Raw genomic sequence first — 57,113 nt, 5'->3', positions numbered from 1 at the left:
TCTGCACTGGGCTGATGTTGGCGCCGCCGCGGATGATGATGTCCTTCTTGCGCCCGGCCAGCACCAGGTAGCCCTGCTGGTCGATAAAGCCCAGGTCGCCGGTCTTCACCCAGCCTTCGGCGTCGCGGTAGCGTTCGTCCAGTTCCGGCGCGTTGACGTACTGCATCGGGCTCAGCGGCCCGCGCGCGGTGATTTCACCGACATCGCCGTGGGGCAGTTCCCGGCCCAGGTCATCGATGATGCGGATCTCGCACACCGCCGGGTTGGGTTTGCCGACGCTGCCCAGCACCACGTCGATCGGGTCGTCGAGGGTGTTGTGGCAGTTCACGCCGTCGGCCGAGCCGTACAGGCTGATGAAGCCGCAACCGAAGTGTTCGGTGCAGCGCAGCACGGTGGCCTCGTCGATCAGCGAGCCGCCGCAGATCAGGCCGCGCAGGCTCGACTTGTCGATATCGGCCAGGGCCGGCTCGGCGGCGATGCGCTGGAGCATGGTGGGCACGCCGAGGATGAACGTCGGGCGCAATTGCTCGATGGCCTTGATCGCCTCGCCGACGTCGAACCGCGGCAGCACCACCAGCGATCCGCCGAGCCAGCAGAGCACGCCGAAGGTGGCGGTGGAGCCGAACGACGAGCCCAGCGGCACGAGGTAAAGGCCACGGAATTCGGCGCCGTCGTCACTGATGCGTTGCAGGAAGCGGCCACGGCCACCGACCAGCGCATTGTGCGAATAGGCGACGAGCTTGGGTTCGGACTCGGTGCCGGACGACACCAGCAGGCGCACCGGTGAGTTGGGGCAGACCTTGGGCAGGCTGGCGCTGTCGATCGGCGCGGCGTCGAGCAGCGCGTCGAGGGTCGACCAGCCCGCGCGGGGCTCGCCATCGACAATCAGGATGCGCAGCGAGAGCAGGGTCGGGCGCAGCGATTCGATCACTTCACAGAGGTCGATGCCGGCATATTCCTGCGGCACGATCACCGCGCGGGCGTCGCAACGGCGTACCAGCGACTGGATATCGAGCTTGCCGCGTCCCGGCGGGAACGGCGCGACGACAGCGCCCAGCGCGGCCACGGCGAGGTCGACGGCGCAGCAGCGCCAGTGGTTGCTCAACTGATAGGCGACCACGTCGCCGGCGACGATTCCCGCCTGGCGCAGGCTGGCGGCCATGCGCAGGGCGGCGTCGAGCAGTTGCGCATAGCTGATGTTGCCGTCCGGCGATAGCACCGCGGCTTTGTCCGGCGATTGCGCGGCGCGTTGGCGAAACAGGCTGAACACATCCTGGTTGGGGTAGCTGCCGTCTTCGCTCCAGCGGCGGCGGGTGTGCAGGGGGACCAGGTCAACGATTCCGGCAGTATTCATAGGAAACTCCACGGTGATTGAACAGAGCGGTAGGCGCGTTGGGTGAGGCTCGGGGCCAGGCGCGGATCGGCGGCGAGCAGGGTGAGGTCTTCATGGGCGACGCTGGCGGGAACGCCGGCCTGCAGGCAGGCGTCCATCCAGTGTTCGCTGCCGTGCTCGGCCAGTTGTGTCTGCAGGCGGCGCGGGTCGGCGTCGCCGCCGAGTAAGCGGGCCAGGGCCTGGTGCTGCTGACGGGTCTGGCAGTCGAGGGCTAGCAAGCCGTCGGCGGTGCTGAACAGCCCTTGCAGCAAGGTCGGTGAAGGCAGGCCGCACTGACTGTCGAGCAGCAGGTCGGCGGCGCCGAGCAGCGAGCTGTGCAACTGTGCGCCGCGGCCATGCAGCTCGCGGTCGAGCAGGGCGGCGCAGATGCCTTGGGCACTGATGACGCCGCCGAGCACATCGAGCGCGGTGAACAAGGTGCCGCCGCGGGTGCCTGACGCGGAGGCGATGCGGGCCGCCACGCCAGACCAGGCTTGCACGGTGAAGTCGGTGCCGGGCGCATCGATCGCCGCCTCGCCCCAGCCGCCGGCGTAGGCGTGGATCAGCGACGGCTGGGTGGCGTGCAGGTCGGCGGCGTCCAGGTGCAGTTCGGCGGCTTTGCCGGGTGCCCAGTTGTGCAGGAACACGTCGGCGTCCTGGCACAGCGCGTGGATCTGCGCGCGACCGGCGGCGGACTTGATGTCCACCTCGCGTACGTCTTTCAGGTGGTTGAGCGCATCGAAGCGCACCGAGCAGCCTTCGGCGCACGGCGGCATGTCGCGCAGCGGGTCACCGCCCGGCGGTTCGAGGCGGATCACGTCGGCGCCGAGCAACGACAGCAGGTGCCCGGCCAGCGGACCCTGGATGCGGCGGCAGGATTCGAGCACGCGAATGCCTTGCAGCGGCAGGCGCCCGGGGACCGCGCGCCGGGCGGGCATGCCGGCCTTGCCGCGCTGCAGTTGCCAGGGGCTGGCGGCGCTTGCCGCGTAGTCGCTGTCGGCGCGACGTTGAATCAGACCGCGCACCGGCACCAGCGCCACACCCGTTTCCAGGGCGATGGCCTGGATTCGCGCCAGCGGCAAGCCGGCCAGGGCATCCAGGCATTCGGCCGGCATCGGCGCGACGGCGCGGGCGTAGCGCAACAGGAAGCGCTGCCAGGCCTTGCCGGCGATGGCGTCGCTTACTTCCAGGGCATTCCAGAAGCGCCGCCATGGCTGACTGTCGAGCGTTTCCAGTTCGAACAGCACGCCGTCAGCGGAGACGAATGGCGGCCGGGCCAAGGCGTCATCAGCGCCGGGCAGCAGCCGTTCGGCGTCTTCCGGTGCGGTGGCGCCGGCCAGGTATTGGCCGATGCTCAACAGGGCGCCGGCGGCCGGTTGCAGCGAGACGTTGGCGAAGTCGCCACCGCGCAACTGGCCGACCGCCGCGGCCAGGCTGCCTTGCCAGGCGAGCGCGGCATTGAGGGTGGCGAGGTAGTTCACGCCCAGGGCCTGGGGCCTGCCACTGGCGCGGCCGTGCACCGACATGAGGCCGCAGGCGGCCTGGATCGTGAATTCGGTAGACAACTCCAGCGGCAGGGCCGGCAAGCCGGCGAAGCGGGTCTGGAGCGGATGTAAGTCGGGGTGCAGCAAGTGCAGGGACGGGCCTTCGGGGTCGCTCTCGGCATGCTGCACACCGAGGCATTCACCCTGGCGCTGCAGGGCTGCGCTCAAGGTCTGCCAGGCGGGCAGGCAGGGGCCGCTGCGCCAGGTGAGTCTGGCGTCATCCAGGATACGGGGCATGGTGGGGCACCTTGGCGTGGGGCGATCGGTCGGAATGCCGGGGTTTCGGTGCGGGCCTTTTCGCGGGTCAGTCCGCGAAAAGGCCGTCGCGGTTCAGCCGCCAGCGACGGCGGGCAGTACGGTCAGCTTGTCGCCCGGCGCAATGGCGGTGGCCAGGCCTTCGGCAAAACGGATGTCATCGTCGTTGACGTAGATATTGACGAAGCGGTGCACCTCGTCCGCGTGCACCAGGCGCGCCTTGATCCCGGGGTAGCGGCTGTCGAGGTTGTCGATGATGTGGCGAACCGTTTCGCCCTGGGCCTCGACTTTTTTCTGCCCGTCGGTGAGGGGACGCAGCAGGGTTGGAACCATGACTGAAACCGACATGTGATTCTCCTTTGAGGGGGTGTCCTGGCCGCCGGTCAATGGCGGCCCTGTTCATTCCTGAATGGACAGTTGCTCTTCGAATACCCGGCCTTCGACGATCCGGAAGCTGCGGACCCGGTGCCTGGCGCCGGGCCAGGTGGACAGGATCAAGTAGTGCAACGCGGGGTCCTGGGCGTGGGCGATGTCCTCGCGGCTGGGCCAGGCTTCGCTGGCGGTGTGCGAGTGATAGAGCACCCGGCATTCCTCGTCGCGCTCGTCCAGTTCGCTCCACACCCGCAATTGCTCGCGGGGGTCGAAGCTGAACCAGACCTCCGACGCGGCGTGGTTGCGCATCGGGATCACCCGCGCCGCGACCGTTGCCTCGCAGGGCGCGGTGATCAGGCCGCAGGCCTCGATCGGGTGCTCCCTGGCCGCCTGGCGCTGGATCTGCTCGAGCGCCGCACGGGTGATGCGCAATGGCATGCCTGGCACCTCAGTAGGTCGGCAGCGCCGGATCGACGTCACGAACCCAGGCCAGCACGCCGCCTTCGAGGTTGCGCACCTTGTCCAGGCCCAGCTTGCGCAGGTCGCTGGAGACGGCCTGGGAACGCATGCCCGACTTGCAGGCGATAACCAGCTCGGTGTCGTGGCCGAAACGCGCGACGATCTGGCTGGCGACGTCGGCGGACTTGGGCATCAGCAGGGCGCCGTCGATGCGCACGATGTCCCACTCGGTTTGCTCGCGCACATCGATGATCACCGGGGCCGTGCCGCCATCCTTGAGCGACTTGAGCTGGAGCGCGCTGATCAGCGGCACGCCGCTGTCGTTCGCGGCCGCTGGCCGGTTGAGGCCGCAGAATGCCTGGTAGTCGGACAGCGCGGTGACCGGCTGGCGGTTGCGCAGGCGGCGGATCGGCAGTTCGCGGTAACTCATTTCCAGGGCGTCGTAGACCATCAGGCGGCCGAGCAGCGGGTCGCCGATGCCGGTCAGCAGCTTGATCGCCTCGGTGGACATGATCGAGGCGATGGCGGCGCACAACACACCGAGCACGCCGCCTTCGGAGCAGGAAGGCGCCAGTTCCGGTGGCGGCGGCTCCGGGTAGAGGTCGCGGTAATTGAGGCCGCGACCGTCCGGGGCGTTCTCCCAGAACACCGAGGCCTGGCCTTCGAAGCGGAAGATCGAGCCCCACACGTAGGGCTTGTCCGCGAGGATGCAGGCGTCGTTGACCAGGTAACGGGTGGCGAAGTTGTCGGTGCCGTCGAGGATCAGGTCATAGCGCGAGAACAGCTCGACCGCCATGTCCGGTTCGAGACGGTCGCTGTGGGTGATCACCTTGACCAGCGGGTTGAGGCGGGCGATGGCCTGGCGGGCACTTTCCACCTTGAGCTCGCCCACGCTGTCGACGGTGTGGATCACCTGGCGTTGTAGGTTGGACTCATCGACCCGATCGAAATCGATCACGCCGAGGGTGCCGATGCCGGCGGCGGCGAGGTACAGCAGGGTCGGCGAGCCGAGGCCACCGGCGCCGATGACCAGCACCTTGGCGTTCTTCAGGCGGCGTTGTCCGATGACGCCCAGGTTGGGGATAAGCAGGTGACGGCTGTAGCGGTTCACTTCCTCGCGCGTAAGCTCGGCACCGGGTTCGACCAGCGGCGGTAAGGTCATATCGCTTTCTTCCATTCAGTAGATACGAACTGGAATTATTTTCAAATGTGACAGGAAAAGTTGCAATCGGGGTAGGCCGGGGATTCGTATGGCAAAGCGCGGAAAAGCTATGAGATCTGCTGGGGCCCTGTCGCTGTGGTTCGGCGCCCCGAACCACAGCGATGAACCTGCTCAGGATTCGAACGTGGCCAGGTCCTCACAAACCGCAGCAAACGCGCCAAGGAACCGGTCCGCCTCGTCGACACTCAGCACCAGCGGCGGCTGGATGCGCATCACCCGGTTGTTGTTGGCGGTGACGAAGGTGAGGATGCCGTGCTCCTCGGAAAGCTTGGTCATCAGGCGCAGCACGAACATGTCTTCCAGGCTCTGTTCCAGCTCTTCCATCGCCGCTTCCAGATGCCGCCGCGCGGTGCCCGAGAGCATGCGGTAGGTAGCCGCCGCCTGGCCCGGAATGCGCCCGGCCATTTCTCGCACCAGCGCCTCGATGCCGCCGGCCATGCTGTTCTGGAACTCAATGGCGAGCATCAGGCCACGACCCCGTACGGCCTTGATGAACGGGTAGCGCTCGGCGATGTGCAGCAAGCCCTGTTGCAGGTGCGCGCCGACCTCGGCGGCATTGGCCATCAGGCCGTCCTGTTCCAGCACGTCCAGCGCCGCCAGTGCCGCCGCCGCGGCGAAGTTGCCGCCGCCGAAGGTCGAGGTGTGCAGGGCGAAGGTGTCGATGTCGCCATAGGCGCGCTGCCAGACCGCCTCGCGGGAGAGGGTCGCGCCGATCGGCACCAGGCCGCCGGACAGTGATTTGGACAGCACCATGATGTCGGGCGCGACGCCGTCCCATTCACAGGCGAAGCGTTTGCCGGTGCGGCCCAGCCCGGTCTGGATCTCGTCGAGGATCCACAGGCAGCCGTACTCGTCGCACAGTGCCCGCACGCCGGCGAGATAACCGTCAGGCGGCAGGATCACACCGCCTTCGCCCTGGATCGGCTCGATGATCAGGGCCGCTACATCGCCTTTGGCCAGGCGCGTGCGCAGGGCGTCTAGGTCGCCGAAGGGCAGGCTGTCACAGCGCGGCAGCAGCGGCTCGAACGGCTTGCGGTGTTTGGCCCGGCCCGTCACCGAGAGCGCGCCGAGGGTCTTGCCGTGGTAGCCGTTGTCGCAGTACAGCACGGTGTGTTTGTCACTGGCGGCGAGGGCCAGTTTGAGCGCCGCTTCCACCGCTTCGGTGCCGGAGTTGCTGAAGAACACCCGCGACAGGCCGCCCGGCGCCAGGTCGGCCAGACACTTGGCCAGCAGGCTGGCGTGCAGGGGCGCGGAAAGGTACTGGATGAACGTCGGGAACTGTTGCTGCAAATAGCGTTGCAGTGCGGCGCTGATGGCCGGGTGGTTGTGGCCGGTGTTGAGGCAGCCGTAGCCCGCGACGAAGTCCAGGTAGCGGCGGCCATCCAGGTCGGTCAGCCAGCAGCCTTCGCCGTGGCTGAACACCCGCTCGATATGGTTGAACTGGTAGAACTCACGCAGCACCGGGTTGATGTGCTCGCCGAAGCTGTTGAGCACCTCGCGGCGCAGGTTCATCGGGTCGTCCTTGGCGTCGCTGGCGCGGACCGGACGCTGGCCGTGGTGATGGCGGCGCAGGCGGCCGAAATCATCGTCTGCGAGGGCTTCTCCGTCGCTGGCCATGGGCGAGGGCGTGAAGCCGTGGCGGGCGGCGATGGCGCCGATTTCCAGCACCTTGTCCGCCGGCAATTCGCGGCCGATGGAGAACGCTTCCGCACGGCCTTCCAGCGCCAGGATCATGGTTTCGGCCAGGCAGCCGTTCATGCTGCGCTTGGGTTCCAGGCCCATGGTGCGCATGCCCAGGTGCACCGCCGGGCTGGCCGAAACCAGGCCGCCGTCCACCAGCAGGATGTCGCGGCGGGTGTGCGCGACGTCCATCACGTCCTTGGGCAGCGCGGCGTCGATCACCACCGAGCCGGGCAGCAACCGACGCGGGTCGATCAGGCCGCCGCTGGAGGTGGCGGCGACGAAGAAGCGCACGCTGGCGTAGCAGTCTTCGATGCTGTCGTGCAGGCTGACCTGCGCGTGGTATTGCGCCGGCAGGTATTCGAGCTGCGCCTCGGCCTGGCGCGGGTTGCCGCGGTGTATCAGGCGCAGCCGGCAACCATGGCCGACGAGCAGGCGCGCCACCGCCAGGGCAATCGAGCCGGGGTAGCCGAGCACGGCCACCTCGGCGTTTTCCGGCGCGACGCCAAGCAGCGTGAGGCTGTCCAGCAGGTTGATGTAGGCGGCGTAGGCGGTCAGCGAATTGCCGGTGGTCACGGCCACGTCGGCCTGTTCCATGGTCGCCAGGCCGCGGTTGCCGACGATCGCGGTGAAGCCGCCCAGGCCGACCAACTCGGCGCCTTCGGCCTTGAGTGAATTGACCCCTTGCAGCACGCGCTCGGCAATGGCTCGGGGCTGGCGCAGCATCTGCTCGGCGGTCAGCGGCATGAACTGCAGGATGCCGGAACACTCGGCGCCGCACGCGCTGACGATGCGGCCGAAATCGACGAAGGGCACGAGGTTGCGCTGGCGCCAGCGGGCGCTGTCGTAACCCCAGGCCTGTTCTTCCAGCGTGCGGTCGAGCAGGTCGACCAGCTTGACCTGATGCAGCAGGCCGGTGGAGGTGGGGTGGGCAATGAATCCGAATTTCATCAGTGGCTCTCTGCGTTGAGGCGGCTCCAGGCCGTTTCGGAGACGAGGCTCAAGCCGTCGCCCTCCGAGTTGTGGCCCAGCCAGACGTCGAAGAAGTTGAGGCGGCCCGGCGCGGTGATGGCCTGGCGCAGGGTGTCGGGGCAGAACGCGAGCAGGCGCGCGCGGCAGATGCTGATCGGGCCGAAGGGCTGTTCTTCCCAGACCGGCCCGCCGTTCAGCGGCACGTTGACCTGCGCCGCGCCGTGGCAGGCGTAGCGCTTGTCCAGGTAGGTCTGAATCATCGACAGCACGCCATTGGAGAGGTACAGCACGGTGACGTTGCGCTGCGCGGCGTCGGCGGTGCTGGCCAGGCACATGGCCAGGCGCTGTTCAATGTCCGGCACCAACGCGCGGGCGCCGTCGCCGATGAACGCCAGCACATGCCGGCTGTTGTTCAGGGCGATGTAGGGCAGCGACATCAATGCGTCGCCCATCAGCGCGCGGCCATACCAGCCGGAGAACCCGGCGTCGGTGCGCGGCAGGTTGCGCATGGCCGAGATGCTGCAACGGCCGACGTCGTAGACGCCGGTGTAGCGGTAGCCGTCGCGCTCGATCATTTCGCCCAGCAGCAGGCCGAGCCGATGGAAGAAGAAGTTCGGCGTCATCGGCAGGGTTTCGACCTGATCGCTCGGCAGCGCCTCGCGGGTGCGCTGCAACCGCTGCAAGCGCTCGCGGCGCGCCTGCAATAAGGGCGGCGGCACATTCAGGCGCGGCTCAAGGTAGTCCAGTACCGTCGCCAGCGGCAGTTCCAGCGCGACTTCGGTGAAAGGCGAAATGTGCTCGCGGCGGCGGTTGATCTGGACGATGTGGAACAGGCGCTTGAGCCGGCCTTCGGAGTAGGGCGTGGCCGACTGGTCGATCTTGCTCTTGAGGAAGAACAGCCAGGGTTTGCCTTCGTCGGCGTCCGGCTGTTCGAGGAAGGCGTGGATGCGCCGGCTGAAGCCGTACATCGACAGCGGGCCAAGGTAGTTGAGCACCGGTTCCTGGTCCTGATAGGCGCTCACGCTGCCCGGCGCGATGATGCTGTCGGCCAGTGCCACGCCGCTGCGTCTGGCCAGGGCCATGACGCGGTCGCGCTCCTGTTCGCTGAGCCGGCCGCATTGCCAGAGGATGCGCGACGGCTCGTGGTTGAGCACGTCCAGCACGCTGTCGAGGGCGGCGCGCTGGGTGTCGTCGAGTTCGCTGGCGGGGGCGGGTTGCGGCGGTGCCGGCTTTTCCGTGCCGGTTTCGACCCGCGACTCCAGCACCGCCTGGGTGGCGAACAGGAAGGTGGGCGCCGGCGCGGCGTCGAGCGCGGCGAAGGCGGACTCGACGCTGGCGCGGGATTCATCGGGGCGCCGGATGAACCGCTGCCACAGGCCGCGGGCGGCAATCACCTGGTGGCCGTCGTTGTCGCGATCGAGGCTGCCCTGAAAGGCGAACCACACCGACTCGGGCGAGTCGGCGCAGATCACCAGTCCCGGTGCACCGGCGCGCTTGAGGTTGGCCAGGGTGCCGCGCAGTTCGTCGAGCATGCCCGAGGTCATGACGATCACGTAGGCGCGGCGGTACAACTGCCAGCCGGCCAGCGCACTGACCGCCAGGGCGTGCTCGTTGCTGGCGGTGTGGAAACCGCGGCCGCTGCCGCGCAACAGCGCGCCCATGGAATCGAGGAAACCCGCGACCATGGAGCCGGTGAAGAAGTGGCAGTCCCAGTGGTCGCCCCAGCGCGCGTCCATGCGCTGCTGGATGTCCCGCGCCAGCGCCACCGGCTCGCCGGACTGCAGCGTGGTGCGGGCCAGCAGGCGGTTGAAGTAGGCGTGTTCCAGATGATCGACGAACAGCCGCAGCAGGTCGGCGCGGCGCAAGGTTTGCGTCGGATGCGGCACCCGCACCAGGCGGTTGCCGCCGAGGCGCAGCAGCCAGTGTTGCAGGTGTTCTTCGTCACACAGCAGCAGCGCCGAGCTGGGAGAACGCTTGGCTTCGGGCTGGGCGTCGAGCAGTTCCACCAGCGGGTCGCTGTCGGGTTGAGCGTGCAGGTGGCGGGTGTCGAACAGCACGTAGTCGCTTTCGCTGCTGGCGGTGGCCAGTGCCAGGCTGGCGTCGGCGGCGCTGTCGAACACCCTCAGGTCGAGGTACAGATCGTGGCCCTGGGCGTGTAAGCGCACATAGGCTTCGGCTTGCCCGGCCACCTGCCGATACAGGCATTGCGAGTTGCTGTCCGGCCAGTGCTGGCTGTACAGCGACGTTTCATGGCCCAACCAGTGGTTGAGCCGGTCAAGCACTGCTTGCACATCCTCCTGCAGCGCGCGATTGCGACTGATCAGGCAGATGCCGACGGTACGCGGCTTCATGCTTTGCCCTCGGTAACGATGGGGATCACGCCGGCAGTGGCGTGGCGTTCATTGACCAGCAATGCTTCGGCACTGCCGGCGATGCTGTGGCGTACCCGCCAGGCCAGCAGCAGCGCCAGCAGCAGGCCGGTGCTGAGACAGGCGAGCATGCCGGCGTGGCCGAGGCGGTCCAGCAGCAGCCCGGCAGCCACGGGGGCGGCCAGGCGAGTGATGACGAACAGGCTCGATTGCAGGCCGTAGTCGCTGGCGGTGCGTTGGCGCCGGCTGAAGAACAGCGTCAGGCCGAACATCAAGGCCGACACCGCGCCCATGCTCGCCGCCAGGCACAACGCGCTGGCGATCAGCCAGGCCGGGCCCAGCCGCAGCCACACGGTGACGGTCAGCAGCACCAGGGCGAGCAAGGCGGCGAGCAGGTACAGCAAGATCGCCCGCGCCGTGCCGAGCACGCTGAGCAGGCGGCCGCCGAGCAGGCTGAACACAGCGCCGGTGGCACCGCCGGCGATGCCCACGACCCAGGCCACTTCCTGCATGGGCATGCCTTGGTCGAGCAGCAACGGTTTCAGGTACAGCCAGGCGGCGCCGATGAACGGGAAGGCGGTCAGCAGCAGCCAGGTCCACTGGCGTGCCGCCGGCTGGCTGAAGAAACTCATCCAGTCGGCGACAAAGCCGGACGGTGCGGCCTGCTCGGGTTCGATGGGTTGTGGCCGTCGACGCAGGACCAGCAGCGGCAGCACGCCAATCACCAGTGCCACGCCCATGATCAGGAACGGCGCCTGCCAGCCCAGCCGGGCCTGAATCAACAGCATGGCGCCGCCACCGACGATCGCCCCGAGAAACAGCGCCGCCGAGCGAATGCTGCCGGCGCGCAACTGTTCGCTGCGCGGCAGCCATTGCACCGCGAGGGCGTTGAGCGGGATGTCCATCCAGGTGGCGATGATGCTGATGGCGAAGGTCATGACGAACAGCGGCATGCGCTGCTCGATCAGGTTCTGCCGGCCGATCAGCCAGTACAGCACCAGCAGCGCCGCGCCGAGCAGCACCATCCAGTGGACCAGATGGCCCTTGCCCAGACGCACCCGTTGCACTGGCACGGCCAGCAGGAACTTGAACACCGCCGGCAACCCGGCGAGCTGGAATAGGCCGATCTCGGTGCCGCTCCAGCCGTACTGGCGCATGACCAGCGGCATGCCGAACATCAGGTAGATGCTGGGTACGGCCAGCGCCAGGTTGAGCCAGCCGAACAGCAATTGCAGGCCGGCGATTCGCGTGCGGTCCATCGAGTTACCCCTGGGGTTTGCGAGCGATGACGGCGTTGACCGGGGTGACCGGGAAACGCAGTTCGTTGAGTTGTTGCACGGCCCTGAAGCCGATGCCTTCGAGCGTGCGCGCCAGTTCACCTTCGGCGAGCACATGGCGCCCTTGCAGGCGCATGTGCAGGTAATAGGGCAGGACCTGCGCCGCGGCCTGGCGCTCGTCCGGCACTTCGGCCTGGCAGCACAGCAGCACGCCACCGGGACGCAAGGCGGCGAACAGGCGGTGCAGGGTGTCGGGCAGGTCGTTCACGAAATGCAGCACCGACGAACACCAGATGAGGTCGTAGCCGCTGCCGAAGTCGTCGTCGTTGAGGTCGCCGCCGATGGCTTTCAGGCGCTGGGCGAGGCCGGCGGCGGCGATGTTTTCGCGGGCCACTTCGGCGGCCAGCGGGTATTCGAAGACCACGCCTTCGAGGGCGGGCAGGCGCTCGGCCAGGGCAATCGCCACCAGGCCGGGGCCGCCGCCGAGGTCCAGCATCCGTTCCAGCCGATGGACTTCAGGCAGGCTTTCGACCAGCGCGCAGGCCACGTCGCGGGTGACGGCGCGTTGTTCCTGGGCGATCTGCAGGCGGGCGGCGTCGGCCCAGGCCTTGGCCATTGCCGCGGAAGCCATGGGCGGGCGCGGCACGCCGTTGCGCAGGTAGTCGCCGAGCTGGGCGCCGGTCTGGCGCATGACCCGGTGACGAAACAGCAGGGCATCGCCGCAATAGGCGCTGGCCTCGGCGCGCAGGTACAGGTCGGCCAGCGGCAGGTTGTGGTAACGCGGTGGTCGCTGGCGGTCGCGTTCGAGCAGGCCCAGGCTCCACAGCAGTTCGAGAAAGTAGCCGGTACTGGCGGCGTCCAGCTCGAGGGTGTCGGCCAGCGCGGACGCACTGACAGGTGCGCTCAGATGGTCGAACAGCGCGCATTCGAGCGCCACCTGCAGGGCGTCGGCGCCGAGCCCGGCGAGTTGCAGGTCCCAGCATGCCTGGAGGGGATGGGCGCTGTTCAAATCCTGGTGAGGCTGATCGAGGTTGGCACGTTGAGGCACGGTAACTCCCTGTACTTGGCCGCCTTGTTCATAACGAAACAAGCCGTGGCCGAATCACTGAAAAAGGTGATATATATTAAATGAGAATCATTAATGTTAAGTATGCGAGCCGGAGCCGTTCCTATGCGAAGCGCCGCTCGCATGGCCGCAGGGATGTCGTCATGAGCACAATGAAAGGGAGTTGCCGTCTCGGCCTGGATCACCCCAGGCACCGTTCGGTGCAAGCGGACGGACGCTTGCGCATGCAACTGTCCGAGGACCTCGGTCAGTGCTATTCGGAGCTATTGCAGCTCGAACAGGGCTTGTCGCTGGGGCGTTTGCACTATCACCCCGTGCGGACCCTGATCGAAGAAACCTGCGGCCCGCATGACGGCCATGTGATGGTCGTGACCATCGGCCTGCAGGGGAAATCCGGTTTTCTCGGCCAGGACGGCAGCAACCTGGCCTTCGATGCCGGCCACACGACCATCACCGCGTTCCGCGCCACGCCGGGCGAGCGCCGCTATCAAGCCCACGAGACCGCCTCGCAACTGCGTGTGGTGATCGATCAGCCGACCCTCTGCAAGTACGTCGGCGAGGAACGCGCCGCGCAGGTGCTGGGCAGCGGCCGCTTGAACCGGCTCGATTACCGCGCCAGTTCCAAGGCTGCACAGGCCCATGCCGCGGCGTTGGTGCGCTACCTGCAACCCGGTGTGCTCAACCCGTCCAACCGGCTGGACTTGCACATCCATACCCTCAGCCTGCTGTCGGAGCAGTTCAACCTGCTGGCGCCGCAGGACAGCACTACGTCGCCGCTGGGCACCAGTGACATCGAGCGCATCGAGCGGGCCCGCAATCTCCTCTGCGAGCAACTACACACGCCGCTGACGGTGGAGTACCTCGCCACGGCTGTCGGCATGAACGAGCACAAGCTCAAGGAAGGTTTCCGCTACCTTTTCGATACGACGCCCGCGCGCATGCTGCTCGACCTGCGCATGCGCAAAGCCATGACGCTGCTCGAGTCCGGTCAGCAGGTCGCCCAGGCGGCGTGGCAGGTCGGGTACAAATATCCGAACAATTTCACCGTGGCATTCACCCGCTATTTCGGGCGTGCGCCAAAGTCGATTTTCGGCAAGAAACGCTAAACCTCCCTCCGGGAGCGGGCCTCTCCGCTCCCTGCCTCCGCGCATAGAAATTTCTGTTTCTCGCATATTAATCTAAACGAGATTCATTCGCTTTTGTCGGTAGTATCACCTCGCCGCCGCAGAGTGGCCATGTATCTGCCATCTACCACCGACAACGACAGGTTTCGCCATGCTCTCGCCCGTACCCACGCCTTCGTCCCTGCCACTCAAGCCTCTGGTCTGGTCGATCACCCTGGCGCTCTCCGGCGCCGCTGCATTTGCTGAAGAACAGGCGTCGACGCCGAATATGGGGCCGGTGGAAATTGAGCTGCCCGCCGGCTATGAGGAAGCGATGAGCAAGCCAGGGACTTCGCAGCGCGGATTGCAGGTGCTGGAAGCGCAGGAAGTGAAGGGCGAGTGGGAAGACCGCGATGAGAAGGGGCAAAGCGACGTTTACCGCAAGGATGTTTCCAACGTCTATGTCGGCAAGGAGGAGCTGGAGCGCTACAAGGGCACTTCAGTGTCTGACGTGTTCAGCGGCCTGAACGGCGTCTACAGCGGCGATGCGCGCAACAGCGGGGCGCTGGACCCGAACATCCGCGGCATCCAGGGCGAAGGACGGATTCCGGTGACGGTGGACGGCACCGAGCAGGCGATGTCGGTGTGGCAGGGCTCGGGCGGCATTTCCAACCGCAACTACGTCGACCCCAACATGATCGGCAGCATTTCGGTGGAGAAGGGCCCGTCCGTCACCGACGGGGTCAAGACCGGCATCGGCGGCTCGGTCCAGATCAAGACGCTGGATGTCGACGATATCGTCAAGGCCGGGCAGCCCTGGGGTATCGAGATCAAGACCGAGACGGCGACCAACTCGGTGTCGCCGGACGAGTCGGGGATCAATCAGTTCGGCAAGGATTATCGTGACGTACCGGGTGCCACCGCGGGCTACGACGGAACCGTAGGCTTCGCGCTGCCCAATGGTGGCCGCATGACGCCGCGCAAGGGCTCGGGCGGCACCGATTTCGACTTCGAAGACAATGCTTTTCGTATCGCCGCCGGTACCCGTCAGGAAGATTTCGACCTGTTGGCGGCGTACAGCTACCGCCGCAAGGGCAACTACTACAGCGGCAAAGGCGGCAGCCAGCGCTACGAGACGGAAGACTGGCTGGACAAGGCCAAGGCGGAGAGCCAGCAGAGTGTGCCGGGAGCAGGGACGTCCTATGTGGCTCAACTGTTCCAGCCGGGCTATGAAGTCACCAACACATCGAGTGACGTGCGTACCACGTTGCTCAAGGGCACCTGGTACTTGCCTGACCAGCAGAGCCTGAAGTTGTCCTACATGCACACCGATATGGAGTTTGGTGAGAGTTCGCCCTACGTGATCAGCCTCACCACGTATACCGGGCTCGATGGCAACCAGAATGTCGGAATCCAGTATCCCTACGCGAAGGTCAAGCAGGACACCTGGTCGCTGAACTACGAGTGGAATCCCGAAGACAGCGCCCTGATCAATCTCAAGGCCGGTCTCTGGATGACCAGCAACGACAGCGATCGTTACCAGACAGGCGAGTCCATCTATGGGGTCGGCGCGACGGGCCAGGATATCGACCGAAACTGGAACAACTATGTGTTGTGCCAATACCGTAATGACCCCACGGCCTGTGCTCAGGCGCCCACCCAGCCGGTCCGGCTGGACAACAGCGATGGCCGCTTCACCCTCATTCCCAAGTCGCTTCAGGTTTCCAACCATGAGCGTTGGGGCGTGAACCTGAGCAACCGGATGGAACTGAGCGACACCCTCAACCTCACGCTTTCCAGCGACTTCAGCCATGAAAAGCTGGACGAGCGCTACGGCGCCGCCAACGCGACAGTCAATGAGATCGTCTGGGCCACCCAGCATTTCGGGCCGCGCAGTGGCAACCGGCAGCAGTACAACTTCAGCTTCAACAACGAATGGACGGTCATGCCCTGGCTGGTTATCAACGCGGGAGCCAGGTACAGCGACTACAACTCGTTTGATGAAGGCTTGGCCAAGCACCGTGAGAACCGCGACAGCGACTGGGCTGCGGGTTCAACCACAACGGGCACCCGCTTCGGTTATCGACGCTTGATGAGCGATGAGGAAGCCACGGCACTCGAGCAGAGTGTGCGAGCAGAGTACGAGTCCTGGGGCTTCACACCAGAAGAAATCGAGCAGGAAATGCTGACGGCCATGGATAACTACCAGGTCAATGGCGTGTATTACACCGCCAGGAACAGTGAGAGTTTTGTCGCCGCGTACGACGGTTTCAAGATTGATCGTTCCACCAACCAGTTCCTCAACGGCACCATCGACCTGAACGAGACGGTGGCCAACGCCCAAGGCACCACGGGCACCGTCAATCGCTATATCCAGCCGGAACAGATTTCGACCGTTACCGTACCGCCCACGGAGGGAGAGTTGTGGGCCAAACCTGACAAGCGCCGTGATCACGCCTGGACGCCGATGCTGGGGGCAACCTTCCTGCTGACTGAAAATGCCCGGGTATATGTGCGCTACAGCGAACTGGTGCGGTTCCCCACGTTGTACGAAGACACTCAGGCCGGTACGACGTTTGGTCGTAGTTCCACCGGCAGCATGAATCCCGAGCATGCGTATAACTGGGAAGTTGGTTATGTCCACGACCTGCGCAGTTTCGTCCCGGACTGGCGTCATGCCGATTTCCGTATCAATTACTACGAGAATGAAATTCACGACTATATCGACCGCGACCAGATGTACAACATCGTGCAGTTCGATAAAAAAACTTACTCGGGTATTGAGTTGCAAACCCGTACTGATACGGGGCGTTATTTCACTAACTTCTCCGTCAGCTACCGGTTGGAGCAGAAACTATGTGACAAGGACTATGCCGCCACGCTCGATCCTATCTACAACAACGCAATCGACAGTTGCGTCACTGGCGGGTTTCCTTCCACCTTTGCCCGCACCAGCCTGCAACCCAAATACTCCATCAACCTCGACAGCGGTATGCGCCTGCTCGATGAGAAGCTCGAAGTGGGCGGGCGGATGGTCTACCACAGCAGCGCCGAAAACGAAGAAGAAGCCAAGTGGATCGCCAGCGGCGTGACGGGCGCTGAAGCATTCGGGCGACCTTATCGCTGGCACCCAATCTGGGTATTCGATGCCTATGCAAGTTATCAGGTAACCGAGAACCTGGATGTCGATGTCGGCGTCAACAACATCACCAACCGTTATTACATCGATCCCTTGGCCAGGGCCATGTTGCCGGCACCCGGCCGCACGATGAAGTTGGCACTAACCGCGCGATTCTGAATAAGAGCATCCCTGAATTTTTTGCTGTTTTTTATTAAAAACAGTGGCCTTTCAATTATCCAAGGAGGTTTCATGAAAAAGCTGTTTGTACTTTCCGCATTGTCTCTGATGGCATCCACCAGCTTCGCGGCAACCGTCGCGGGTGGCTCGTCGAGTAGCTATGTAGTGCCCACGGCATCCAACATGATGGCTGTCGGCACCGCCGGGATTGCAATGCCTACCACGGTAGGTGGCACTGCGGATCTCACCAAGGTCGTCAGCTTTGCGGCGGGTCCGATTGCCCAGACCAACGCGCTGATTGCAACACCAGGTACTGCTTCGGCAATCATTACCCAGATTCATCCGGTTACCGGTCTGCCTTACAACGTCTCGGAGACCTGGAAAAACACCGTTGCGTACAACACCAACGTCTACGCCTATCGCCAGATCGACAACCCGCTGCCGAACTTCCCGCAGTTCGGCGGCGAAGTCATCGCCAAGGTTTCCGGCGCCGAGGTGTACTTCGGTGAATGGGCGCCACGCAAGTCTGGCACCCAGCCACTGAACAGCACCGACCTGAACCTCACCGATGCCAACCGCACCGTCTGGTATGTCGGCGAAAACCCGACCACCAGCATGCCAACCCTGGTCAACGCCAAGTACAACGTGGTCGGCGTCAACCAGTACAACCCGGGGACCGGCGCTGGCGTGACCTCGGGTGTGCTGACCGCCAACTATGGTTCCGGCAGCGGCACCCTGACCGGCACCGTTGGCTCGATCAACTTCGGCGGCACCACCATCGCGTCGAATGGCTCGTTCTCGCGTACTTCCCAGATCCAGGGTCAGTTCTACGGCGCCAATGCCGAGGCCCTGGCGGGGATCTACACCAGCGGCACCACCAAAGTCGCCTTCGGCGGCGCCAAGCAGTAACACCCGCGTGTCATTGGAGGAGGGAGCTTCGGCTCCCCCTTCCGACCTCTTTCTTTCTGTCCCGGAACGATCACCATGCTGCCGTCCATGCGGGGGCGCGTTGCCCTGCTGTGTTTCTCTGCCCTGTGTTCCACCGCGCTGCTGGCCGATGACGACGACACCCGTCTGCTGTTGAACAAGATCGACCGCACCGCCGAGGCGCGCGAGCGGGCCAATCTTGGCGCGCCGGATCCGGCCGAGAACGATGCTTCGCTGATCACCATCGAGGGGCAGACCTACAACGTACAGAACACCCTCGAAGACTTGGGGCCGGCCATCTACGTCTCCATCAACCTGCAGCAGTGGGGCAAGGTGCGCCAGTTTGTCGAGCGCTACCGCCAACTGCCCGGTCATGAGCCGGCACTGATTGAAATGGCCGAGGGGCTGATCGCCCGCAGCGACCGCCAGTACAAGCAGGCCATCGCACATCTGCGCAGGGCCGATGAGCTGCAGCCAGGTTTCGTCCGTGCTCGCCTGGAATTGGCGCGCACGCTGTTCGAAGACAATCAGACCCGTGAAGCTGAAGCGCTGTTTCGCGAGGTCGCCGCGTCCGATGTGCCCGAGCAGGTCCTGAGCGTGCTGGGCGAGTACCACAAGGGCATCGACCTGCGCCGCGAATGGCATGGATCGGCGTCGCTGGGCTTCGGCTACAACAGCAACATCAACCAGGGTAACGGCATGACCACCAGCACCCAGGTCTGCACGATCTTCTTCGAATGCTTCGACTACAGCCGGCAGATGCCCAAGCCAATCACGTCATCCAGCCTGGTCTATGACATGGCTGCCGAGCGGCGTTTCCAGATTGCCGGCAATCACCATCTGCTGGTGCGCGGCCTCAGCTATGGCAATACCTACGACAAGCATGGCGATGACGGCGAAACAAAGACCTGGTACGACGACAACACCTCGGTGCTGTACGCCGGCTACAGCTTCCAGAGTGCGCTGAACGATGTGTCGCTCACGCCACTGTTCGAGAATTACTACAACGACCATCACACCAAGTACCAGGCCAGCGGCGTGCGCGGGGAGTGGAAGCACAACCTGACCAACCGGCTGCAGGTCGGCCTGCAGGCCCAGCACAAGCACTTCCGCTTCCAGGGCGAACAGCGCGAGTACTTCGATGATTACGACGAACGTCAGGTCGGCACCTCGCTGTCGTACATGCTCGATCCGCGCACCCTGGTATTCGGCGGCGTCACCTACACCCGGCGCAGCCAGGACGCCGATACCGCCAGCAATCGCGAGTACATGGGCAGCCTGGGCGCGTATCACAGCTTCGACCTGGGGGTTAACTTGAGCGTGGTCGGCTTGTACCGCACCACCCGCTACGATGCGCCGGACGTTTTCCTCGGCGGCCTGCGCAAGGACCGCCAGCAGATCTACATCGCCAACCTGAGCATGCCGCGTTTCGCGTTCGCCGGGGTGGTGCCGAATCTCTACATGAAACGCACGGTCACCGACAGCAGCATCGACTGGGCCTATGCCTACCGGCAGACGGAGGTGGCATTGAAATTCGAGAAGACGTTCTAGGAGGGAAGGGGCCTCGGCGAGATCCGAGGTCAAATCGCAGGCATAAAAAAACCCGCTTTCGCGGGTTTCTTTGAATATGGTGCCCAGAAGAAGACTCGAACTTCCACGACCGTAAGGTCACCAGCACCTGAAGCTGGCGTGTCTACCAATTTCACCATCTGGGCAAATTTGAAGCAGTTGTAACAAAAACAGTCTAGCGTATTGCTTAATCTCAGACACGTTATGAAGCTATCTGAAACTTGAAATATGGTGCCCAGAAGAAGACTCGAACTTCCACGACCGTAAGGTCACCAGCACCTGAAGCTGGCGTGTCTACCAATTTCACCATCTGGGCATTTCGTTGATTTCGCTTCGATGCTTCACATCGCGCGGCTTCTCAACTATAACGACGGTCTCCGTCGCTGTGGTGCGCACTATACGGATGGCTCCAAGGGCTGTAAAGCCCCGGTTTGAAAAAAATCTTAAAAGATTCAAGCCGTTGGTCTTCCACAGCGAACAGCGCATTCTGGGGCCGGTCCCAACGGGGCTGTCCAAGGTTGAAATTTCCGGTTTCAATACGGCTATGCCAAACTAACCCTTATATAGACAAGGTGAACCCCTCCTAATGGCCGATTGGCAGTCCCTCGATCCCGAGGCCGCTCGTGAAGCGGAAAAATACGAAAACCCCATCCCTAGCCGTGAGCTGATCCTCCAGCACCTCGCCGAACGAGGCTCGCCCGCTGCGCGCGAGCAGCTGGTCGAGGAACTCGGCTTGCATACCGAGGAACAGATCGAGGCCCTGCGCCGTCGTCTTCGGGCGATGGAGCGTGACGGCCAGCTTATCTACACCCGGCGCGGCACCTATGCCCCGGTGGACAAGCTCGACCTGATCCTCGGCCGTATTTCCGGTCACCGCGACGGTTTCGGTTTCCTGATTCCCGATGACGGCTCCGAAGACCTGTTCCTCAGCCCCGCGCAGATGCGCCTGGTGTTCGACGGTGACCGCGCCCTGGCCCGTGTCTCTGGTGTCGACCGCCGTGGCCGCCGCGAAGGCGTGGTTGTCGAGGTCATTTCCCGCGCCCACGAGAGCATCGTTGGCCGCTACTTCGAAGAAGGCGGCATCGGCTTCGTTACCCCTGACAACCCGAAGGTCCAGCAGGAAGTGCTGGTCACCCCGGGTCGCAGCGGTGGCGCGCGTGTCGGTCAGTTCGTCGAGGTGAAGATCACCCACTGGCCAACCCCGCGCTTCCAGCCTCAGGGCGACGTTGTCGAAGTCATCGGCAACTATATGGCTCCCGGCATGGAAATCGACGTTGCCCTGCGCAGCTACGATATCCCGCACGTCTGGCCTGAAGCGGTCGTTAAAGAAGCGCGCAAGCTCAAGCCTGAAGTCGAAGAGAAGGACAAGGAAAAGCGCATCGATCTGCGCCACCTGCCGTTCGTCACCATCGATGGTGAAGACGCCCGCGACTTCGATGACGCCGTTTATTGCGAAAGCCTCGGCAAACTGCGGCTGTTCTCCGGTGGCTGGCGCCTGTACGTCGCTATCGCCGACGTGTCCAGCTACGTCCGCCTCGGTTCGGCGCTGGATGCCGAAGCCCAGGTGCGTGGCAACTCGGTGTACTTCCCCGAGCGCGTTGTGCCGATGCTCCCCGAAGAGCTTTCCAACGGCCTCTGCTCGCTGAACCCGCACGTCGATCGCCTGGCCATGGTCTGTGAAATGACCATCAACAAATCCGGGCAGATGGTCGATTACCAGTTCTACGAAGCGGTGATCCACTCCCATGCCCGCCTGACCTACAACAAGGTCAGCAGCATGCTGGAACACGCCCGCACCCGCGAAGGCCGTGCCCTGCGCGAGGAATACAGTGGCGTGGTGCCGCACCTGAAACAGCTTTATGCGCTGTACAAGGTGCTGCTGGACGCCCGTCATGCCCGCGGCGCGATCGACTTCGAAACCCAGGAAACCCGGATCATCTTCGGCTCCGAGCGCAAGATCGCGGAAATCCGTCCGACCGTGCGCAACGACGCCCACAAGCTGATCGAGGAATGCATGCTGGCGGCCAACGTCGCCACCGCCGAGTTCCTCAAGAAGCACGAGATTCCGGCCCTGTACCGCGTCCACGACGGTCCGCCGCCGGAGCGCCTGGAAAAACTGCGCGCCTTCCTTGGTGAGCTGGGCCTTTCCCTGCACAAGGGCAAGGACGGTCCGTCGCCGAAGGACTACCAGGCACTGCTGGCCAGCATCGCCGGTCGCCCGGACTTCCACCTGATCCAGACCGTCATGCTGCGTTCGCTGAGCCAGGCGGTGTACAGCGCCGACAACAACGGCCACTTCGGTCTGAATTACGAGGCGTACACCCACTTCACCTCGCCGATTCGCCGCTACCCCGACCTGCTGACCCACCGGGCCATCCGCAGCGTGATCCGTTCCCGCCAGGAAACCCCGCACGTCAAGCGCGCCGGTGCGATGAGCATTCCCAAGGCGCGGATCTATCCGTACGACGAAAACACCCTCGAGCAACTGGGCGAACAGTGCTCGATGAGCGAGCGGCGCGCCGACGAGGCGACCCGTGATGTGGTCAACTGGCTCAAGTGCGAGTACATGAAAGACCGCGTGGGTGAGTCGTTCCCGGGCGTGATCACCGCGGTGACCGGTTTCGGCCTGTTCGTCGAGCTGACCGACATCTATGTCGAAGGCATGGTGCATGTCAGCGCGCTGCCAGGCGACTACTACCACTTCGATCCGGTCCACCACCGTCTCACCGGCGAGCGCACCGGGCGTACCTTCCGTCTCGGCGACACCGTCGAAGTGCGGGTGATGCGCGTCGATCTGGAGCAACGCAAGATCGACTTCGAAATGGCCGAGAACACCCTGAATGCGCCGATCGGCCGCAAACAGCGTCAGACCGCGCCCGAAGCTACTGGCAAGGCTCCAGCCGCTGCCAAAGAGCAGCCGGCACCTCGCGCCAAGAAAGCCAAGAACGAAACCGCCGAAGCCTATTTCCCTTCCCATGCTGCGGCGAAAAACGCCGAAGTGCGCAAGAGCCGGGAAATGAAGAAGGCCCTGCTGGCCGATGCCAAGCAGGCGCACGCCAGCGGCAAGCCGGCGGGCAAGTCCGGCAAGACCGAGAAACCGACCAAACACCGCAAGGGACCGCCCAAAGCTGGTTCCACGTCGCGTAAACCCAAAGGCAAGTCATGAGTCAGTTGGAAAAGATCTACGGCGTCCATGCCGTGGAAGCGCTGTTGCGGCACCACCCCAAGCGGGTCAAGCAGATCTGGCTGTCCGAGGGTCGTAGCGAGCCTCGGGTCCAGGCGCTGCTGGCGCTGGCCGCCGACAACCGCGTTGCGGTCGGCCAGGCCGAACGCCGCGAGCTGGATGCCTGGGTCGAAGGTGTTCACCAGGGCGTGGTCGCTGAAGTCAGCCCGAGTCAGGTCTGGGGTGAGGCGATGCTCGAAGAACTGCTGGAGCGTACCGAGACGGTTCCGCTGCTGCTGGTTCTCGACGGCGTCACCGATCCGCACAACCTCGGCGCCTGCCTGCGTACCGCCGATGCTGCCGGCGCGCTGGCGGTCATCGTGCCGAAGGACAAGTCGGCGACGCTTACCGCGGCCGTGCGTAAAGTTGCCTGCGGCGCTGCTGAAGTGATGCCTCTGGTGGCCGTGACCAACCTGGCGCGAACCCTGGAGAAACTCCAGCAACGTGGCCTCTGGGTGGTCGGCACTGCGGGCGAAGCCGAGCAGGAGCTGTATCAGCAGGACATGACCGGGCCGACCGTGCTGGTCATGGGCGCGGAAGGCAAGGGCATGCGCCGCCTGACCCGCGAGCACTGCGATTTCCTGGTCAAGCTGCCGATGGCAGGCAGCGTCAGCAGCCTGAACGTATCGGTCGCGACTGGCGTCTGCCTGTTCGAGGCTGTTCGTCAGCGTAAAGCCGGCAAATAATTCGCGATCCCTCTTGTAGGGGCGAGCTTGCTCGCGATGGCCTCCTAAGTCGGCCTATCGCGAGCAAGCTCGCTCCTACAGTTGTATTTGAGGTTGCCGGCTATCGGCACTGCTCAATATTTCACCAATCACCTTGCTTGTCCCTCGGCGCTTCTCTACAATTGCGCCCCTTGCCGTGTTGGCAGGCGCGCATGTGCCTCTTTCCAAGGCAAGACATACAAGTGTCATTCACTCCTTGTCTGACCGCCATTTGTCGGCAGACTACAACCCGTAAGGAGCATTCATGCGTCATTACGAAATCATCTTTCTGGTCCACCCGGACCAGAGCGAGCAAGTCGGCGGCATGGTTGAGCGTTACACCAAGCTGATCGAAGAAGACGGCGGCAAGATCCACCGTCTGGAAGACTGGGGCCGTCGTCAACTGGCCTACGCAATCAACAATGTTCACAAGGCTCACTACGTGATGCTGAACGTTGAGTGCACCGGCAAGGCCCTGGCCGAGCTGGAAGACAACTTCCGCTACAACGATGCCGTGATCCGTAACCTGGTCATCCGTCGCGACGAAGCCGTTACCGGCCAGTCCGAGATGCTCAAGGCTGAAGAAAACCGCAGTGAGCGCCGTGAGCGTCGCGATCGTCCTGAGCATTCTGACAGCGCCGAAGGCGATGACAGCAATGACAGCGACAACAGCGATAACGCTGACGAGTAATCCACGGACCTTTTGAGGAGCCTATTACATGGCACGTTTCTTCCGTCGTCGTAAATTCTGCCGCTTCACTGCTGAAGAAGTGAAAGAGATCGATTACAAAGATCTCAACACCCTGAAAGCTTATGTATCTGAAACCGGCAAGATCGTTCCAAGCCGTATCACTGGTACCAAAGCTCGTTATCAGCGTCAGCTGGCTACCGCTATCAAGCGTGCCCGCTTCCTGGCCCTGCTGGCCTACACCGACAGCCACGGCCGCTGAGACCGGGTCGTCGACAAGTAGCAAAGGATAAATTGCATGCGTGCCCTGGCTGATTTCATCATGCGCGGTCGCGTGCAGGCCACTCTCGTAGTGGTCGGTTGTGCGGCATTGCCGCTGTTGTTCTGGTTGAGTGCCGCCGCCGGGAGCCTGATCTTCCTGCGGCGCGGTTTCAAGGACGCCTCCGGTGTCCTTGCCTGGGCATTGCTGCCGGCGTTGGCCTGGTGGTTTTTCGGCGAGCCGCGCACCTTGATGGTGTTGCTTGGCACGCTGGGTCTGGCTGCGCTGTTGCGCGCCGGGCAGTCCTGGAATCGGGTGCTGTTGTTCAGCATCGCCCTGGGCCTGGTGTATGGCGTCGCTCTGGGTTCGGTGTTCCGTGAACCGATCGAGTCGCTTGCGCAGGGGATCGCCAAGATCCTCCCGCAGATGCTCGAGGGGATCTACCAGCAGTTGAAGGTAGAAGAACGGGCCCGACTTGAGGGGCTGATCGCACCAGTGCTTACCGGCCTGATTGCGGCATTGTTGCAAGCTGTCAGTGTGCTGGCCCTGATGTTGGGTCGCTACTGGCAAGCAGCGTTGTATAACCCGGGAGGCTTCGGTCGCGAGTTTCGCGCCGTGAGACTGCCGCTGGCGGTGGCGTTGGGGCTGCTGGTGATCATTCTGGTGGGGCCGAATTTCGGTACCGAACTGGCGATGTTGACACCGCTTTGCACCATCCCGCTGCTCTTCGCCGGACTGGCCGTGATTCATGGCCTGGTGGCGCAGAAACGACTGGCGAAGTTCTGGCTGGTCGGGTTGTACGTGACACTGCTGCTGTTCATGCAGCTGATTTATCCGTTGCTCGTGGTCCTGGCCATTGTCGACAGCCTGATTGATTTTCGCGGACGCGGGGCGTCCCCAAGTGACGCCGACAACGGCTCCGCGAACGGTGAAGGTTAAAAGTTAAGAGGTTATTACCAAATGGAACTGATCCTGCTGGAAAAAGTCGCCAACCTGGGCAACCTGGGCGACAAAGTTAAAGTTAAGTCGGGTTACGGCCGTAACTTCCTGCTGCCATTCGGCAAGGCTGTCGCCGCTACCGCTACCAACCTGGCCGCGTTCGAAGAACGTCGCGCCGAGCTGGAAAAAGCTGCTGCTGACAAGAAAGCTTCGGCTGAAACCCGCGCTGCCCAACTGGCCGAGCTGGAAGTGACCATCACTGCCACCGCTGGCGACGAAGGCAAGCTGTTCGGTTCGATCGGCACCCACGACATCGCTGACGCCCTGACCGCCTCCGGCGTTGAAGTGGCCAAAGCTGAAGTTCGTCTGCCAAACGGCACCATCCGTAACGTCGGCGAATACGACGTTGCCGTGCACCTGCACAGCGACGTTGAAGCCACCGTTCGCGTGGTCGTCGTCGCAGCCTAAGCTGTATCGACCTGCTGGCTCCCTTGGGGTCAGCCGGTTAACATCGGGCACGATCCTGCATTGCAGGTCGTGCCCTTTGTCTTTTTCAACACCCAGATTTCCAGGTGGCCATGAACGAGATAACCGCCCCAGAGCAATATGATCTGCAAACCTCCGCCCTGAAGGTTCCGCCGCATTCCATCGAGGCCGAACAGGCCGTGCTCGGTGGCCTGATGCTGGACAACAACTCCTGGGAGCGAGTGCTCGATCAAGTCTCCGATGGCGACTTCTACCGCCATGACCACCGCCTGATCTTCCGGGCGATCCACAAGCTGGTCGACCAGAACGTCCCCTTCGACGTCGTGACGCTGCACGAGCAGCTCGACAAAGAGGGCCTCAGCTCGCAAATCGGCGGCCTGGGCTATCTCGGCGAGCTGGCGAAGAACACCCCGTCGGTGGCCAACATCAAGGCCTACGCGCAGATCATTCGCGAGCGCTCGACGCTGCGCCAACTGATCAGCATCAGCAACGACATCGCCGACAGCGCCTTCAACCCGCAAGGGCGCAACGCCGCGGAAATCCTCGATGAAGCCGAGCGGCAGATCTTCCAGATCGCCGAGGCGCGGCCCAAGACCGGTGGCCCGGTGGGGGTCAACGACCTGTTGACCAAGGCCATCGACCGCATCGATACGCTGTTCAACTCCGACAGCGACATCACCGGCCTGTCCACCGGCTACACCGACCTGGACGAGAAGACCAGCGGCCTGCAGCCGGCTGACCTGATCATCGTCGCCGGTCGTCCGTCGATGGGTAAGACCACCTTCGCCATGAACCTGGTGGAAAACGCCGTGTTGCGTAGCGACAAAGCGGTGCTGGTGTACTCCCTGGAGATGCCAGGCGAATCGCTGATCATGCGGATGCTTTCGTCCCTCGGCCGCATCGACCAGACCAAGGTGCGCTCCGGCCAACTGGACGACGACGACTGGCCGCGGCTGACCTCGGCGGTCAACCTGCTCAACGACCGCAAGCTGTTCATCGACGATACCGCCGGCATCAGTCCGTCGGAGATGCGCGCGCGAACCCGGCGTCTGGTCCGTGAGCACGGCGAGGTCGGCATGATCATGATCGACTACCTGCAGTTGATGCAGATCCCGGGTTCCAGCGGCGACAACCGGACCAACGAGATTTCCGAAATCTCCCGCTCGCTCAAGGCCCTGGCCAAGGAATTCAACTGCCCGGTCATTGCCCTGTCGCAGCTCAACCGCTCCCTGGAGCAACGCCCGAACAAACGCCCGGTGAACTCCGACTTGCGGGAATCCGGAGCGATCGAGCAGGACGCCGACGTGATCATGTTCGTCTACCGGGACGAGGTCTATCACCCGGAAACCGAGCACAAGGGCATTGCCGAGATCATCATCGGCAAGCAGCGGAACGGCCCGATCGGCTTTATCCGCCTCGCGTTCATTGGTAAGTACACCCGCTTCGAGAACCTTGCGCCAGGCAGCTACAACTTCGACGACGACGAATAAAATCGTCCCCTGATCAATTCCGACCTGCAGCGTCGGAATTGGTCAATTTTTGTGCTATATTCCGCGCCCGCGATTTTTCCTGCATCCAAAAAAACCGGTCACTGACATGCAAGCAGCCAAACCACTCTTCGACTATCCCAAGTACTGGGCCGAATGCTTCGGACCAGCGCCATTCCTGCCAATGAGCAGGGAGGAGATGGATCAGCTCGGCTGGGACTCCTGCGACATCATCATCGTGACCGGCGATGCCTACGTCGACCATCCGTCGTTCGGCATGGCGATCATCGGCCGGCTGCTGGAGGCCCAGGGCTTCCGCGTCGGGATCATCGCCCAGCCGAACTGGCAGTCGAAAGACGACTTCATGAAGCTCGGCGAGCCGAACCTGTTCTTCGGCGTCGCCGCCGGCAACATGGACTCGATGATCAACCGCTACACCGCCGACAAGAAAATTCGTTCGGACGACGCCTACACCCCGGGCGGCATGGCCGGCAAGCGACCTGACCGCGCCAGCCTGGTTTACAGCCAGCGCTGCAAGGAAGCCTACAAGAACGTGCCGATCGTTCTGGGTGGCATCGAGGCGTCGCTGCGCCGCATCGCTCACTACGACTACTGGCAGGACAAGGTTCGTCATTCGATCCTGATCGACGCCAGCGCCGACATCCTGCTCTACGGCAACGCCGAGCGCGCGATCGTCGAAGTGGCCCAGCGCCTGTCGTTTGGCGAGTCGATCGAGACCATCACTGACGTGCGCGGCACCGCGTTCATTCGTCGTGACACGCCGAAAGGCTGGTACGAGTTCGACTCGACCCGCATTGACCGTCCGGGCAAGGTCGACAAGATCATCAACCCGTACGTCAACACCCAGGACACCCAGGCCTGCGCCATCGAGCAGGAGAAGGGCGAGGTCGAAGACCCGAACGAAGCGAAGGTGGTCCAGTTGCTGGACAGCCCGCGGATGACCCGGGACAAGACCGTGATCCGTCTGCCGTCCTTCGAAAAAGTGCGCAACGACGCCGTCCTTTATGCCCACGCCAACCGCGTGTTGCACCTGGAAACCAACCCCGGCAACGCCCGGGCGATGGTGCAGAAGCATGGTGAAGTGGACGTCTGGTTCAACCCGCCGCCCATTCCGATGACCACCGAAGAAATGGATTACGTCTTCGGCATGCCTTACGCACGGGTCCCGCACCCGGCCTACGGCAAGGAACGCATTCCCGCGTACGAAATGATCCGTTTCTCGGTGAACATCATGCGTGGCTGCTTCGGCGGCTGCACCTTCTGCTCGATCACCGAGCACGAAGGCCGGATCATCCAGAACCGCTCCCACGAATCGATCATCCGCGAGATCGAAGAGATTCGTGACAAGGTGCCCGGCTTTACCGGCGTCATCTCCGACCTCGGTGGGCCGACCGCGAACATGTATCGCATCGCCTGCAAGAGCACCGAGATCGAAACCCACTGCCGCAAGCCGTCCTGCGTGTTCCCGGGCATCTGCCCGAACCTGAACACCGACCACTCGGCGCTGATCAAGCTCTACCGCAGTGCTCGTGCCTTGCCGGGCGTGAAGAAGATCCTGATCGCCTCGGGCCTGCGCTACGACCTGGCGGTGGAATCACCGGAGTACGTGCGCGAGTTGGTGACGCACCACGTCGGCGGTTACCTGAAGATCGCCCCGGAGCACACCGAGGAAGGCCCGCTGAACCAGATGATGAAGCCTGGTATCGGCAGCTACGACCGCTTCAAGCGCATGTTCGAGAAGTTCTCGAAAGAGGCGGGCAAGGAGCAGTACCTGATCCCGTACTTCATCGCTGCGCACCCGGGCACCACCGACGAAGACATGATGAACCTGGCCCTGTGGCTCAAGGGCAACGGCTTCCGCGCTGACCAGGTGCAGGCGTTCTACCCGTCGCCGATGGCCTCGGCCACCGCCATGTACCACTCGGGTAAGAACCCGCTGCGCAAGGTCACGTACAAGAGCGAAGGCGTGACCATCGTCAAGAGCGATGAGCAGCGCCGCCTGCACAAGGCGTTCCTGCGCTATCACGATCCGAAGGGCTGGCCGATGCTGCGCGAGGCGCTGGAACGCATGGGCCGCGCCGACCTGATCGGCTCGGGCAAGAATCAGTTGATCCCGGCCCACCAGCCGGCGACCGACAGCTACCAGAGCGCCCGACGCAAGAACTCCACCCCGGCGGGCAGCCACAAGGTGGGCAAGGAACAGAAGATCCTGACCCAGCACACCGGCCTGCCACCGCGTGCCAGCGACGGCGGCAAACCGTGGGACAAGCGCGAGGAGGCCAAAGCTGCCGCCTTCGCCCGCAACCAGGAAGCCGCCAAGGCGCGCAAAGACGCCGCCAAAGGCAAAGGCCCGCGCAAGCCTCGCCAGCCGGCTGTGCCGCGCTGATGTCCATGGTGGGGCCTGTGGATGACATGCCCCGCCATGAGGCGTTGCAAGGCACTGGTTCAGTGCATTGTCTTTCATAAGGCCGGCGCCTGGTGCGCCGGCCTTTGTTCATGTTCAATGAATGCTCGGCGCAAGCCCCGGTGGCATAACTCTTGCCGCGTTTCTGTGCAAAAACACTTGGCGCACGACGCCGAGACACCCTGCCCGTAAATGAGCACTGCCATGGCTGACCTGCCGGATCGTTCTTCGCCGAGCGCCGCGACCTATCACGAGATGCTTGCCGCCGATGGCGCGGTGCGTCCGCACTGGCAGGCGCTGTACGCCCATGTGCAGCGCAGCAGCCCGGCGCAACTGGCCCAGCGCCAGGCGCTGCTGAACCGGCAACTGCGGGAAAACGGTGTCACCTACAACATCTACGCTGACCCCGACGGCGCCGACCGGCCGTGGGAGCTGGACCTGTTGCCGCAGGTCATTCCCGCCGCCGAGTGGCAGGCGATTGGCCAGGGCGTGGCGCAGCGTGCTCGCCTGCTCAACGCGGTGCTGGCGGATATCTATGGCCCGCAACAGCTGATTGGCGAAGGCCTGCTGCCCGCCGAGCTGGTGCATGGGCACAATAATTTTCTCTGGCCGTGCCAGGGCATTTCGGTGCCGGAGCAGACCTTCCTGCATGTCTATGCCGCGGATCTGGCGCGTGGCCCCGATGGCCGTTGGTGGGTCACGGCGGATCGCACTCAAGCGCCGTCCGGTGCCGGCTATGCGCTGGAAAATCGCACTGTGGTGTCCCGCGCCTTTCCCGAGCTGTACCGCGACCTTCATGTGCAGCACCTGGCCGGCTTTTTCCGCACGCTGCAGCAGAGCCTGGCGCGACTGGCGCCCAGCGAGCGGGAAGCGCCGCTGGTGGTGCTGCTGACGCCGGGGCGCTTCAACGAAAGCTATTTCGAACACCTTTACCTGGCCCGCCAGCTTGGCTATCCGCTGGTGGAAGGCAGCGACCTGACCGTGCGCGACGGTACGGTCTTCCTCAAGACGCTGAGCGGCCTGCGGCGGGTCCACGCGATCATGCGCCGGCTCGATGACGACTTCTGCGACCCACTGGAACTGCGCACCGACTCGGCCCTGGGTGTGCCGGGCCTGCTGGACGCGGTACGCCAGGGGCGGGTGCTGGTGGCGAATGCCTTGGGCAGCGGGGTGCTGGAGTCGCCCGGTTTGCTTGGCTTCCTGCCGGCCATCAGTCAGCGCCTGTTCGGCGAAGAACTGAGCCTGCCGTCCATCGCTACCTGGTGGTGCGGCGAGCCGGCGGCGCTGGAGCAGGCGGTGGAAAAACTGCCAGAACTGCTGTTCAAGCCGGCGTTTCCTTCGCAGAGCTTCCAGCCGTTGCTGGGGCGAGATCTGGATGACGCCCAGCGTCAGGCCCTGGTCGGGCGTCTGCGGGCGCGCCCTTACGCTTACGTCGCCCAGGAACTGGCGCAACTTTCCCAGGCGCCGGTGTGGCAGGCCGATCACTTGCAGGCGCGCCCGGTGGGCATGCGCGTCTATGCCGTGGCCAGTGCCGATGGCTACCGGGTGCTGCCGGGCGGATTGACCCGGGTGGCGGCGCAGGCGGATGCCGAGGTGGTCTCGATGCAGCGCGGCGGGGCGAGCAAGGACACCTGGGTGCTCGGCGAGGTCGCCGCTCAAGGCGAGCAATGGCAGGCCAGTCGCAGCCTCGGCGTGGCCGACCTGATCCGCCAGGACCCGTATCTGCCCTCGCGGGTGGTGGAGAACCTGTTCTGGTTTGGCCGCTACTGCGAACGTTGTGATGCCAGCGCGCGGCTGCTGCGAATTCTCCTGAGCGGTTATCTTGACGGCGACTCGCCGCAAGCGCTGGATGCCGCCGTGACCCTGGCCGAGGAGCTTTCGCTGTTGCCCGCCGAGGGTACGCTGGACGCGCGTTTGCGCACGGCATTGCTCGACCCGGCGTGGGGTTTCAGCCTGCGGGCCAACCTTCAGCGTCTGCAATGGGCGGCAGGGCAGGTGCGCGGCAAGCTTTCGCGGGAGAACTGGCAGGCGCTGGTGGAGCTGCAACGGGAAGCCCAAAGCCTCGATGATCTGTCAGCGGATTTCGCCGAGCTGCTGGACTTCCTCAACCGCCTGATTCTCGCGCTGGCGGCGCTGTCTGGTTTCGCCCTGGATGACATGACCCGCGACGAAGGCTGGCGCTTCCTGATGACGGGGCGGCGCATCGAGCGCGTCTACGCTTTGAGCAGCAGCCTGGCGAGCTTCCTGCGCGGGCCGGGAGACGCCGATCAGGTGGGGCTGGAGTGGCTGCTGGAACTGGCCAACAGCAGCATCACTTATCGCTCGCGTTACCTGGCGGTGGCGCAGCGGGTGCCGGTGCTGGACCTGCTCCTGCTGGATGAGCAAAACCCCCACGCGGTGTTGTTCCAGCTCAAGGCGCTGCTGCGCTCGTTGGGGCGTCTGCAAGAATCCTTTGGCAGCCCGCCGGAGGCGGATCTGGCGCAGCTTGCCGTGCGCCTGCAGCGTTTCGACCTGCACAGCCTGGAAAACCCGTTGTTCGGTGAAACCAGCGTGCGCGCGGTGCTCGACGGGCTGGCGGCGCTGCTCACGGAAATCGCCGAGGCCAGCGAGGCGGTATCGGACCGCCTGGCCCTGCGTCACTTCGCCCATGTCGATATCAGCCAGCAGACGGTGTCCGCCTGATGAGCGTTCGTTACCAGATTCTTCACGACACCCATTACCGCTACGCCAGCCCGGTGTCGTTGGCCCAGCAACTGGTGCACCTGTGGCCGCGGGATTGCCCGTGGCAGCGCTGCGAAGCGCGGCAACTGGACGTGACGCCCACGCCGACGCGACGGCGTGATGCGCTGGATGTGTTCGGCAACCCGTTGACCCGGTTGGCCCTGGAATACCAGCACGATGAGCTGCGGGTCAGCACCCGGGTGCGTGTCGAGGTGCTGCCCCGGCCTGCGCCCTGCCTGACGGATTCACCGCCTTGGGAACTTGCGCGCAACGCCCTTGGCTATTCGCGACAGGCGCTGTCGGCGGAGGTCCTGGATGCCTGCCGTTACCGTTTCGAGTCGCCGTATGTCCGCCTGAAAAAGCGTTTCGTGGAGTTCTCCGAGCCGTGCTTCGGTGCCGGCGTGCCGCTGCTGGTGGCGGTGCGGGCGCTGATGGAAAAGATCTTTCGCGAATTCACCTTCGATGCCGGTGCGACCCAGGTCGCCACACCGTTGGTGGAGGTGCTGGCGCGACGTCGCGGCGTCTGCCAGGACTTCGCCCACCTGATGCTCGCCTGCCTGCGCTCTCGCGGCCTGGCGGCGCGCTATGTCAGCGGCTACCTGCTGACACGGCCGCCGCCCGGGCAGGCCCGGCTGATCGGCGCCGATGCCTCGCATGCCTGGGTCTCGGTGTTCTGCCCGCGGCAGGGTTGGGTGGATTTCGATCCCACCAACAACCTGCTGCCGGCGCTGGAACACATCACCCTCGGTTGGGGCCGGGACTTTTCCGATGTGTCACCGCTGCGCGGGGTGATTCTCGGCGGTGGCAGCCACGACCCGGACGTGCGGGTAACGGTGCTGCCACTCGATGACGAGCCGGCTCAAGCGGGCGGCTGATCGACCCACTTCGGCGCGACCACCGGCTTCCAGGCGTCCAGTGCGTCGAGCAGGGCGTCGGGCTCGGGATTGAGCTGCAGCATCGAGCGGTGTTGCGGGCGGACGAAACCTTCCTCGACCACATGATCGAGGAAGCCGCTGAGTTTCTCGTAGAAGCCGTTGACCTCCAGCAGCCCCAGTGGCTTGCCGTGGTAGCCGAGCTGGCCCCAGGTCCAGACTTCGAACAGTTCTTCCAGGGTGCCGAGGCCACCGGGCAGGGCGATGAAGGCATCGCTCAGTTCGGCCATGCGCGCCTTGCGGGCGTGCATGCCGTCCACGACTTCAAGGCGGGTGAGGCCGGTGTGGGCGATTTCGGCGCGTTGCAGGCTGACCGGGATGATGCCGATCACCTCACCACCGGCCGCCATGGCCGCGTCGGCGACGATGCCCATCAGGCCCACGGCGCCACCGCCGTAGACCAGGGTCAGACCGCGACGGGCGATGGCCTCGCCGAGCGCCACCGCGGCTTCGCGGTAGGCCGGATTGGCGCCGGTGCTGGCGCCGCAGAATACACAGACGGAACGTAGAGACATGGTTTTCTCCGGGTCGAAAATCGCCACAGAGTAAGGGCCATGGGCAGGTCTTCCAAGCGTTGTGTTATTCCGGGCGGGAGAACTCGTACACGTTGCCGGCGTTGGCGCAGGCGTAGGCGGCGAGCATGCTTTGCATGAAAGTGCTGATGGACATGTAGGACTACTCCTAATTGAGAGGTTGTCGCATCGTCCGTCATACGGGCATGATGGGCACGTTGATTGTCTTGATGGACACCATAGAAGAATTTCACCGCCCGGATATGGTCCCACGTTTGACCCATATCAGCAGCGCAGAGCGCTGGATAGGGCAGTCTGATTTCGATAAAAAACCTGCCATGGAGATTCACAATGTTTGCCAAGTTCGTTGCCGTGTCCCTGCTGACCGTTGCCAGTGCCCAGGTAATGGCTGCTGATTGCAAGGTCACCGTCGACTCCACCGACCAGATGTCTTTCAACACCAAGGAAATCGCCATCGACAAGAGCTGCAAGCAGTTCACCGTCGAACTGACCCACTCCGGCAACCTGCCGAAGAACGTCATGGGCCACAACCTGGTGATCAGCAAAGCCGCTGACATGCAGCCAATCGCTACCGACGGCCTGAGCGCCGGTATCGACAAGGATTACCTGAAAGAGGGTGATACCCGCGTGATCGCGCACACCAAAGTGATCGGCGCTGGCGAGAAAGACGCCGTTACCTTCGACGTTTCGAAGCTGGCCGCTGGCGAAAGCTACGGCTTCTTCTGCTCCTTCCCGGGCCACATCTCGATGATGAAAGGCACCATCGTTCTGAAGTAAAAGTCCCTTTCGCGAGCAAGCTCGCTCCTACGGGTTCGGCACATGCCGGGCTGTGTAGGAGCGAGCTTGCTCGCGATGCCTCAAGGCGCGAACGGCATTTCCCGCTTGTGGTGCGTCTTTTCATACGTCCGCTTGATGATCCCGAACGCTTCCTCGCTCACCGGCTCGCCGTGCAGGAAGGCGTCGATCTGCGCGTAGGTCACGCCGTGTGACGCTTCGTCCGGCTTGCCCGGCGCGAGGTCTTCCAGGTCGGCGGTCGGCACTTTCTCTACCAGTGACTCCGGCGCGCCAAAGCTGCGTGCGATCGAACGCACCTGGTTTTTCACCAGCCCGCTCAGCGGTGCCAGGTCGCAGGCGCCATCACCGAACTTGGTGAAGAACCCCATCACTGCTTCCGCCGCATGGTCAGTGCCGATCACCAGGCCCGCGCGGGCACCGGCGATGGTGTACTGGGCCACCATGCGCATGCGCGCCTTGGTGTTGCCGACCACGAAATCCACCAGGCTCGGCTGGCCGCCTTCCAGCGCCTTGACCTCGGTGGCGAGGGCGCGCACCGCCGGGGCGATGTTCACCGTGTGCAGTTCGTCCGGCTGGATGAAGTCGATGCAGGCCTGGGCATCGTGTTCGTCGTGCTGCACGTGGTACGGCAGGCGCACGGCGATGAAACGGTACTGCTCGTCACCGCTCTGCTGGCGCAGGTCGTTGATCGCGCGCTGGGCCAGCAGCGCCGCGGTCAGCGAATCGACGCCGCCGCTGATGCCCAGCACCAGGGTCTTGAGCCCGGCGTTTTTCAGGCATTGCTGGATGAAGGCGACGCGCCGGGCCACTTCGGCCTCGAGCGCGGCCTGGTCGGCGAACGGCGGCTGGACCTTGAGCTGCTGCGCGATCTCTCGCTGGACGGCTTGCATGGGTTACTCCTCGCTGGGAACTTTGAAAACGTGACGCAGGTAGGAAACGAAGTTGGGGTCGCGACACTGGGTCTTGGCGGCCTCATCGGAAATCTTGGCCACGGGCTGGCCATTACAGTCGGTCATTTTAAGCACGATGCTCATCGGCGCCACTCCGGGGATGTCGCAGGTGAGGTTGGTGCCGATGCCGAAGCTGACATTGATCCGTCCGCGCAGGGCCCGGAAGATTTCCAGCGAACGGGTCAGGTTCAAGCCGTCGGAAAACACCAGGGTCTTGGTCATCGGGTCGATGCCGAGCTTGCGGTAGTGCTCGATGGCTTTTTCCGCCCAGGCCACCGGTTCGCCCGAGTCATGCCGCAGGCCATCGAAAAGCTTGGCGAAGTACAGGTCGAAGTCCTGCAGGAAGGCATCCATGGTGATGCAGTCGGTCAGGGCGATGCCCAGCAGGCCGCGGTACTCGCGCACCCAGCAGTCGAGGGCGGCAATCTGGCTGTCGATCAGCCGCGGGCCGAGTTGCTGGTGGGCCATGATCCATTCGTGGGCCATGGTGCCCAGTGGCTTGATATCCAGTTTCCATGCCAGGTGCACGTTACTGGTGCCGACGAAGCGCGCGGGGAAGTCGGCCTTGAGCACCTTCACCACTTCTTCCTGAACGCCGTAGGAGAAGCGCCGGCGGGTGCCGAAATCGGCGACTTGCAACTCGGACAGTTCCTCGGCGCTGGCGTTGGCGCGCAGCCAGTCGAACTTGCGGTGCAGTTGTTCGCGGGCCTGTTCCAGGCGCACCTGTGGATAACGGTTGCGGTTGCGCACCTCGCTGATGATCGCCAGCAGCGGGACTTCGAAGAGGATCACGTGCAGCCACGGGCCGCGCAGGCGGAGGAACAACTGATCGTTCTCGATGCCCAGTTTCAGGTAGCGCAGGTTGAAGCGGAACAGGCCGAGGAAGCGCAGGAAGTCCGGCTTCATGAAGCTGATCTGCTCAAGGAAGGCCAGTTGCTCGGTGCTGATGCACATCTCGCTCAGGCGCTCGATCTGTTCACCGATCTGCCCCAGCCAGGGGCGCAGGTCCTCACCATTGCGGCAGCGGAACTCCCACTCGACGTCGACGTTGGGGTAGTTGTGCAGCACCGCCTGCATCATCGTCAGCTTGTAGAAATCGGTGTCCAGCAGGCTCTGCACGATGCGATCGGCGAAGGCGCTTTCGCTCATATAAGGCTCCAGTCCAGGCGTGTGCCATCAGAGCTGCTCATTGTGCCAGTCTTTGCCGTTGGGCGAAGCCGGTGTCTGCCGGGTCATTCGGTAGCAGCCTACCTTTAGCGGCGATTTCTCCAACCCAGACTAGCCTCTTATGGTGCTTGCTGTAGCAGTCGCGCACCACGGATGTGCACTTCCGTTACGCATGCTGTTACAGGACGGTTGCACGTAAACACGCGCGAGGGTTGCAATGATGGCATTGAGTGGTTGCGCCTATTTATGGCCTAGGGTGTAACTTTCTGTGTTGCAGAGGGTTGCACGACCCATAAAGAAAGCCCGCGACCGCTTGCCGGTGAACCTGAGCACGAGTTTCTTTCGAATAAAAAACCGATGGCACGGCGCTTGCTCTGAGCAAGACGCAGATACAAGTTGCTGAAAGTTGTAGTGCCAACCCAAAAAAACATCAGGAGCACCAACACATGTCGCAGACGTTTTACAAGAAAGGCTTTCTTGCCTTGGCCGTGGCAACGGCGCTGGGCATTTCTTCGTATGTACAGGCCGATGTGAAGATCGGCGTCGCGGGCCCCATGACGGGTGCCAACGCAGCGTTTGGCGAGCAATACATGAAAGGTGCCCAGGCGGCGGCCGACAAGATCAACGCCGAGGGCGGGATCAACGGCGAGAAGATCGTCCTGGTCAAAGGCGATGACGCCTGCGAGCCCAAGCAGGCCGTAGCCGTGGCCAACCGTCTGGTCGACCAGGACAAGGTCGCCGGCGTAGTGGGTCACTTCTGTTCCTCCAACACCATCCCTGCTTCCGAGGTCTACGACGAAGCCGGCGTGATCGCCATCACCCCGGGCTCCACCAACCCGCAGGTCACCGAACGCGGCCTGAGCGCCATGTTCCGCATGTGCGGCCGTGACGACCAGCAAGGCATCGTCGCCGGCGACTACATCGTCGACGTGCTCAAGGGCAAGAAGGTCGTGGTGCTGCACGACAAGGACACCTACGGTCAGGGCCTGGCAGACGCGACCAAGGCACAACTGGAAAAACGCGGCGTGAAGCCGGTGCTGTACGAAGGCCTTACCCGTGGCGAGAAAGACTTCAGCGCCGTGGTCACCAAGATTCGCGGCGCGGGCGCCGATGTCGTCTACTTCGGCGGCCTGCACCCGGAAGCCGGTCCACTGGTTCGCCAACTGCGTGAAGCCGGCCTGAAAGATGTGAAGTTCATGTCCGACGACGGCATCGTTACCGACGAACTGGTGTCCACCGCAGGCGGTGCGCAGTTCGTCGACGGCGTGTACATGACCTTCGGCGCTGACCCGCGCCTGCTGCCAGACAGCAAGGCCGTGGTGGAAGAGTTCCGCAAGGGCGGCACCGAGCCTGAAGGCTACACCCTGTACGCCTACGCTTCGGTCCAGGCGCTGGCTGCCGCGTTCAACGGCTCCAAGTCGAACAAAGGCGAGGACGCCGCCAAGTGGCTCAAGGCCAACCCGGTGAAAACCGTCATGGGCGAGAAGAAGTGGGACAGCAAGGGCGACCTGACCGTCTCCGACTACGTGGTCTACCAGTGGGACGCCAGCGGCAAATACCACCAGCTCGAAAAACAAAAATAACAACGGCACTCGGCCCGGGACGTTCGTGTCCCGGGCCGTTGCCCGGTTGCCGTACCTGTCTTTTCTCGTAGATCTGCACAACCCTGCGCTGCGAGGGTCCCTTCATCCGGGGCCCGCCGTAGTCGGCGCTTGTGCAATCTCAAATACGTGAGATTGCGTTATGGATGGAATTTTCCTGCAGCAACTGATCAATGGACTGACCCTCGGGTCTGTCTATGGTCTGATCGCCATCGGCTACACAATGGTCTATGGCATCATCGGCATGATCAACTTCGCGCACGGCGAGGTGTATATGATTTCCGCTTACCTGGCGGCAATCAGCCTGGCATTGCTGGCCTATTTCGGCGTCGAATCCTTTCCGCTGCTGATGTTGGGAACCTTGTTGTTCACGGTTGTCGTCACTGGCGTCTATGGCTTCACCATCGAACGCATCGCCTACAAACCCCTGCGTAACTCCACCCGCCTGGCACCGCTGATCAGTGCCATCGGTATCTCCCTGATCCTGCAGAACTATGCCCAGATCAGCCAGGGCGCCCGCCAGCAAGGCGTGCCGACCCTGCTCGAAGGCGCTTGGCGCGTCGACATTGGTACCGGCTTCGTCCAACTGACCTACACCAAGATCTTCATCCTGATCGCTGCGTTCGCCGGCATGGGCCTGCTCACCTATGTGATCAAGTACACCAAGCTCGGCCGCATGTGCCGCGCAACCCAGCAAGACCGCAAGATGGCCTCGATCCTGGGGATCAACACCGACCGGGTGATTTCCTATGTGTTCATCATCGGTGCGGTGATGGCTGCCCTGGCCGGCGTGCTGATCACCATGAACTACGGCACTTTCGACTTCTATGCCGGCTTCATCATCGGCATCAAGGCGTTCACCGCTGCGGTGCTCGGCGGGATTGGCTCGCTGCCTGGCGCGATGCTCGGCGGGATCATCCTCGGTATTTCCGAGTCGCTGTTCGCCGGCCTGATCAACTCCGACTACAAGGACGTGTTCAGCTTCTCGCTGCTGGTACTGATCCTCATCTTCCGTCCGCAAGGCCTGTTGGGTCGCCCGCTCGTGGCTAAGGTGTGAACATGTCCACTGCCAAAACTGCTTCTTCCGGTTTCGATATCAAACGCAGCCTGCTGGAAACCATTGTTGCCGGCCTGCTGGCCCTGATCGTGTTCGGCCCGGTGGTCGGCGTGGTCCTCGATGGCTATAGCTTCAACGCCCAACCGGCCCGGGTGGCCTGGCTGGTCGGCGGGGTGATGGTGGGGCGCTTCGTGCTCAGCGTGTTCTTCCAGAGTGCCACGGGCAAGCGCATGCTCGAGGGCTTCGACAGCGGTGGCTCGGGCGTGCATGTACTGGCGCCGGACTACAAGTCGCGGCTGCGCTACATCATCCCGGCGCTGATCGTCATCGCCATCGTCTTCCCGATCTTCGCCAACAAGTACCTGCTGACCGTGGTCATCCTCGGCCTGATCTACGTGTTGCTGGGCCTGGGCCTGAACATCGTGGTCGGCCTGGCCGGTCTGCTCGACCTGGGTTACGTGGCGTTCTATGCCATCGGCGCCTATGGCCTGGCGCTGGGTTACCAATACCTGGGCCTGGGTTTCTGGAGCGTGCTGCCGCTGGCGGCCATCGCCGCGGCGCTGGCGGGGTGCATACTCGGCTTCCCGGTGTTGCGCATGCACGGTGACTACCTGGCGATCGTGACCCTGGGCTTCGGTGAAATCATCCGCCTGGTGCTGAACAACTGGCTGTCGTTCACCGGTGGCCCGAACGGCATGCCGGCACCGTCGCCAACCTTCTTCGGTCTGGAGTTCGGTCGTCGCGCCAAGGACGGCGGCGTACCGTTCCACGAGTTCTTCGGCATCGACTACAACCCCAACCTGAAATTCCTGTTCATCTACATCGTGCTGTTCCTCGTCGTGCTGGCGGTGCTCTACATCAAGCACCGACTGACCCGCATGCCCGTGGGCCGCGCCTGGGAAGCGCTGCGCGAAGATGAAATCGCCTGCCGCTCCATGGGCCTGAACCACGTGCTGGTCAAACTCTCGGCGTTCACCCTCGGTGCCTCCACCGCGGGCCTGGCCGGGGTGTTCTTCGCCACCTACCAGGGCTTCGTCAACCCGTCCTCGTTCACCTTCTTCGAGTCGGCGCTGATCCTCGCCATCGTCGTGCTCGGCGGTATGGGCTCGACCGTCGGCGTGGTGATCGCCGCGTTCGTCCTGACCGTGGCCCCGGAGCTGCTGCGCAGCTTCTCTGAATACCGGGTGCTGCTGTTCGGCGTGTTGATGGTGTTGATGATGATCTGGCGACCGCGCGGCCTGATTCGCATCAGCCGTACCGGTGTAGTCCCGCGTAAAGGAGTGGCGCCATGAGCGACGACGTAATCCTCTCGGTCGACAACCTGATGATGCAGTTCGGCGGGATCAAGGCGCTGAGCGACGTCAGCCTGAAGGTCAAGCGCAACGAGATCTTCGCCCTGATCGGCCCCAACGGCGCGGGCAAGACCACCGTGTTCAACTGCCTCACCGGGTTCTACAAGGCCAGCGGCGGCAAGATCGAACTGAACGTGCGCGGCTCGAAGACCAACGTGATCCAGTTGCTCGGCGAGCGCTTCGAGCCGGGCGATTTCGTTTCGCCCAAGCGCTTCATCAATCGCGTGCACTACAAGATGTTCGGCGGCACTCACCTGGTGAACCGCGCCGGGCTCGCCCGGACTTTCCAGAACATTCGCCTGTTCAAGGAAATGTCCGTGGTGGAGAACCTGCTGGTGGCCCAGCACATGTGGGTCAACCGCAACTTGCTGGCCGGCGTGCTCAACACCAAGGGCTACCGCAAAGCCGAAAGCGACGCCCTGGACCACGCCTTCTACTGGCTGGAAGTGGTGGATCTGGTGGACTGCGCCAACCGCCTCGCTGGCGAACTTTCCTACGGCCAGCAGCGCCGTCTGGAAATCGCCCGGGCCATGTGCACGCGGCCGAAGATCATCTGCCTCGACGAGCCTGCCGCCGGCCTCAACCCGCAGGAAACCGAAGCCCTGAGCCGGATGATCCGCGTGCTGCGCGACGAGCACGACATCACCGTGGTGCTGATCGAGCACGACATGGGCATGGTCATGAGCATCTCCGACCATATCGTGGTCCTCGACCACGGCAACGTGATCGCCGAAGGCAAGCCGCAGGACATCCGCAACAACCCGACTGTGATCGCCGCCTACCTGGGTGCTGACGAAGAGGAACTGGTATGAGCGCACCCATTCTCGAACTGAAGGACCTGGACGTGTTCTACGGCCCGATCCAGGCCTTGAAGAAAGTCTCGATGCACATCAACGAGGGCGAGACGGTCAGCCTGATCGGCTCCAACGGCGCCGGCAAGTCGACCCTGCTGATGTCGATCTTCGGCCAGCCGCGGGCGGCGTCCGGGCAGATCATCTATCGCGGCACCGACATTACCCACAAGTCCTCGCACTACATCGCCTCCAACGGCATTGCCCAGTCGCCGGAAGGGCGGCGGGTATTCCCCGACATGAGCGTCGAGGAAAACCTGATGATGGGCACCATCCCCATCGGCGACAAACATGCCGACGAAGACATGCAGCGCATGTACGAACTGTTCCCGCGGCTCAAGGAACGGCGCAACCAGCGCGCCATGACCATGTCCGGTGGCGAGCAGCAAATGCTCGCCATTGCCCGCGCGCTGATGAGCCGGCCCAAGCTGTTGCTGCTGGATGAACCTTCGCTGGGGCTGGCACCGATCGTGGTCAAACAGATCTTCGCCACCCTGCGGGAGCTGGCCAAGAGCGGCATGACCATCTTCCTGGTGGAGCAGAACGCCAACCATGCGCTGAAACTGTCGGACCGGGCTTATGTGATGGTCAACGGCCAGATCCGCATGACCGGGACGGGGCAGGAATTGTTGGTGAACGAGGAGGTGAGGAACGCATACCTCGGCGGGCACTGATACACCGCAAGCAAGCCCGCTCCAGTGTCTGTAGGAGCGAGCTTGCTCGCGAAGCGGTCCCCCCTTTCACGGGAACTCACTGGAAACCCGCAGAGTCGTACCGGTTATACCGTCCGACCCCGCACAAGGAGCCCCGAGATGCCAACCCGCTTCCTGTTCACCCCCGCAATCCTCGCCTGCAGCCTGTTATTCGGCAGCCTGACGGTGCAGGCCGAGGAGGCGGCCAAGGTTCAGATCGACTCCTCCGCCGCGTCCTCGGACAACCTCGCGGCCATCCACCGCGAGTCCGGCATGAGCCACACCCTGCACGACTCCGGGGTCAGCGTGGCCGAGCTGAAGAAAATGCGCGACACCCTCAACCAGAACGCCAGCGACCTGCTGGAACTGCGCCGCTTGGTCGATGAGCAGACCCGGCAGATCGGCGAGCTGCAACGCCGCCTTGAGGACACCAACCGCAAGGTGCAATGACCACACTGCTGGTTTGTGAACGCCGCTTCGCCCTGACGGGCAAGCGGCGTTTTTTCATCCACGGGGTTGTCCACAGGATTGTGGAAAAGATAGCGCCGGCCTTGCGTGTGACACCGCAGAAAGTCCTTGTAAGCAGTTGTTTTCAATGCGCTTGAAGTTGTCCACGGTTCATGTGGAGGTGACTGTGGGTAACATGGTGGTATGTGCCTGCAAGCCACGTATCTAAAGGCTTTCAGGAAGGCGATCAAATTTTGATCAATAACTTTTGGATGAGTGGTAGAACCGTTTGTCAAGTTATAGCTCATAGCCATAACGCTGTTTCAAACAGTATGTTTTGCCTGTGGATAAGTCTGTGGGAAAGCCTTGGAAAGAGTGATGGGACCGGCGTCGTTACAGGCTTTGCGCCATTACCCGGTTTTTCACTGAAAGGGCTGGCAACCTCATTTCCAGCGTGTTTGCAGAGAAAACGCGCTCAGGGCTGTGGATTACTTGGCTAACGTTATTCCACGAATTTATACAGTTGCCCCCAATCTATGTGGAAGGGCCTGTGGATAAGGTGCGCATAGCCGGCTGCGAGCCTTATGCAGCAAGGCTTTGACGGTATTGATCGTTTTTCATACAGGCGGCAAACGGCTTGAAGTGACGCCTGCCGCCGGGCATGCTGCAAACCCTGCCGATCTCTTGTGCAAGCCCTCTCGAGGAGAATCCCATGACTTCCACTGTATTCATTACCGGCGCGACCTCCGGGTTTGGCGAAGCCTGCGCGCGGCGTTTCGCCGAGGCGGGTTGGTCGCTGGTGCTGACCGGTCGCCGCCAGGACCGCCTGGACGCCCTGTGCGCCGAGCTGTCGAAACAGACCGAAGTCCACGGCCTGGTGCTGGATGTGCGCGATCGCAAGGCCATGGAGCAGGCGCTCGGCAACCTGCCGCCAGCCTTCGCCAAGCTGCGCGGGCTGATCAACAACGCCGGCCTGGCCCTGGGCACTGATCCTGCGCAGAAATGCGACCTGGACGACTGGGACACCATGGTCGACACCAACATCAAGGGATTGATGTACACCACCCGCTTGCTGTTGCCGCGCCTGATCGCCCATGGCCGTGGCGCGACCATCCTCAACGTCGGTTCGGTGGCGGGCAACTACCCATATCCGGGCAGCCATGTGTATGGCGGCACCAAGGCCTTCGTCGGCCAGTTCTCCCTCAGCCTGCGTTGCGACCTGCGCGGCACGGGGGTGCGGGTCAGCAATATCGAGCCAGGCCTGTGTGAAAGCGAGTTCTCGCTGGTGCGTTTCGGCGGCGACCAGTCGCGCTACGACGCCACCTATGCCGGCGCCGAGCCGATCCAGCCGCAGGACATTGCCGAGACCATCTTCTGGATCCTCAACCAGCCGGCGCACATCAACATCAACAGCCTGGAGCTGATGCCGGTGAGCCAGGACTGGGCCGGGTTCTCGATCGAGCGGTCGGGCGGCAAGGGCTGAGGCTCAGCGATGAGCGTGCGGGGCTGCACATTCTTCGGTCATATGGTGGCAGGAAGGTGCTTGGCAAAAGGCCGAGTAATGGCTAGCAGGCGCATGTCAGTAGTTTTCCAGGGGCCTTGAGATCGAGCGCCGCCCGCGCGGCGCATCGCGAGCAAGCTCGCTCCTACAGTGGTTGCGACGTACCTATGTCTGTCCCATCGCCAAACGCCAAGGGCGGGCAACACCTCTCTGACAGGCCATGGCACGTTTCAACGAATGTAGGAGCGAGCTCGCTCGCGATGCGCCGCGCGGGCGGCGCTCGATCTTGAGAGCGCTGAAAAACTTCCGACAGGCGCCTGGTGGCCGCTACTCGGTCTTCTGACAAGCGCTACACAATCATCTCAGACGCTGAAGCCCTTCCAGACAGGTCGCCAGATGATACGGCGTAGTCGACGGCATATCATGCCGGCTCACCACGCCTGCAGCATCCCGACACTCATACCAACCCCCGTCATGCAGAAACCGCTGACGCAGCACTTCAAGCTGCTTCGCCACCTTCTCCGCGCCATCCGGGCGCAGGGTCAGCGCCCGCAGGTATTCGGCCTGGGCCCAGATCCGCTGGGTGGCGTCGCGCACTTCGCCTTGCGGGCTGAGCATCGCCAGCACAGCACCGTCCTTTACCCCCGTGGCCTCGGCAAAGCCGAAGGCGCGGTCCAGCGATGCATGCAGGGCGCCATCGCGCAGCAGCGGTGAGGTGTCCAGCAGGAAGAACCATTCGAACTGATGCCCCGGCTCGAACCAGTTATCCACAGCCCCACGCGGTTTCTCCAGCATCACGCCGTGCTCGGGGTCGATGAAGTGCGTCTGCATGGCCTCGGTCAGTGCCAGCAGGGCGGCTTCCACCTCGGCGTCTTCGCGCACGGCGAGGGTCGCGAGGAAGGCTTCGGCCAGGTGCATCAACGGGTTTTGCAGCGGGCCGCTGCCAAGGTCCGACCAGTCTTCACCGAGACTCGCCTCGTACAGGCCATCGTCATTGCCGAAGCGCTCGATCACCACGCTGAGGGCGGCGTTGAGGGTCGATTCCACCAGGCTGTCGCGCACGTTCGCCCAGTAATGGGCGCAGGCGAAGATGATGAAGGCGTGGGTGTAGAGGTCTTTGCGCCGGTCCAGCGGTTTGCCCTGGGCGTCGATGCTGTAGAACCAGCCGCCGTGTTCAGCATCGTGGAAGTGCCGTTGCAGCGAGCGGAACAGCGCGGCGGCGCGTTCGCTGGCGCCGGGCTGGTCGATGCGGCTGCTGAACAGGTAGAGCTGGCGGGCGCAGGCCATGGCGCGGTAGCGCTGCACTGGCAGCGGCTGGTGTTCGGCGTCGAGGGCTTCGAAGGGCAGGGCCATGTCTGCGTTCCAGCCGGGCGCTTCCCATAGCGGCACGATGCGCTGGTCGAAGTGTTGCTGGACTTCAGCGAGCAGGGAGGGCGGGGCAGCGTGAATTTCGGACATGGAAAGAGTTCGTCGACGTCGGGGCGTTTGCGCGCATGGTAGCAGGAAATATCGCCGTGGCGCCGCGATCAGAGCGGGCTGCCGAGGCCCTGCCAGTGTCGCGCGCCAACGAAAATGAAGCGCAATTGCTGGATGATCTTGGCCTGCCCGCTCAACTGGCCGGGCTCCACGTCGTCGGGGGCGTCGATCAGTTCCGGGAGGGTGGCGAACACGGTCTTGACCACCAGGTCGGCGATCACCGCCAGTGCCGTGGCGTCCAGGTGATGCCAGCGTGGCATGCTCGCCAGGTCGGCGGCGAGGTCCGAGCTGATGCCTTCGCGCAAACGGGCGATGGCCTGGCGCACCGGTTGCGAGCCGCCATATTGCTCGCGGGCTAGGAACAGGAACTGCGCCCGGTTGGCTGCCACCACATCGAGGAAGATCCGCACCGAGGCATCGGTGATGCCGCCCATTTCGATTTCGTTGTGGCGGACCATGCGGATGGTCTGGCGGAAGGTTTCGTTGACTTCCTTGACCAGCGCCAGGCCCAGTTGGTCCATGTCGTCGAAGTGTCGGTAGAAACCGGTGGGAACGATCCCTGCGCAGCGGGCCACTTCACGCAGGCTGATGCTGCCGAAGCCGCGGCCGCTTTCCATCAGTTGGCGGGCTGCATCCAGCAGGGCGTGGCGGGTCTGTTGCTTCTGTTCGGCGCGCGGCAGCATGGCGAATACGGTTCAGTGTGAAACAGGCCTGCACTCTAATAGCCGGGGCCGGAAAAACAAAGCCCGGTCAATTTGACCGGGCCTGAAGGCGAGGAGTCTGTGCGCGGGTATCTATTGTTCCGGCGCATAGGCATCAGCTCACCCGGTTGTTGCGCTCGATCAGACGATCCGAGCCACCTTCGGCGACGCGGTTGGCACGTTGCTCGATCAGACGATCAGAACCGCCTTCGGCTACACGGTTTTCGCGGCGTTCGATCAGACGATCAGAACCGCCTTCGGCCACACGATTCTCACGACGTTCGATCAGACGGTCGGAACCACCTTCGGCTACACGGTTTTCACGACGTTCGATCAAACGGTCAGAACCGCCTTCTGCCAGCGGGTCCAGCGGTTGCGACAGGATGACCGAGCCGGAGCGCGCTTCAGCGGACAGGTGCTGGTCTGCGGCAGGCACGGCGAAGGCGTTGGCGGCCAGAATGGACAGGGAAAGGCTAAGCAGTAATTGGCGTTTCATGATTTCGGTTCTCCTGGGGGAGGGCGACTAAGTGGGTACGAAGCCAATGCTACTCTTGGAAATCCGATAGAAAAGTTCATAAAGGTAATGGTAACAATCAACAGGATTGATACTTTCCGGCGAGGGCTCTAGCGCGGGCCTTTCCTGAGTGCTTTAGTAGGGATTGGGTGCCTCGCCCGATGAATTTCTCCTGATTGATGTGGGCGAAATCTGGCAGCAAGGTCAGGAAAAATCCGCCCGATCCGCCATTTCGAGTAAAACCCCTTGGCGTTTCGTCAGTCCCAAGTACACGTGCGTGTCACACGCACGCTGTCTGCCTTTGCTGTCACTGGAGAACCGTGCAATGACGCGCCCCGCCAAAATCATCACCTGGACCCTCGCCAGCCTGCTGCTGGTACTGGTGCTTCTGGTGATCTTCATCGCGACCTTCGACTGGAACCGGGCCAAGCCTTTTCTCAATGAAAAGGTTTCCGAAGCCCTGCATCGCCCCTTCGCCATCAACGGCAACCTTGCCGTGCACTGGCGTCGCGAAGCCGAGGAGGGTGGTTGGCGGGCGTGGGTGCCGTGGCCGCATTTCACTGCCGAAGACCTGACCCTGGGCAACCCGGACTGGCTGAAAGAGCCGCAGATGGTCGGCCTGCAGCAGGTGGATTTCCGCCTTTCGCCGCTGCCGTTGCTGGCGCAGCGCATCGTCATTCCGCGCATCGACCTCAAGTTGCCGACCGCCAGCCTCAAGCGCCTGGCCGATGGCCGGGCCAACTGGACTTTCGATTTCGGGCCCAAGGACGAGCAGGCCGAGCCGTCCAAATGGGTGATGGATATCGGTGCCATCGGTTTCGACAAAGGGCAGGTGGCCTTCGATGACCAGACCCTGAAAACCCGCCTCGACGTCCAGATCGACCCGCTTGGAAAACCGGTGCCGTTCAGCGATATCGTCGGCAAGGCGACGGCGGAAAAAGCCGAGAAACAGGGCGCGAAACCGCAGGACTATGCCTTCGGGCTGAAGGTCAAAGGCACCTACAAGGACCAGGCACTTTCCGGCGACGGCAAGATCGGCGGCCTGCTGGCGCTGCAGGACGCCAGCCAGCCGTTCCCGGTGCAGGCGGATGTCCGTATCGCCAAGACCCGCGCGATCATCGCCGGGACCCTGACCGACCCGCGCAACCTCGGCACCCTCGACCTGCGCCTGCGTCTGTCCGGCGCCAGCCTGGCCAACCTCTATCCGCTCACCGGCGTCACCCTCCCCGACACCCCGCCTTACCAGACCGACGGTCACCTTATCGCCAAACTGCACGAGCCCGGCGGCGCGCTGTTCCGCTATGAGGGCTTCAACGGTCGTATCGGCGACAGCGATATCCATGGCGACCTCGCCTTCGTTTCCAGTCAGCCGCGGCCCAAGTTGAGCGGCAAGCTGGTCTCCAACCAGTTGCTGTTCAAGGACCTCGCGCCGCTGATCGGCGCTGACTCCAACGCCCAGCAGAAAGCCCGCGGCGGCGCGGCGAAGCAGCCGGGCGACAAGGTGCTGCCGGTGGAGGAATTCCGCACCGAGCGCTGGCGTGCGATGGACGCCGACGTCAGTTTCAGCGGCAAGCGCATCGTACAGACCGAGGAACTGCCCTTCACTGACCTCAATAGTCATCTGGTGCTGGACGATGGTGTGTTGAGCCTGGAACCGCTGTCGTTCGGCGTGGCTGGCGGCAAACTGGACATGCTGGTGCGCCTCGACGGTCGCAGCGCGCCGATGCAGGGCCGGGCGCGACTGACCGCGCGGGACCTGAAGCTGAAGCAGCTTTTCCCCACCTTCGAGCCGATGAAAACCAGCTTTGGCGCGCTCAATGGCGACGCCGATATCAGCGGCCGCGGCAACTCGGTGGCGGCCTTGCTGGGCACCTCCAACGGCGATTTGAAGTTGCTGATCAACGATGGCGCGGTCAGCCGCAGCCTGATGGAGATTGCCGGGCTCAACGTCGGCAACTACGTGGTCGGCAAGCTGTTCGGCGACAAAGAAGTGAAGATCAACTGCGCGGCCACCGATGTCGGCATCAAGAATGGCCTGGCGACGCCGCGGCTGTTCGTGTTCGACACGGAGAATGCGGTGATCTATGTGGAAGGCACGGCCAACTTCGCGACCGAGCAACTGGACCTGAAGATCAATCCCGAGTCCAAGGGGCTGCGGTTGTTCTCCCTGCGTTCGCCGTTGTATGTGCGGGGTTCGTTCGCCAAGCCATCGGCGGGCGTCCAGGCCGTGCCGCTGGCGTTGCGTGGCGCGGGGATGGTCGCGTTGGGCATTGCCGCGGGGCCGGCGGCGGGGTTGCTGGCGCTGATCGCGCCGAGTAGCGGGGACGAGCCGAATCGTTGCACGCCGTTGCTGGAGCAGATGAAGGCGGGGAAAGCGCCGAAGACGGTGAAGTAATCCTGATTGTTGCAGCCCCTTTTTTAGCCTGTAGGAGCGAGCTTGCTCGCGATTGCGGTCCTGTGGTCGGACCCCATCGCGAGCAAGCTCGCTCCTACAAGGGACAATGGACGGATGGGGCGGGCTACAGGCCTTTCAACAGATCCGCCATATCATCCGCGTGCTCTTCTTCCTGAGCCAGGATGTCTTCGAAGATGCGCCGGGTGGTCGGGTCGCTTTCGCCGATGAACTGGATGATCTCGCGGTAGCTGTCGATGGCGATCCGCTCGGCGACCAGGTCTTCCAGCACCATTTCCTTCAGGTTGCGTCCGGCGACGTACTGCGCGTGGGAGTTCTTGCTCAGGTTGTCCGGGTTCAGGTCCGGCTCGCCGCCCAGTTGCACGATGCGCTCGGCCAGGCGGTCGGCGTGCTCCAGTTCCTGGGTCGCATGTTCGAGAAACTCTTCCGCGGCGACGCTGGCCTTGATACCGCTGGCCATGTAGTAGTGGCGCTTGTAACGCAGGGCGCAGACCCATTCGGTGGCCAGCGATTCATTGAGCAGACGCAGGATGGTCTGGCGGTCAGCGCTGTAGCCTTCGGTCACCGCGCCTTGCTCGACGTGCTGGCGGGCGCGCTCGCGGAGGGTGTTTACATCGGTCAGTTCTACGGTGCTCATGGTGTTCTCCAGGCTGGAAAAGCGGATGCGCCGCGCTCTGCTGGCGCGGTCGCTACATCAGGTACGAGTGCTGAGGCGGGCGGAAAGTTTTATCAGCTCTTCACGGCCTGCTCGTCTTTCTCGCGCTGTTCGCAGGTCTTGAAGCCTTTGGCGTCGACATGCCCGGTGGCATCGAAGCGCACGTAATAGGCTTGCTGATGACCGTCGCGGTTGAGGATGTAGTTGTTGCAGGTGCCGCCGTGGGGCAGGTCGATCACGGTGGACGGGCTGCCGCCGATGGCGATGACCCGCTGCATGGTCATGCCGTTCTCGACCTGCTTGACCAGTGGTTCTTCGCGGTAGGTGACGTAATCCACCGGGTTTTCCGGGCGGCTGCCGCAGCCGACCAGGGTGGCGCTGACCAGAAGTGCTGCCAGGGCGTGTTTGTACATGGTCGTACTCCCTCGAAATGGGCCGTCATGGCCCGGTATCAGTTTGGAACCGCGGGCGACGACGGGAGTTCGATTGCGATTGCCATGATTTCGCCTGTAGGGTGGGCGAAATGTCCATGGATCGGGGATCGCCATGTCGCAAGCACTTGCCACCCGTTACCCGCTGGTTCTGGTGCCGGGCATGCTCGGTTTCGTTCGCCTGCTGCTCTATCCGTACTGGTTCGGCATCGTCGCGGCCCTGCGCCGGGGCGGGGCGCAGGTCTATCCGGTGCAGGTGTCGCCGCTGAACAGCACCGAAGTGCGCGGCGAGCAGTTGCTGCGCATCATCGAAGACATCCTCCAGCGCACCGGCGCCGACAAGGTCAACCTGCTCGGCCACAGCCAGGGCGCACTGACCGCCCGCTACGCGGCGGCCAAGCGCCCGGAATGGGTCGCCTCGGTGACGTCCATCGCCGGGCCGAACCATGGCTCGGAACTGGCCGACTATCTTGAGCGCCAATACCCCGGCGATTCGCCCCGCGGACGTGTGCTCAAGGCCATCCTCCACGGCCTCGGGCGCCTGATGGGGTGGCTGGAAACCGGCTGGAAGGGCCCGGCGCTACCGATTGACGTGCATGCCTCGCACCAGTCACTGACGTGTGCCGGCGTGGCGCTGTTCAACCAACGTTATCCACAGGGCCTGCCGGAAATCTGGGGCGGCGAAGGTCCGGCCGAGGTCAACGGTGTGCGTTATTACTCCTGGTCCGGGGTGCTCAAGCCGGGCATCACCGACCGCGGCCTCAACCGCCTCGATGGCAGCAACCGCTTCTGTCGCCTGTTCGCCCGCAGTTTCGTGCGCGAGGCGGGGCACTGTGACGGCATGGTCGGGCGCTACAGCTCGCACTTGGGCCAGGTGATTGGCGATGACTATCCGCTGGACCACCTGGACATCGTCAATCAGTCTCTGGGCGCGGTGGGCAAGGGCGCGCAGCCGGTGAAGCTGTTCACCGAACACGCCGCGCGGCTCAAGGCCGCTGGCTGTTGATCTGAACCGGGGATGTAAGAAATCTTGTCTAAACTCCTGTGACCGCTGCACGTCCGACGCGGCGACCAGGAGATTTGCCATGAAGATGATGCGTTTGCCATTGCTGTTGCTGGGAGTGCTGATGGCTTCACAAGGCTTCGCCGCCACCGCGCAGCAGGAAAAGATGAAAACCTGCAACGCCGACGCCACCGCCAAGACACTCAAGGGCGACGAGCGCAAGGCGTTCATGAGCACCTGCCTGAAAGCCAAGCCCGCCACCCAGCAGGACAAGATGAAGACCTGCAACGCCGACGCCGGCACCAAGGCGCTCAAGGGCGATGAACGCAAGGCGTTCATGAGCGACTGCCTGAAGAAAAAATAGCCATTTCCCCGGATGCGCCATTGCCCTGGAGCAATGGCGCGTCGTCCTGTGCCCCGCGCCCCTATGCCTGCCCGCAGAAGGCTGGCAGACTGCCGGCTTTGTCGTCGTGGCTGTCTGAGGTTGTATGACTTTTACCCAGCGTCAGATTGTGCTGGCGAGTTGGATCATCATATTCACCGGCTTGTTGCTGGTCTTGCCGCTCAAGTTGCTGCCGAGCCTCCTGGCCGGGTTGCTGGTGTTCGAGCTGGTCAATATGCTCACGCCGAAACTGCAGCATGTGATCGCCGGGCCGCGAGCGCGCTGGCTGGCGGTAGCCCTGCTTGGCACCCTGGTGGTCAGCACGCTGACACTGGTTTTTGCCGGTGCCATCAGCTTCCTGCTGCACGAAGCGGAAAACCCCGGCGCCTCGCTGGACAAGTTCATGCTGCTGGTGGACCAGGCGCGCGGGCAGTTGCCGCCGTTCGTCGACGCCTACCTGCCGGCCAGCGCTGCCGAGTTCAAGGTGGCCATTGGTGAATGGCTGAAGACTCACCTGGGCGAGTTGCAACTGGTGGGCAAGGGCGCGGCGCACATGTTCGTCACGCTGCTGATCGGCATGATCCTCGGCGCCATCGTCGCGTTGCAGCGGATCCCCGACATCTCCCGGCGCAAGCCGCTGGCTGCGGCGCTGTTCGAGCGCCTGTCGCTGCTGGTCCAGGCGTTTCGCAACATCGTCTTCGCGCAGATCAAGATTTCCCTGCTCAACACCGCGTTCACCGGGATCTTCCTCGCCGTGGTGCTGCCGCTGTTCGGCGTGCACCTGCCGCTGACCAAGACGCTGATCGTGTTGACCTTCCTGCTGGGCCTGTTACCGGTGATCGGCAACCTGATGTCCAACACCCTGATCACCATCGTCGGCTTGTCGCTGTCGATCTGGGTGGCGATGGCGGCGCTGGGCTACCTGATCGTTATCCACAAGGTCGAGTATTTCCTCAACGCGCGGATCGTTGGCGGGCAGATCAGTGCCAAATCGTGGGAATTGTTGTTGGCGATGCTGGTGTTCGAAGCCGCGTTCGGGCTGCCTGGTGTGGTGGCGGGGCCGATTTATTACGCGTACCTGAAGAGTGAATTGAGGCGGGCGGAGCTGGTTTGAGTCTGTAAGTGTGCCCTTCGCGAGCAAGCTCGCTCCTACAGGGTAGGTGCGAGCTTGTCGGGGCGCCGGTCAGCCGTAGCGCTTGCGCGCCTCGATCGCCAGCCCGCTGCCGATGCTGCCGAAGATGTTGCCTTCGACATGCCGGGCATTCGGCAACATCGCCGCAACACTCTGGCGCAACGCCGGGATGCCGCTCGAACCACCGGTGAAGAACACCGTATCCACTTGCTCGACACCGACGCCAGCCTTGAGCAGCAGCTCATCGACGCTGCCGCGCACGCGCTCCAGCAGGTTGTCGATCGCCGCCTCGAACAGCGCCCGGCTCAGGTCCACTTCAAGACCCTTCTCGATCCGGCCAAGGTCCACCAGGCGGTTTTCCGCGTGGGTCAGCTCGATCTTGGTCGCTTCCACTTCCATCGCCAGCCAGTGCCCGGCGCGTTGGTCGATCAGCTTGAACAGGCGGTCGATGCCGAGGGTGTCTTCGATGTCGTAGCGCATGCTGCCCAGCGCCAACTGGGATTTCTGCGAGTACACCGAGTTGATGGTGTGCCAGGTGGCGAGGCTCATGTGATGGCTGGTGGGCATCAGCGCCTGGCTTTTCATCCGGCTGCCGTAGCCGAACAGCGGCATGACACCTTGCAGGCTCAGTTGCTTGTCGAAGTCGGTTCCGCCGATGTGCACGCCGCCGGTGGCGAGGATGTCGTCCTGGCGGTCATCGAGCATGTGCCGTTCAGGCGCGAGGCGGATCAGCGAGAAGTCCGAGGTACCACCGCCGATGTCGACAATCAGTACCAGCTCTTCACGGTCGATGCCCGACTCGTAGTCGTAGGCCGCAGCGATGGGCTCGAACTGGAAGGAGACGTCCTTGAAGCCGATTTTCTTCGCGACATCGGCCAGGGTGTCTTCGGCTTCCTGGTCGGCGGCCTGGTCGTCATCGACGAAATGCACCGGACGACCCAGCACCACTTCATCGAATGCCCGGCCGGCGTCGGCCTCGGCGCGCTTCTTCAATTCGCCGATGAACATGCCGAGCAGGTCCTTGAACGGCAGGGCGGTACCCAGGACGCTGGTGTCGTGCTTGATCAGCTTGGAGCCCAGCAGGCTCTTGAGCGAGCGCATCAGGCGGCCTTCGTAGCCTTCCAGGTATTCGCTCAGCGCCAGGCGGCCATACACCGGACGGCGCTCCTCGATATTGAAGAACACCACCGAAGGCAGGGTGATCTTGCCGTCTTCGAGGACGATCAAGGTCTCCTCGCCGGGGCGGTGCCAGCCGACGGTGGAGTTTGACGTGCCGAAGTCGATACCACAGGCACGGGCCGGGGATGCGTGATTCATGGAAGCGGTTCCGGAGTAAAAACGGCCGCGCAGTGTATGCCAGCCGCTGACAGAATCAAGACCGATTATCTGCTCCGTGACAAACCTGGCCCGGCCTTGAAAGGCTATGCTTGACCCCAATCTTCACACGCAGTGAATTTGATAACCGATGGTGATTCCTTAGATGGATTTCAAAGACTATTACAAGATACTCGGCGTAGAGCCCACGGCGGACGAAAAGGCGATCAAGACCGCCTACCGCAAGCTGGCGCGCAAGTATCATCCGGACGTCAGCAAAGAGCGTGGCGCCGAAGACAAATTCAAGGAGGCCAACGAGGCCTACGAAGTGCTGAGCAGCCCTGAAAAGCGCGCTGAGTACGACGAAATTCGCAAGTACGGCCAGCATGGCCGGCCCTTCCAGGGGCCTCCCGGCTGGGAGAGTCGTGGTGGTGGCGACGCGGGTGGCTTCGGCAACGGTGGCGATTTCTCGGACTTCTTCAGCTCGATCTTCGGGTCGGCCGGGCGCGGCAACGGCAATCCGTTTGGCCGTGGCCAGCAACAGCGCAGTACCGGTCGGCGAGGGCAGGACGTGGAAATGGAACTGGCAGTGTTCCTCGAGGAAACCCTGGCCAACGAATCGAAGAAGATCAGCTTCCAGATTCCGCAGCACAACGCCCAGGGCCAGCGCACAGGCGATACCACCAAGACCCTCAACGTCAAGATCCCCGCCGGGGTGACCGACGGCGAGCGCATCCGCCTCAAGGGCCAGGGCGCACCGGGTGTTGGCGGTGGGGCGAACGGCGATCTGTACCTGATCATCCGCTTCGCACCGCATCCGTTGTTCGATGTCGAAGGTCATGACCTGATCATCACTGTGCCGCTGGCGCCGTGGGAAGCCGCGTTGGGCACCAAGGTGGAAATGCCGACCCTTACCGGCAAGGTCAACCTGACCATTCGTCCCGACAGCCAGAGCGGTCAGCGCCTGCGCATCAAGGGCATGGGCCTGTCGAACAAGCAGGGCGAACGTGGCGACCTGTACGCGCAACTGAAGGTGGTGATGCCGCCACAGTCGGATGCGGCGACGCGTGAATTGTGGAGCAAACTGTCGGAGAAGGCCGGGTTCAACCCGCGAACTCAATGGAGTAAGTGACCATGAGCAGCACCCTGATCGTTCAGCTGGATATGCGCACGTTTTGTCAGGAAGCCGAGTTGCCGGTGGACTGCGTGATCGAAATCGTCGAACACGGCATTGTTGAACCATTGGGGCGAACACCGGAGGACTGGCTGTTCGACGCCCAGGCGCCGGTGCTGGCCAAGCGCGCGGCGCGCCTGCACCAGGAGCTGGAACTGGAGTGGGAAGGCGTGGCGCTGGCGCTGCAGTTGCTGGAGGAAGTGCGGCAACTGCGCAGCGAGAACGACATGCTGCGGCAGCGGTTGGGGCGGTTTGTGCAGTGATTGTTCTGTGTTATTCAGGGCCGAACCGTAGCGATGAGGCCCTGAATAACACCATCACCCCGGCGGCAATGCCCCCGGATTCAACACCAACTGCATAAACGTCAAATCCAGCCACTTGCCGAATTTCACCCCCACCTGCGGCATCTGCCCGTTCAGGGTGAAACCCAGCCGCTCATGCAGGCGGATCGACGCGGCGTTGCCGCTTTCGATCGCGGCCACCATCACATGTTTTCCACAGCCTCGCGCCCGTTCGATCAGGGCCAGCATCAGCTTCGGCCCCAGGCCGTTGCCGCGCTGGTCGGCGCGGATGTACACCGAGTGCTCGACGGTATGGCGAAAGCCTTCGAATGGCCGCCAGTCGCCGAACGAGGCATAACCCACCACCTCGCCCGCGTCGTCCACCGCCACCAGGATCGGGTATTTCTGTGCCTGGCGTGCGTCGAACCAGGCCTGGCGGTTGGCCAGGTCCACCGGTTGTTCGTTCCAGATCGCCGTGGTGTTGAGCACGGCGTCGTTGTAGATGTCGCGAATGCCCGGCAGGTCATCGGGCACGGCATCGCGGATCAGGTCTGTCATGGCAAGGTTCCGGGATTGAGCAGGCGGTCAGATTAAATGGTTACCAGCCCGCGTACACCCTCGGCCTCCATGTTTTCGCCGCGTCCTTGCTGGACGATTTCGCCACGGGACATCACCAGGTACTGGTCGGCCAGTTCCGCGGCGAAGTCGTAGAACTGTTCCACCAGCAGGATCGCCATATCGCCGCGGGCCGCCAGTTTGCTGATTACCACGCCGATTTCCTTGATCACCGAGGGCTGGATGCCTTCGGTGGGTTCGTCGAGGATCAGCAGGCGCGGCCGGCTGGCCAACGCGCGGCCGATGGCCAGTTGTTGCTGCTGGCCGCCGGACAGGTCGCCGCCACGGCGGTGTTTCATCTGCAGCAGCACCGGGAACAGCTCGTAGATGAACTCCGGGACGCTCTTGGCTTCCTTGGCGCTGAAGCGTGACAGGCCCATCAGCAGGTTTTCCTCGACGGTCAGGCGCGGGAAGATCTCGCGGCCTTGCGGCACATAGGCGATACCGGCGTGGACCCGCTGGTGCGGCTTGAGCTGGGTGATGGCCTGGCCTTCCCAGGACACGCTGCCTTCGCGGGATGGAATCAGGCCCATCAGGCAACGCAGCAGCGTGGTCTTGCCCACGCCGTTGCGGCCCAGCAGGCACGTGACTTCGCCGACCTTCGCCTCGAAAGACAGGCCGCGCAGGATGTGGCTGCCGCCGTAGTACTGGTGCAGGGAATCGATTTTCAGCATGTGGTTGTCCTTACAGATTGGCACCAATCCTTGTAGGAACTGGCTTGGCGGGG

48 protein-coding genes and 2 tRNA genes (1 of these 50 running past the window's edge) are annotated in these 57,113 nt (G+C 63.3%); 28 read left to right on the top strand and 22 right to left on the bottom strand.

Annotation, left to right across the window (positions count from 1 at the left end; all coding sequences use genetic code 11):
• From NTD88_RS09850 to NTD88_RS09810, 9 genes are all read right to left on the bottom strand, one after another.
• On the bottom strand, positions 1 to 1,354 hold the 5' portion of the coding sequence (locus tag NTD88_RS09850; protein ID WP_262153538.1) for a class I adenylate-forming enzyme family protein. Its footprint begins 296 nt before the window's first position; 1,354 of the gene's 1,650 nt are visible here — the first part of the coding sequence; its start codon is at positions 1,352 to 1,354; its stop codon lies off the left edge, out of view.
• Positions 1,351 to 3,153, bottom strand: a complete 1,803-nt coding sequence (locus NTD88_RS09845; RefSeq protein ID WP_262153537.1) for a CoA transferase — start codon at positions 3,151 to 3,153, stop codon at positions 1,351 to 1,353. The genes NTD88_RS09850 and NTD88_RS09845 overlap by 4 nt, the downstream gene beginning before the upstream one ends.
• Before the next feature lie 93 nt (positions 3,154 to 3,246).
• Positions 3,247 to 3,519, bottom strand: a complete 273-nt coding sequence (locus tag NTD88_RS09840) for a MoaD/ThiS family protein (RefSeq protein WP_095155961.1) — start codon at positions 3,517 to 3,519, stop codon at positions 3,247 to 3,249.
• A 51-nt stretch (positions 3,520 to 3,570) separates the two neighbouring features.
• Positions 3,571 to 3,981: a M67 family metallopeptidase gene (locus NTD88_RS09835; protein WP_262153536.1), complete on the bottom strand. Its 411-nt coding sequence runs from the start codon at positions 3,979 to 3,981 to the stop codon at positions 3,571 to 3,573.
• A gap of 10 nt (positions 3,982 to 3,991) precedes the next feature.
• Positions 3,992 to 5,164, bottom strand: coding sequence for a molybdopterin-synthase adenylyltransferase MoeB (moeB, locus tag NTD88_RS09830; protein WP_262153535.1), 1,173 nt, complete (start codon positions 5,162 to 5,164; stop codon positions 3,992 to 3,994).
• A gap of 171 nt (positions 5,165 to 5,335) precedes the next feature.
• Positions 5,336 to 7,855 (bottom strand): aminotransferase class III-fold pyridoxal phosphate-dependent enzyme, encoded by a 2,520-nt coding sequence (locus tag NTD88_RS09825; protein ID WP_262153534.1) that lies wholly within the window; start codon positions 7,853 to 7,855, stop codon positions 5,336 to 5,338.
• A complete protein-coding gene (locus NTD88_RS09820; RefSeq protein ID WP_262153533.1) occupies positions 7,855 to 10,227 on the bottom strand; it encodes a decarboxylase in 2,373 nt (790 codons plus the stop codon). Before NTD88_RS09820 ends, NTD88_RS09825 begins: the two co-directional genes overlap by 1 nt.
• Positions 10,224 to 11,504 carry an MFS transporter gene (locus NTD88_RS09815; RefSeq protein ID WP_262153532.1) on the bottom strand — a complete coding sequence of 427 codons (1,281 nt, stop codon included), beginning with the start codon at positions 11,502 to 11,504 and terminating at the stop codon, positions 10,224 to 10,226. The genes NTD88_RS09820 and NTD88_RS09815 overlap by 4 nt, the downstream gene beginning before the upstream one ends.
• Before the next feature lie 4 nt (positions 11,505 to 11,508).
• Positions 11,509 to 12,570 (bottom strand): class I SAM-dependent methyltransferase, encoded by a 1,062-nt coding sequence (locus NTD88_RS09810; RefSeq protein WP_262153531.1) that lies wholly within the window; start codon positions 12,568 to 12,570, stop codon positions 11,509 to 11,511.
• A 161-nt stretch (positions 12,571 to 12,731) separates the two neighbouring features.
• Between NTD88_RS09810 and NTD88_RS09805 the strand changes: the two genes are divergently transcribed.
• From NTD88_RS09805 to NTD88_RS09790, 4 genes are all read left to right on the top strand, one after another.
• Entirely contained in the window at positions 12,732 to 13,694 is a 963-nt protein-coding gene (locus NTD88_RS09805; protein WP_262153530.1) for a helix-turn-helix transcriptional regulator, read from the top strand.
• Positions 13,695 to 13,863: 169 nt separating this feature from the next.
• Complete coding sequence (locus NTD88_RS09800; protein ID WP_262153529.1) at positions 13,864 to 16,989, top strand: TonB-dependent receptor domain-containing protein; 3,126 nt, start codon at positions 13,864 to 13,866, stop codon at positions 16,987 to 16,989.
• 72 nt (positions 16,990 to 17,061) lie between these two features.
• Positions 17,062 to 17,898 (top strand): Slam-dependent surface lipoprotein, encoded by an 837-nt coding sequence (locus NTD88_RS09795; RefSeq protein WP_262153528.1) that lies wholly within the window; start codon positions 17,062 to 17,064, stop codon positions 17,896 to 17,898.
• A 75-nt stretch (positions 17,899 to 17,973) separates the two neighbouring features.
• Complete coding sequence (locus NTD88_RS09790; RefSeq protein ID WP_095155970.1) at positions 17,974 to 19,467, top strand: porin family protein; 1,494 nt, start codon at positions 17,974 to 17,976, stop codon at positions 19,465 to 19,467.
• Between the two features lie 77 nt (positions 19,468 to 19,544).
• Here the strand turns inward: NTD88_RS09790 and NTD88_RS09785 are convergent.
• Together NTD88_RS09785 and NTD88_RS09780 are read right to left on the bottom strand one after the other, a co-directional pair.
• Positions 19,545 to 19,631, bottom strand: a tRNA-Leu gene (locus NTD88_RS09785).
• A gap of 83 nt (positions 19,632 to 19,714) precedes the next feature.
• Positions 19,715 to 19,801, bottom strand: a tRNA-Leu gene (locus tag NTD88_RS09780).
• Positions 19,802 to 20,071: 270 nt separating this feature from the next.
• Between NTD88_RS09780 and rnr the strand changes: the two genes are divergently transcribed.
• The 10 genes from rnr (at position 20,072) to NTD88_RS09730 (ending at position 33,292) form a co-directional block, all read left to right on the top strand.
• Positions 20,072 to 22,651 carry a ribonuclease R gene (gene rnr / locus NTD88_RS09775; protein WP_262153527.1) on the top strand — a complete coding sequence of 860 codons (2,580 nt, stop codon included), beginning with the start codon at positions 20,072 to 20,074 and terminating at the stop codon, positions 22,649 to 22,651.
• Positions 22,648 to 23,394 (top strand): 23S rRNA (guanosine(2251)-2'-O)-methyltransferase RlmB, encoded by a 747-nt coding sequence (rlmB, locus tag NTD88_RS09770; protein WP_095155972.1) that lies wholly within the window; start codon positions 22,648 to 22,650, stop codon positions 23,392 to 23,394. Before rnr ends, rlmB begins: the two co-directional genes overlap by 4 nt.
• A gap of 283 nt (positions 23,395 to 23,677) precedes the next feature.
• On the top strand, positions 23,678 to 24,103 hold the full coding sequence (gene rpsF, locus NTD88_RS09765; RefSeq protein WP_095155973.1) for a 30S ribosomal protein S6: 426 nt from the start codon (positions 23,678 to 23,680) through the stop codon (positions 24,101 to 24,103).
• Positions 24,104 to 24,131: 28 nt separating this feature from the next.
• Positions 24,132 to 24,362: a 30S ribosomal protein S18 gene (gene rpsR, locus NTD88_RS09760; protein WP_003171373.1), complete on the top strand. Its 231-nt coding sequence runs from the start codon at positions 24,132 to 24,134 to the stop codon at positions 24,360 to 24,362.
• Positions 24,363 to 24,398: 36 nt separating this feature from the next.
• Positions 24,399 to 25,298 carry a hypothetical protein gene (locus tag NTD88_RS09755; RefSeq protein ID WP_095155974.1) on the top strand — a complete coding sequence of 300 codons (900 nt, stop codon included), beginning with the start codon at positions 24,399 to 24,401 and terminating at the stop codon, positions 25,296 to 25,298.
• Between the two features lie 21 nt (positions 25,299 to 25,319).
• Positions 25,320 to 25,766: a 50S ribosomal protein L9 gene (gene rplI / locus NTD88_RS09750; protein ID WP_095155975.1), complete on the top strand. Its 447-nt coding sequence runs from the start codon at positions 25,320 to 25,322 to the stop codon at positions 25,764 to 25,766.
• Positions 25,767 to 25,876: 110 nt separating this feature from the next.
• On the top strand, positions 25,877 to 27,274 hold the full coding sequence (gene dnaB, locus NTD88_RS09745; RefSeq protein ID WP_095155976.1) for a replicative DNA helicase: 1,398 nt from the start codon (positions 25,877 to 25,879) through the stop codon (positions 27,272 to 27,274).
• Positions 27,275 to 27,380: 106 nt separating this feature from the next.
• Positions 27,381 to 29,678 carry a YgiQ family radical SAM protein gene (locus NTD88_RS09740; RefSeq protein WP_095155977.1) on the top strand — a complete coding sequence of 766 codons (2,298 nt, stop codon included), beginning with the start codon at positions 27,381 to 27,383 and terminating at the stop codon, positions 29,676 to 29,678.
• A gap of 222 nt (positions 29,679 to 29,900) precedes the next feature.
• Entirely contained in the window at positions 29,901 to 32,378 is a 2,478-nt protein-coding gene (locus tag NTD88_RS09735) for a circularly permuted type 2 ATP-grasp protein (RefSeq protein WP_262153526.1), read from the top strand.
• Positions 32,378 to 33,292: a transglutaminase family protein gene (locus NTD88_RS09730; RefSeq protein ID WP_262153525.1), complete on the top strand. Its 915-nt coding sequence runs from the start codon at positions 32,378 to 32,380 to the stop codon at positions 33,290 to 33,292. Before NTD88_RS09735 ends, NTD88_RS09730 begins: the two co-directional genes overlap by 1 nt.
• Here NTD88_RS09730 and NTD88_RS09725 read toward each other — a convergent pair.
• On the bottom strand, positions 33,277 to 33,864 hold the full coding sequence (locus NTD88_RS09725) for a TIGR00730 family Rossman fold protein (protein WP_095155980.1): 588 nt from the start codon (positions 33,862 to 33,864) through the stop codon (positions 33,277 to 33,279). The two genes, NTD88_RS09730 and NTD88_RS09725, sit on opposite strands and share 16 nt — an antisense overlap.
• Positions 33,865 to 34,212: 348 nt before the next feature.
• Here NTD88_RS09725 and azu point away from each other — a divergent pair, with 348 nt between their 5' ends.
• Complete coding sequence (azu, locus tag NTD88_RS09720; RefSeq protein WP_095155981.1) at positions 34,213 to 34,659, top strand: azurin; 447 nt, start codon at positions 34,213 to 34,215, stop codon at positions 34,657 to 34,659.
• 80 nt (positions 34,660 to 34,739) lie between these two features.
• On the opposite strand, the gene nadE is transcribed toward azu, so the two are convergent.
• Both nadE and pncB read right to left on the bottom strand, forming a co-directional pair.
• A complete protein-coding gene (gene nadE, locus NTD88_RS09715; RefSeq protein WP_262153524.1) occupies positions 34,740 to 35,567 on the bottom strand; it encodes an ammonia-dependent NAD(+) synthetase in 828 nt (275 codons plus the stop codon).
• A gap of 3 nt (positions 35,568 to 35,570) precedes the next feature.
• Positions 35,571 to 36,776 carry a nicotinate phosphoribosyltransferase gene (gene pncB / locus NTD88_RS09710; protein WP_095155983.1) on the bottom strand — a complete coding sequence of 402 codons (1,206 nt, stop codon included), beginning with the start codon at positions 36,774 to 36,776 and terminating at the stop codon, positions 35,571 to 35,573.
• A 464-nt stretch (positions 36,777 to 37,240) separates the two neighbouring features.
• On the opposite strand from pncB, the gene NTD88_RS09705 reads away from it, so the two are divergent.
• The 7 genes from NTD88_RS09705 to NTD88_RS09675 all read left to right on the top strand — a co-directional run bounded on the left by NTD88_RS09705 (position 37,241) and on the right by NTD88_RS09675 (position 44,277).
• Positions 37,241 to 38,377, top strand: a complete 1,137-nt coding sequence (locus NTD88_RS09705; protein WP_262129929.1) for a branched-chain amino acid ABC transporter substrate-binding protein — start codon at positions 37,241 to 37,243, stop codon at positions 38,375 to 38,377.
• A 160-nt stretch (positions 38,378 to 38,537) separates the two neighbouring features.
• Positions 38,538 to 39,452 (top strand): ABC transporter permease subunit, encoded by a 915-nt coding sequence (locus NTD88_RS09700; protein WP_095155985.1) that lies wholly within the window; start codon positions 38,538 to 38,540, stop codon positions 39,450 to 39,452.
• A 2-nt stretch (positions 39,453 to 39,454) separates the two neighbouring features.
• A complete protein-coding gene (gene livM / locus NTD88_RS09695; protein ID WP_095155986.1) occupies positions 39,455 to 40,744 on the top strand; it encodes a high-affinity branched-chain amino acid ABC transporter permease LivM in 1,290 nt (429 codons plus the stop codon).
• Entirely contained in the window at positions 40,741 to 41,616 is an 876-nt protein-coding gene (locus NTD88_RS09690; RefSeq protein WP_095155987.1) for an ABC transporter ATP-binding protein, read from the top strand. Before livM ends, NTD88_RS09690 begins: the two co-directional genes overlap by 4 nt.
• Complete coding sequence (locus NTD88_RS09685) at positions 41,613 to 42,329, top strand: ABC transporter ATP-binding protein (protein WP_095155988.1); 717 nt, start codon at positions 41,613 to 41,615, stop codon at positions 42,327 to 42,329. Before NTD88_RS09690 ends, NTD88_RS09685 begins: the two co-directional genes overlap by 4 nt.
• Before the next feature lie 138 nt (positions 42,330 to 42,467).
• On the top strand, positions 42,468 to 42,797 hold the full coding sequence (locus tag NTD88_RS09680; protein ID WP_095155989.1) for a hypothetical protein: 330 nt from the start codon (positions 42,468 to 42,470) through the stop codon (positions 42,795 to 42,797).
• A gap of 709 nt (positions 42,798 to 43,506) precedes the next feature.
• Entirely contained in the window at positions 43,507 to 44,277 is a 771-nt protein-coding gene (locus NTD88_RS09675; RefSeq protein ID WP_095155990.1) for an SDR family oxidoreductase, read from the top strand.
• A 375-nt stretch (positions 44,278 to 44,652) separates the two neighbouring features.
• On the opposite strand, the gene NTD88_RS09670 is transcribed toward NTD88_RS09675, so the two are convergent.
• The 3 genes from NTD88_RS09670 to NTD88_RS09660 all read right to left on the bottom strand — a co-directional run bounded on the left by NTD88_RS09670 (position 44,653) and on the right by NTD88_RS09660 (position 46,968).
• The gene (locus tag NTD88_RS09670) at positions 44,653 to 45,753 is read right to left on the bottom strand and encodes an AGE family epimerase/isomerase (RefSeq protein WP_262153523.1); all 1,101 of its coding nucleotides are present in this window, start codon (positions 45,751 to 45,753) and stop codon (positions 44,653 to 44,655) included.
• A gap of 68 nt (positions 45,754 to 45,821) precedes the next feature.
• The gene (locus tag NTD88_RS09665; protein ID WP_262153522.1) at positions 45,822 to 46,454 is read right to left on the bottom strand and encodes a TetR family transcriptional regulator; all 633 of its coding nucleotides are present in this window, start codon (positions 46,452 to 46,454) and stop codon (positions 45,822 to 45,824) included.
• 133 nt (positions 46,455 to 46,587) lie between these two features.
• Entirely contained in the window at positions 46,588 to 46,968 is a 381-nt protein-coding gene (locus tag NTD88_RS09660) for a hypothetical protein (protein ID WP_262153521.1), read from the bottom strand.
• A 343-nt stretch (positions 46,969 to 47,311) separates the two neighbouring features.
• Here NTD88_RS09660 and NTD88_RS09655 point away from each other — a divergent pair, with 343 nt between their 5' ends.
• Positions 47,312 to 49,381 carry an AsmA family protein gene (locus tag NTD88_RS09655; RefSeq protein WP_262153520.1) on the top strand — a complete coding sequence of 690 codons (2,070 nt, stop codon included), beginning with the start codon at positions 47,312 to 47,314 and terminating at the stop codon, positions 49,379 to 49,381.
• A gap of 124 nt (positions 49,382 to 49,505) precedes the next feature.
• Here NTD88_RS09655 and NTD88_RS09650 read toward each other — a convergent pair whose 3' ends face one another.
• On the bottom strand, positions 49,506 to 50,036 hold the full coding sequence (locus NTD88_RS09650; RefSeq protein ID WP_262129937.1) for a bacterioferritin: 531 nt from the start codon (positions 50,034 to 50,036) through the stop codon (positions 49,506 to 49,508).
• A 92-nt stretch (positions 50,037 to 50,128) separates the two neighbouring features.
• Positions 50,129 to 50,467, bottom strand: coding sequence for an osmotically-inducible lipoprotein OsmE (gene osmE, locus NTD88_RS09645; protein WP_095155996.1), 339 nt, complete (start codon positions 50,465 to 50,467; stop codon positions 50,129 to 50,131).
• A gap of 133 nt (positions 50,468 to 50,600) precedes the next feature.
• On the opposite strand from osmE, the gene NTD88_RS09640 reads away from it, so the two are divergent.
• The 3 genes from NTD88_RS09640 to NTD88_RS09630 all read left to right on the top strand — a co-directional run bounded on the left by NTD88_RS09640 (position 50,601) and on the right by NTD88_RS09630 (position 52,984).
• On the top strand, positions 50,601 to 51,491 hold the full coding sequence (locus tag NTD88_RS09640) for a lipase family alpha/beta hydrolase (protein WP_262156141.1): 891 nt from the start codon (positions 50,601 to 50,603) through the stop codon (positions 51,489 to 51,491).
• 79 nt (positions 51,492 to 51,570) lie between these two features.
• Positions 51,571 to 51,852: a PsiF family protein gene (locus NTD88_RS09635; RefSeq protein ID WP_095155998.1), complete on the top strand. Its 282-nt coding sequence runs from the start codon at positions 51,571 to 51,573 to the stop codon at positions 51,850 to 51,852.
• A 124-nt stretch (positions 51,853 to 51,976) separates the two neighbouring features.
• Positions 51,977 to 52,984: an AI-2E family transporter gene (locus tag NTD88_RS09630; protein ID WP_095155999.1), complete on the top strand. Its 1,008-nt coding sequence runs from the start codon at positions 51,977 to 51,979 to the stop codon at positions 52,982 to 52,984.
• A 69-nt stretch (positions 52,985 to 53,053) separates the two neighbouring features.
• On the opposite strand, the gene NTD88_RS09625 is transcribed toward NTD88_RS09630, so the two are convergent.
• Positions 53,054 to 54,319 (bottom strand): Hsp70 family protein, encoded by a 1,266-nt coding sequence (locus NTD88_RS09625; protein WP_262129940.1) that lies wholly within the window; start codon positions 54,317 to 54,319, stop codon positions 53,054 to 53,056.
• A gap of 163 nt (positions 54,320 to 54,482) precedes the next feature.
• Between NTD88_RS09625 and cbpA the strand changes: the two genes are divergently transcribed.
• On the top strand, positions 54,483 to 55,448 hold the full coding sequence (gene cbpA / locus NTD88_RS09620; protein ID WP_095156001.1) for a curved DNA-binding protein: 966 nt from the start codon (positions 54,483 to 54,485) through the stop codon (positions 55,446 to 55,448).
• A gap of 2 nt (positions 55,449 to 55,450) precedes the next feature.
• Complete coding sequence (locus NTD88_RS09615) at positions 55,451 to 55,753, top strand: chaperone modulator CbpM (RefSeq protein ID WP_262129941.1); 303 nt, start codon at positions 55,451 to 55,453, stop codon at positions 55,751 to 55,753.
• A gap of 54 nt (positions 55,754 to 55,807) precedes the next feature.
• Here NTD88_RS09615 and NTD88_RS09610 read toward each other — a convergent pair whose 3' ends face one another.
• Positions 55,808 to 56,329 carry a GNAT family N-acetyltransferase gene (locus tag NTD88_RS09610; protein ID WP_262156139.1) on the bottom strand — a complete coding sequence of 174 codons (522 nt, stop codon included), beginning with the start codon at positions 56,327 to 56,329 and terminating at the stop codon, positions 55,808 to 55,810.
• Between the two features lie 32 nt (positions 56,330 to 56,361).
• Positions 56,362 to 57,060, bottom strand: coding sequence for an urea ABC transporter ATP-binding subunit UrtE (gene urtE / locus NTD88_RS09605; RefSeq protein WP_110971395.1), 699 nt, complete (start codon positions 57,058 to 57,060; stop codon positions 56,362 to 56,364).
• Positions 57,061 to 57,113: the final 53 nt, after the last annotated feature.

Source organism: Pseudomonas sp. 20P_3.2_Bac5, assembly GCF_025466035.1.
Taxonomy (GTDB): Bacteria; Pseudomonadota; Gammaproteobacteria; order Pseudomonadales; family Pseudomonadaceae; genus Aquipseudomonas.
This window is presented reverse-complemented; position numbering and strand designations above follow the sequence as displayed.

Bases quoted from the DNA above. Each gene is read 5' to 3' on its own strand.
- NTD88_RS09845 (WP_262153537.1), bottom strand. From the start codon at position 3,153: ATGCCCCGTATCCTGGATGACGCCAGACTCACCTGGCGCAGCGGCCCC.
- NTD88_RS09840 (WP_095155961.1), bottom strand. From the start codon at position 3,519: ATGTCGGTTTCAGTCATGGTTCCAACCCTGCTGCGTCCCCTCACCGAC.
- NTD88_RS09835 (WP_262153536.1), bottom strand. From the start codon at position 3,981: ATGCCATTGCGCATCACCCGTGCGGCGCTCGAGCAGATCCAGCGCCAG.
- moeB (WP_262153535.1), bottom strand. From the start codon at position 5,164: ATGACCTTACCGCCGCTGGTCGAACCCGGTGCCGAGCTTACGCGCGAG.
- NTD88_RS09825 (WP_262153534.1), bottom strand. From the start codon at position 7,855: ATGAAATTCGGATTCATTGCCCACCCCACCTCCACCGGCCTGCTGCAT.
- NTD88_RS09820 (WP_262153533.1), bottom strand. From the start codon at position 10,227: ATGAAGCCGCGTACCGTCGGCATCTGCCTGATCAGTCGCAATCGCGCG.
- NTD88_RS09815 (WP_262153532.1), bottom strand. From the start codon at position 11,504: ATGGACCGCACGCGAATCGCCGGCCTGCAATTGCTGTTCGGCTGGCTC.
- NTD88_RS09805 (WP_262153530.1), top strand. From the start codon at position 12,732: ATGAGCACAATGAAAGGGAGTTGCCGTCTCGGCCTGGATCACCCCAGG.
- NTD88_RS09800 (WP_262153529.1), top strand. From the start codon at position 13,864: ATGCTCTCGCCCGTACCCACGCCTTCGTCCCTGCCACTCAAGCCTCTG.
- NTD88_RS09795 (WP_262153528.1), top strand. From the start codon at position 17,062: ATGAAAAAGCTGTTTGTACTTTCCGCATTGTCTCTGATGGCATCCACC.
- NTD88_RS09790 (WP_095155970.1), top strand. From the start codon at position 17,974: ATGCTGCCGTCCATGCGGGGGCGCGTTGCCCTGCTGTGTTTCTCTGCC.
- rnr (WP_262153527.1), top strand. From the start codon at position 20,072: ATGGCCGATTGGCAGTCCCTCGATCCCGAGGCCGCTCGTGAAGCGGAA.
- rlmB (WP_095155972.1), top strand. From the start codon at position 22,648: ATGAGTCAGTTGGAAAAGATCTACGGCGTCCATGCCGTGGAAGCGCTG.
- rpsF (WP_095155973.1), top strand. From the start codon at position 23,678: ATGCGTCATTACGAAATCATCTTTCTGGTCCACCCGGACCAGAGCGAG.
- rpsR (WP_003171373.1), top strand. From the start codon at position 24,132: ATGGCACGTTTCTTCCGTCGTCGTAAATTCTGCCGCTTCACTGCTGAA.
- NTD88_RS09755 (WP_095155974.1), top strand. From the start codon at position 24,399: ATGCGTGCCCTGGCTGATTTCATCATGCGCGGTCGCGTGCAGGCCACT.
- rplI (WP_095155975.1), top strand. From the start codon at position 25,320: ATGGAACTGATCCTGCTGGAAAAAGTCGCCAACCTGGGCAACCTGGGC.
- dnaB (WP_095155976.1), top strand. From the start codon at position 25,877: ATGAACGAGATAACCGCCCCAGAGCAATATGATCTGCAAACCTCCGCC.
- NTD88_RS09740 (WP_095155977.1), top strand. From the start codon at position 27,381: ATGCAAGCAGCCAAACCACTCTTCGACTATCCCAAGTACTGGGCCGAA.
- NTD88_RS09735 (WP_262153526.1), top strand. From the start codon at position 29,901: ATGGCTGACCTGCCGGATCGTTCTTCGCCGAGCGCCGCGACCTATCAC.
- NTD88_RS09730 (WP_262153525.1), top strand. From the start codon at position 32,378: ATGAGCGTTCGTTACCAGATTCTTCACGACACCCATTACCGCTACGCC.
- NTD88_RS09725 (WP_095155980.1), bottom strand. From the start codon at position 33,864: ATGTCTCTACGTTCCGTCTGTGTATTCTGCGGCGCCAGCACCGGCGCC.
- azu (WP_095155981.1), top strand. From the start codon at position 34,213: ATGTTTGCCAAGTTCGTTGCCGTGTCCCTGCTGACCGTTGCCAGTGCC.
- nadE (WP_262153524.1), bottom strand. From the start codon at position 35,567: ATGCAAGCCGTCCAGCGAGAGATCGCGCAGCAGCTCAAGGTCCAGCCG.
- pncB (WP_095155983.1), bottom strand. From the start codon at position 36,776: ATGAGCGAAAGCGCCTTCGCCGATCGCATCGTGCAGAGCCTGCTGGAC.
- NTD88_RS09705 (WP_262129929.1), top strand. From the start codon at position 37,241: ATGTCGCAGACGTTTTACAAGAAAGGCTTTCTTGCCTTGGCCGTGGCA.
- NTD88_RS09700 (WP_095155985.1), top strand. From the start codon at position 38,538: ATGGATGGAATTTTCCTGCAGCAACTGATCAATGGACTGACCCTCGGG.
- livM (WP_095155986.1), top strand. From the start codon at position 39,455: ATGTCCACTGCCAAAACTGCTTCTTCCGGTTTCGATATCAAACGCAGC.
- NTD88_RS09690 (WP_095155987.1), top strand. From the start codon at position 40,741: ATGAGCGACGACGTAATCCTCTCGGTCGACAACCTGATGATGCAGTTC.
- NTD88_RS09685 (WP_095155988.1), top strand. From the start codon at position 41,613: ATGAGCGCACCCATTCTCGAACTGAAGGACCTGGACGTGTTCTACGGC.
- NTD88_RS09680 (WP_095155989.1), top strand. From the start codon at position 42,468: ATGCCAACCCGCTTCCTGTTCACCCCCGCAATCCTCGCCTGCAGCCTG.
- NTD88_RS09675 (WP_095155990.1), top strand. From the start codon at position 43,507: ATGACTTCCACTGTATTCATTACCGGCGCGACCTCCGGGTTTGGCGAA.
- NTD88_RS09670 (WP_262153523.1), bottom strand. From the start codon at position 45,753: ATGTCCGAAATTCACGCTGCCCCGCCCTCCCTGCTCGCTGAAGTCCAG.
- NTD88_RS09665 (WP_262153522.1), bottom strand. From the start codon at position 46,454: ATGCTGCCGCGCGCCGAACAGAAGCAACAGACCCGCCACGCCCTGCTG.
- NTD88_RS09660 (WP_262153521.1), bottom strand. From the start codon at position 46,968: ATGAAACGCCAATTACTGCTTAGCCTTTCCCTGTCCATTCTGGCCGCC.
- NTD88_RS09655 (WP_262153520.1), top strand. From the start codon at position 47,312: ATGACGCGCCCCGCCAAAATCATCACCTGGACCCTCGCCAGCCTGCTG.
- NTD88_RS09650 (WP_262129937.1), bottom strand. From the start codon at position 50,036: ATGAGCACCGTAGAACTGACCGATGTAAACACCCTCCGCGAGCGCGCC.
- osmE (WP_095155996.1), bottom strand. From the start codon at position 50,467: ATGTACAAACACGCCCTGGCAGCACTTCTGGTCAGCGCCACCCTGGTC.
- NTD88_RS09640 (WP_262156141.1), top strand. From the start codon at position 50,601: ATGTCGCAAGCACTTGCCACCCGTTACCCGCTGGTTCTGGTGCCGGGC.
- NTD88_RS09635 (WP_095155998.1), top strand. From the start codon at position 51,571: ATGAAGATGATGCGTTTGCCATTGCTGTTGCTGGGAGTGCTGATGGCT.
- NTD88_RS09630 (WP_095155999.1), top strand. From the start codon at position 51,977: ATGACTTTTACCCAGCGTCAGATTGTGCTGGCGAGTTGGATCATCATA.
- NTD88_RS09625 (WP_262129940.1), bottom strand. From the start codon at position 54,319: ATGAATCACGCATCCCCGGCCCGTGCCTGTGGTATCGACTTCGGCACG.
- cbpA (WP_095156001.1), top strand. From the start codon at position 54,483: ATGGATTTCAAAGACTATTACAAGATACTCGGCGTAGAGCCCACGGCG.
- NTD88_RS09615 (WP_262129941.1), top strand. From the start codon at position 55,451: ATGAGCAGCACCCTGATCGTTCAGCTGGATATGCGCACGTTTTGTCAG.
- NTD88_RS09610 (WP_262156139.1), bottom strand. From the start codon at position 56,329: ATGACAGACCTGATCCGCGATGCCGTGCCCGATGACCTGCCGGGCATT.
- urtE (WP_110971395.1), bottom strand. From the start codon at position 57,060: ATGCTGAAAATCGATTCCCTGCACCAGTACTACGGCGGCAGCCACATC.